Here is a 56,339-nt window from a genome sequence, read left to right as displayed (position 1 = left end):
ATATTCAGCAACTTCCAATGTAGCAATGCCGCCCTCTGCTCCACCATGCCCCACCCCATTTCCACCACTGCGGTAGGCATAAATTCCTTCTATTGTTTTTACCAATGCCTTTGGTATTTCATAGTCATTAGTTTTCAAAAACCATTTTGCTAAATCGCCTAGAGTAGCAGCTTTAGACGCTGGGAATAATGCTTTTCCTGCAGCTTCGACTGCGCAAACAGCCTCTTTTACGCAATTTTCATAGTCAGGACTAGTGGGACTTCTGAAAAAATGAAGCGCTTTTGCATAGTGCTTTCTTGATTCATTCAACCTACTATCCCCCATCACAACCTGTGCTCTGGTTGCTGTGTCTTCTGTGTGCCTGCGCCCTCGACGCCTCACCACACCATCAGAAAACTCAAATGCTAAATTTTCCTCAAGAAAAAGACGCTCAATCTCATTAGCTATATATTTTTGAACTTCTCTTTTTTCTTTTACTAGCTCAGATTTCTCATAACCATGCAGAACATCCTGAGCTAGATAAGTATAAATTCTCTCACAAAAATCAAAGGTTTTATCCCACGCCAAAGAATATAAAACTTGCTCCGCATCAGCTCTCGCTTTCTTAACATCAGGGAATGGTGACTGGCTATATATCACAGGTTGGATTCTAGATATTCGTTGCAACTCTCTAGCAATAGCAAGCCAATCTGATATATATCCTTTCCCCTCCAAATCGTACAGCATATGAAGAACTGCTATTTTGGCACTATCAGGAAAAGAATCTTCTACATGTTGGTTTGAACCACGATGCCTAGATGAAAATGGCGCTTGAGTATCTGTCAAAATAATTACCTCTCCATCTTGTGTTATTCGTGTTAAATAGAATCCCCTGACAACAGGATAATCTTTTTTACCATAAAGTTAACTCTCTTATGGTTGCTGATTGACCCTCGTAGTATCAATTCGGTAGCAAACCCGTAGGTTCGAGTAACTGTCAGGCGTAATCGAAAATTCGCATAAATCGATCCTCCCGTTATCACGGCCACCCGCATTTCCCCCTCCGGCTGGCCAACCCTGACTCACGACAACAACCGGGACAACTGCTTCTCAGTCGTCCGATTACGCCGCGCTAATCGAACCTACAGATCCTTTGCCAATGCGGCGACAATGTTTTCCACGCTCTGGGTTACCGACAGGGTGGCGCTATCCAGTATCAGGCGCTCCCTGTCCCAGGGTTCATAATCGCGGTCGAGCACAGCCTGCCAGTCCGGCAATGCAAACCCCGCAATATCGGCCGTCCGGTTCTCGACCCGCTCGCGGTGCAGCTTCGAATTGGAGCAGACCACCTCAACATCGACATAGGGCACCCCGACCGAGAGGGCGATATCGTGGTAAGCATCCCGGGTGAGCTGTATAGGGTTAACGGAATCCGTGATGACGATTGACCCGAGTTTCAGGTTCTCTCTGGCCAGCTCATAGGCGACGAAATAACCGGCGGGCCCCATCTCTTTGTTTGTCTGGTCGGCGTCACGAATGGCCTGCTCTATGGTATCGATGCGCAGATAGACGGCCCCCAACCGCTGGGCCAAGGCACGCGCAATGGTGCTCTTTCCGCTGCCCGGCAAACCACTGAAGATAATCAGCATCATGTCTCCCCTGTGATGAAAAAGCTTGCGCGCATTCTCCCCGCGATGGAGGCCCTGAGTCCAGCGCGGGTGTGCCGGCAGCTCACCGGCACGCTCGCCCGATCACCACAACCCCATGCAGGCACCGGCTGCGGGGGACCCCACAGAGTGAACCTTGCCGCGTTCGGGTATGGGCATGGGAAGCTGCCGCTGTTAGGGTATGACCATCAATTAATCGACGACCGAGGCGTTATGCAACGCAAGACCCTGGCCCTGCTGCTGGCCACCCATCTGCTGGTAGGGGCGGCCGGCTTTGCCGCCGGCATCTATGCCCTGCCGATCCTGATAGCACCTGCCGCACCGAGCAGTGAACAGGTGGCGGCCAGTCAGCAACAGGCGACCTTTAACGGCACCTTTCGCCGGGATCTGAAAGAGAGCGACCGGCTGCACTGGGGCGAAGGCCAGGTGAGCATAGGGCCAGATGCCGTCAGCCTGATGGGCAAGCTGGCGCCGGGGCCCGACTACCAGCTCTATCTGTCGCCGGAATTTGTCGAAACCGAGGCGGACTTTGCCCGCCTGAAGCCACGGATGGTGCGGGTCGGACCGGTGAAAACCTTCGACAACTTTATCGTGCCGCTCCCCGCCAATATCGATCCGGCCCGCTACGACAGCGTGATCGTCTGGTGCGAAACCTTCGGCCAATTTATCACAGCCGCCCGCTATCGGCAGTAGCCCTGCCGGTTGCCGTAGGGCCGGAGACGGCGCAGCATCATAAAAAAACGGCGCCCCAAGGCGCCGTTTTGCTGTCTGCCAGACCACTCAACTCGGGGGAAAGTGGCCGCCAATGCTGATCACCTTGACCTGCTGCAGGGTGCCATTGATGGTAAAGGCGACCCTGTGCTCCTGACTGAGCCGGATCGTGTAGATCCCCTTGTTGTTGCCGCTCAGCTGCTCGTAGTGCATATCGCCGACCTTGCCGGCGGCACTCTTGGGATCAGAGCCGCGCTCGATCTCCCGCCGCCACTCATGGTATTTGCCCATGGCCGAGGGCGTCACGGCGACGTGCTTGTCCTTGTTGTAGAGGATCCGGGGTTGGGAATCATCGATAGTCCATGCCATAGCCAGCTCCTAGTCAGGCTCCAAAGAGAACCAAACTATAGCCCAAACGAGCAAAATGACAGATCATCAGAGCGAGATCCCTAACTGTCATTGCTGCAACCATTGCCCACAGAGGACCAGCAAGCGCGAAGTAATACACACCGGGCGCATAATCTGGCCAAGGCGAATACGCCAAGGAAAACGGGCACCCTTTGGGGGTGCCCGTGATGGACAAGTGGTTTATTCATTCATATCCGACAACATGAGCACGCTTACAGATAGTGCTCATCAACACCGATATGGCTTAACGCAGCCAGCTCCAGTGGCGTCAACTGTGCCGCATCGTCTATCATGGTCGGCTCGCCGCGGGCGGACTCGGGCAGCTGGAGGCGCACCTTGAGCGTGTCGGTCAGGCTGCCAACCAGATTGCCCATGCGGGTCAGGCGGGAGACCAGCACGGCCTCCGGGCTGCTCTCGCTGTCGGCAAAGGTAGAGACCTGCGCCACCGCGAAGTCGCAGATGGCCTTGGCCCGATCACCAAAAGCCCCTTCCAGCTGTTGCAGCACTTGCCGTGCCTCGCTGTCGCCGAGACGATCCAGTTCCGCCTTCATATGACCGGTGTCAAAGCGCAGTCGCGCCCCGGCATCGAGCCGATCCTCCGGCTTGCCAGCGGTCTGGTCAGCCCACGCCTGATCGGTCTGACCGGCAAACTGCATCAGGCCGCCCAGCACCAGTCGCTGGTTGGGGCGAGCCGAGGCGAGGCTGTCGAGAGCATGACCAAGGGAGGACCCCTTGGCATCGCTGCCACTGGCCAGTGAGAGCGCCAGTGTGCGCAGGGTTTGCAGGTCACCACGGGTCTGCAATTTGGCCATGTGGGAGCCATTGATGGAGCCATCGGCAATGTGCTGATGCAGGGCATTGAGATCGCTGCTGCTCAGGGTCACCTCGGTCGAGGTTTGATCCCGCAGCAGGTAGCTGGCCTGGTAGCTGATAAGATCCAGCGCCAGCTTGTAGCCAGAGGCCGGGGTCTGACGCGCCATGGCGACCTGCTCGCGGGCAGCGCCTTTGGTCTCACCGCTTTGGACGGGCGCCGTGTCGGCAGCAGTGGTCGCGCTTTGCGCCGGTTCGCCAGCAACTTCGGCCTGTACGGCACGCTGCAGGTCGGCAACTTCGCCCATCGCGGCGTGCAGCTGGCTCATCGCCTCCTGCAACAATTCTGGTGTGGCGCTGGCGAGCAGCTCGGTCACCTTGCCCCCCACAGTGCCCCACTGCTGGAGCGGGATACCGGCGATGGGGCGTTCGAGCAACCCGGCGGCGGCTGTCTGACTCTCTTGCCGCATGGAACCATCCCGGATCCCGATCAGGGAGGTCGCCAGTGAGCGCAAGGCGCCGTTGCCGGTCGCCAGGCGGGCGTGATCCTGTCCCAGTTGCTCGGCATTGATGCTGTTCAGCTCACTTGCCTTGTCGAGACCGCTCAGGGTAAAAGGCAGCGCCTGTTGCAACAGCAGCCGTTTCTGTTCAGCCAGCGAGAGGTTGTCTGCTACCGGAGTCTGCTGCGCCTTCGGCGCAGAGGCACTCTTGTCCGTCCCCAGCAAGTTGCCAATCCACTCTTTCAAAGCCACGAATGGGTGGGCCAGCTGGGCCCCCAGTCGCGAGAGCAGCCCTTGGCCTTTTTGCGGTTCATTGCGGCCGCCCAGCAGGATCGCATCCTGCCCGGTGGTGACCTGACGCGCCTCCAGCTGGCCCATCCGACCAACCCCTGTGGTTGCATCACTGTGGTGAGCGACGGCCTGCATGCCGCCAGTGTGTGCTTGAATCTGCATAATGATTGTCTTCTTGTGATGTTTCGCCACCAGTCTAGGAGAGGCGATCAACACGGACTATCGGGATTGGTCGCGATTTTTGTACTGAGCGCGGCACGCTATCTCGCTGACCGAAAAGCTAAAAAAAGAGAGCCACCATTAACAGTGCCGCTGACGGCGACCTGTTCTAATGGCACCACCACCAATCTGGAGCCATAGATGAACTCTCTTTATCACGCCGCCATCCGCCAGCTGTTTCTCTCCCTCTCGCTCCCTGAACCGCAGCAGGAGGAGAGCGTCACCAGCCTGCAGATCGGCGAGCTTACCTGCCATCTGACCGAGCACCCGGCCAACTATCTGCTGATGTTTACCCGCCTGGAAGCCGCCACCAGCGCCCAAGCCGCGGCGCAGAACCTGTTCAGCCAAGACCCCTGCAAACCGGTACTTGGCTTCGATTCACAGACCCTGAACCCGGTGTTATGGAACCGTCAGCCGCTGCAACAGCTAGAACGTGCCCAGATCCACCACCAACTGGAACAACTGGTCTCTGCCGCTGATGAGCTAAGCAGGCAGTAACAGGTATGCCCCCAAACCGGACCGTATGGAATCCAGGACACTATCTAGATAAAACATGGGTCTGCCGTCGACTGTCCCCACAGCCAAACGGCGCCCCAAGGCGCCGTCTGGCTGCATGCCACCAGTGACGGCGGCTGGCTGTTTATATGGCTCAGCCGGTATAGACAGGCAGCAGACCCGCCATGTTGAGCAGATGGAAGAGGACTGTCAGCACACCGAACAGAAAGACGCCCACTATCATCGGCAGGCCGCCCGGCGCGCGGAAGCCGTCGCCTTTACCGCCTTGCTCGCCCTTGCCGGCACGCACCTTCCAGGCCAGCAGGGCCGGTATGATGCAGGTCCACAGGGTGGCCACGGCACCGGCGTAGCCGATGGCCATCAGGAAGCCGAGCGGGAACAGCAGCAGCGGCGGCAGGAAGGTGGTGGCCCACGACTTGGCGCGGCCACCGCAGCCGTTGTCGAACTTGAACAGATCCGCCAGATAGTCGAACACCCCCAGACCCACACCGATAAAGGAGGAGAGGATGGCGGCCATGGAGAAGAGGTTGAGGGCGCTGGAGACGGCCTCCGACTCTATCACCGAGGCCAGCGCCTTGAGCTGCACGTCGACGTTGCCGCCCTGGGCCACCACGGGCCCGAACTCGACACGCTCACCAGCCAGATGAGGTAGAACAGCAGTGCTATGGCGGTGCCGCCGGCATCTATGCCCTGCCGATCCTGATAGCGCCTGCCGCACCGAGCAGTGAACAGGTGGCGGCCAGCCAGCAACAGGCGACCTTTAACGGCACCTTTCGTCGGGATCTGAAAGAGAGCGACCGGCTGCACTGGGGCGAAGGCCAGGTAAGCATTGGACCAGATGCCATCAGCCTGATGGGCAAGCTGGCGCCAGGGCCCGATTACCAGCTCTATCTGTCGCCGGAATTTGTCGAAACCGAGGCGGACTTTGCCCGCCTGAAGCCACAAATGGTGCGGGTCGGACCGGTGAAAACCTTCGACAACTTTATCGTGCCGCTCCCCGCCAATATCGATCCGGCCCGCTACGACAGCGTGATCGTCTGGTGCGAAACCTTCGGCCAATTCATCACAGCCGCCCGCTATCGGCAGTAGATGCCATGCCCGCTTCCTGCCGTCATGAGCCAGCCGATCAAAGAGGAGGTTTCTTCTCCCGCGACAGTCCAATACAAAAGGCGCCAACAGGCGCCTTTTGATGATCGGCAGCGGCGAGCCGCACCGACCCCATTGCACGGAACGCCTTACTCCACCGGCGCCATCAGGTGCTGGTAGGGGGTGCCAGACCACATGATATAGGGTATCGAGGTGTCAGGAGCGGCACCTTTCGGGTACTGATCGTAGAAGGCGTCATCCGCCCCGACAACCATCACGTGGGGCCCGGTCTGCAACCAGTGATTGCTGGTGGTGGGCTGGGTGGCGTAAGGATCTGTGTTGCTGGCATCGGTGCCACCCTTGAGCATGTACATAAAGCCGATCTTGCCCTTGGGCGGGGTCTGATGGCCGATCCAGGCGTGAGCCCAGGCCATCGCCGCCGCATCCATGCACATGGGGTCCGGCCCCGGCGTGGCCGGGTTGTCGGGCATGCAGGTAAAACCGTTGCTGCCTTCCCGCAGGGTACGCATCTTGCCATCGGCGCCCATGGCGACAATGGTGGCGCCGGCACCGACCCTGGTGGGGGCCGCCGCCATGGCGCTGGTGATCATCGCCTCGTCCGTCATCGCCGCAGCGCCGGCCATCTCTTCGGCCTGCACCAGGCCGGCCAGGGTGATGGCCGCGAGTGCTCCAAGGGTGGACATGTGCTTGCACATAACGTCTGTCTCCCGGTTGATTGGATAGATCACGCGCGGCCTGACTACCATGGCGGCCGTGCTGCCGGGCAGCAGCTGTCTGGTGGGGGACGGAGTGATCGGAAGGTGCCGCCATGGGGTCGCAGCCCGGGGGCGTGCGGTGGGCCGCCGACGTCATCTGTCTGACTATAGTCCCTCCAGCTCCCTGCGCCGGATGGCGCAAAAAACAAGGCGCCACCCGGGCGCCTTGTCATAGGGTGAGGACAAAAAACTAGCCCATGTAGACCGGCAGCAGACCCGCCATGTTGAGCAGATGGAAGAGGGCGGTCAGCACCCCGAACAGCAAGACGCCCACTATCATCGGCATGCCGCCCGGCGCGCGGAAGCCGTCACCTTTACCGCCTTGCTCACCCTTGCCGGCGCGCACCTTCCAGGCCAGCAGCGCGGGTATGATGCAGGTCCAGAGCGTCGCCACGGCGCCGGCGTAGCCGATGGCCATCAGGAAGCCGAACGGGAACAGCAGGGAGAGCAGCAGCGGCGGCAGGAAGGTGGCGGCCCACGACTTGGCGCGACCGCCGCGGCCGTTGTCGAACTTGAACAGATCCGCCAGATAGTCGAACACCCCCAGACCCACACCGATAAAGGAGGAGAGGATGGCGGCCATGGAGAAGAGGTTGAGGGCGCTGGCGACGGCCTCCGACTCTATCACCGAGGCCAGCGCCTTGAGCAGCACGTCGACGTTGCCGCCCTGGGCCACCACGGGCCCGAACTCGCTGCGCGGCAGGTTGCCGAACACGCTCACCAGCCAGATGAGGTAGAACAGCAGCGCTATGGCGGTGCCGCCGAGGATGGCGTAACGGGCGCGGCGCTCCTCACCGTAGTAGGCGCGCATGGACGACACCGAATGGTGATAGCCGAACGAGGTGAGCGCCACCGGCAGCATGGCCAGGGCATAGGGGGCATAGCTGGCGTGCTGGCTCAGGGTATCGAACAGCAGGGTCGGCTTGATGTTGAGCGACAGGCCCGAGATGCCGAACACGAAGCTCAGCCCCATGGCGATGACCAGCACCACTGAGATGCGATCCACCGCCCGGGTGGAGTGCCACACCAGGCCGGAGAAGCCCAGAGTAAACAGGATGGATCCCCAGTGGCTGCCGATGCCGGTCATGCCATCTATGATGAGGCCGGCCGAGGTGATGTAGGCGTAGAGCAGTATGCCGCCGACAAAGTAGACGGTGAGGTTGTTGAGGACGTTGACCTTGTCCCCCAGCAGTTCGCGGGTGACGGTATCGAACGACACGCGCAGCGGATAGCCCTGATAAGACTCCAGCAGCATCCAGCCGGATACCGTCATCACCACCATGGTCAGGGTGATGGCCAGCACCGACCAGATGGTCCAGGCGCCCGCCCCGGCACTCGGCAAGCCCAGCATGCCGGCTCCTACACAGACGCCGGCAATGATGCATGCCCCGCCCACCAAAGATGGTTTCTGTCCCATTTACTTCTCCAAAGACGATTGTGGATCTGGTCGCGACCGCGGACCGTTGCATTTGCTACGCCGGTTGTCATGGTAGATCGCGCTCATCTATGTGCCGGTGCCCAGTGCTTGTTGCTTCGAAAGCGAAGCAAGGTGGTTAAGGCGGGCTGCCGGCCCGACACGGCAGCAGGGCCGCCATGTCGGGGAAGGGACTTTACCCTGCTACCCCTCAGGTATCAAATGCGGGTGCATCTTCAGGCTGCCCGGTGGGCCCTTAGCAGACAGCCTGCAACTGGCGCATCGGCACTCAATGAGCCAGTTGCGGCAACAGCTGCAGCAGCTGGGCGCGATCCGCCAGCGGCGTCTGGCTGACCCAGATACCCAGCAGGCCGTAGGAGAGCAGCGGCAATATCAACAACAGCAGGCAGAGCAAACCCAGCAGCCAGCGGGGCTCAAGCCTGCGCGCCTTGCTGCCAAGGTGCAGCGCATCGGCCCGCTTGGGGCAGGCGGTGATGCAGCTCATACAACTGGTGCACTCCAGGCTGCGCACCGCGATCAGCTGGTGCACCTGGATGCGCGACGGACAGGCCCGGCTGCACTTGTCGCAGTCATGGCCAGCACTTCGCAGGCAGCGGGCCGGGTCACGCCGAATGCGCAGCGGTGTCAGCAGGCCGAGTAAAGACAGCCAGACGCCGTAGGGGCAGAGGTAGCGGCAGAAGCCCTGGCGGAAGGTGGCGGTGAGCAGCAGCACCCAACCGAGGCAGAGGCCCGAGATCAGGGTCAGGTTGAAGAAGAAGGCCCCCATCTTCATGTCCGCCGCCTGATGGTAGGGGCTGGTAAAGTAGCCGGGCAGGGCGGCGCCTGGCACCGCGATCAGCACGATAAACAGCAGGAAAGCCAGCACCAGAAACTTCTGGGAACGCAACACGACATCGAGCCAGCGCGGCGGCGTCCACTCCCCCACTATCCATCGGCTGCGCAGGCCGTGCAGCCACTCGCCCACCAGCCCGAGCGGGCAGAACCAGGCGCAGAAGGCCCGCCCCAGCAGCAGGGCCGACAGGCAGAGCACCAGTACCGTGACGGTCGCCGCCGGATGATGAGGATCTACTATGCCCTGACTGAGCCAGGCCCGCAGCCCGAGCCCGCCGGCGATGGGCAGGAAGCCGTCCACCACGTCCGGACGCATCAGCCAGGGGGATATCCCCTGCCCCAGCTGCCAGATATGCAGGCCGTACTGCACAGTCACCAACCCCCAGCAGAGCAGCAGCAGGTGACGGGTCCGTTCCCGCAGCGACTGGCTGTTGATCCCGCTGAGTGCTGGCAGCGGTCGGTATCTGTGCCACAGGGCGAGGGGGACGACCACCAGCCCCAGCGCGAACCAGAGCAGGCTGTCCGCCGCCACCAGCCAGATCAGGCCCAGCAGGCCGAGGGCAAGACGCCACTGCCAACCGGTGCGCGCCTGCCACCCCAACAGGGCCAGATAGACCAGGCCAGCCACCATGGTCATCGCTTCAATCAGGCTCATCTATCTCCCTCATAGCACTCATTCGGATAAGGGGGCAGGATAACGAATATCTGAGTTGATTATTTTGATCTGCATGGGCAGAGGGGGACATTCGCGCCCAATGCCCCTCGCTAGGGTTGAACCTTATGCCTTGCGGCTGTTGAACAGCGGCTGGTCCGATTCGACCTGCTCGGCCCAGAAGTGGATGTTGAAGCGGGCATCCTCGGACAGCTCGACCCTGTGCCAGTACTGGGGCGGGCTGGTGGCAAACTGGCCTGCATGGATCACTAGGCTTATCTCAGGCTCCTCGGCCTGCTCGTCGGCAAAGCCGTGGTAGGTGACTGTGCCCTCCATCACGCAGAGCTGGCCGAAGACACCGGCTGCCGTGTTGTGATGGGTGAGCAGGGCTGCGGGTACGCTCTGGCGGGTGAAGAAGGGGGTGGAGCGGCGCACCACCCAGTGGGCAGGAATAAGGTGCAGTGACATAGACATTCTCCTCAGATGGCCGGGTCGACCCGGCCGGCACAATGAATGGGGTTAACGGGGCAGCTGACGCAGCAGCGGGAAGGCGGCGCTCATCTGATCGCCCCCCACCACGAAGCCGCATAGCTCGCCATCCTCGCCATGCGCCTCGGCCACCATGCCGTGGCTGTTCCAGCGGCACTGCCAGGAGAGATCCTCGCCCTTGGTGCGGCCCGCCAGCTGCAAGGGATAACGCGGCGTTTTCACCTTCACCAGCATGGGCGGCAGGGTCAGCGGGGTCGGCGTGCCAAGCAGGGTGCGCGCCAGCGCATTGGCCCCCAGCACTATTGGTTGCAGGAAGGGGAGCAGCTGGCCCCGCCACTGCACGCAATCACCCAGTGCGAAGATATGGGGATCGCTGGTCTGCAAGTTGTCGTCGACCAGGATGCCGCGCTCCACCTCCAGCCCGGCCCCCCGGGCCAGGGCCAGATTCGGCCGCAGGCCGATCGCGGCGATCACCAGATCCTGCTCGCTGGTGCGGCCATCGGTCAGGGTCACCCGCCAGCCGTCGCCGGGCTGGGCATCTATCCTGGCGATACCCAGCCCGAATTGCAGGCTGACCCCCTGACTGCGCAGCGCCTGTTGCAGCGGCGGGGTCAGGGCGGCCGGCAACAGGGCGCTGAGCGGGCTGTCGGCCAGATCCAGCAGGGTGACCTCGCGACCATCGCTCGCCATGTCCATCGCCAGCTCGCAGCCGATGAGGCCGGCCCCCAGCACCAGGATGCGGCGGGCCTGCTGGATCAGCCCCTCGGCGGCGGCGTACTCCTGCTGGCTGTTGAGGGTCACCAGATGCTCGCTGCCCGGTATCTCCGGGCGCGCCGCGCTGGCGCCGGTAGCCAGCACCAGCTGGCCGTAGGGGAAGCTGCCCTGCGAGGTCAACAGGGTGCGCCGGGCGGGATCGATACCGAGCACGGGGCAGTGGGGCAGCAGCGTGATGCGCTGCTGCTCGGCAAAGTCGCTGCCGCTCTGCCGGGTCATGGCCGCGGCGGCGCAGCCCCGGCTCACCACGTGGCTCAAGTCCGGCTTGTTGTACTCGTCGCCGCTGTCGGCGGTGATGAGGCGGATGGGCTGTTCACCATCCAGCTTGCGCAGGCTCTTGACCAGCTGCTGGGCGGCGAAGCCGCTGCCGATCACCACGATTTCCCGGCTGATGCCGGCGTCATTCAGGGTTGCTGCGTTCATACACAGGCCTCCACGGCGCAGGGTTCGAATACCTCCTTGCCGATGCCGCAGCCGGGGCAGAGGAAGCTGTCAGGCACCTGGGCCCAAGGAGTGCCCGGTGCCACCAGCTGATCCGGCTCGCCCAGTGCCGGGTCATAGACCCACTGGCAGACGACGCAGAGCATGCTTTGGTCATCGTCCAGCGTGCTGGCGACCGGGGTGACGACACGCGCCACCGGTACCTCGATCACGGGCGCCGTCACTGCGGCGTTGTTTGTGATGATCGGGCGGGGTGCCTCGAGTGGGTGCAGCGCCCACTGGCGGGCCAGCTGGCGGCCGTGCTCGCGGCATTCGGCCAGGGCCGAACCATCGGGGCGCCACTTGGCCTTGAGGGAGATGCTGATGTCGAAGCCCGCGTCCATCAGCCGGGTCTGGATCCGGTCCACGGCGCCGCCGGTCCAGCCGTAGCTGCCGAAGGCCGAAGCCCGCTTGTTACGGAACCGCAGGCCGGTGATCTCCTCCAGCATGCCCGCCACCTTGGGCATCATGACGTTGTTCATGGTGGAGGAGCCCACCAGCACCCCCTTGGAGCGGAACACCTGGGTCAGGATCTCGTTCTTGTCGTGGCGGGCCACGTTGAAGATCTTCACCGCCACGCCCGGGTCTACCTCGTGGATGCCCTGGGCGATGGCGTCGGCCATCATGCGGGTGTTGTTGGACATGGAGTCGTAGAACAGGGTGATGCGATCCTCCTGATACTGATCCGCCCATTCCAGGTACTTGAGGATGATCTGGGTGGGGTCCTCGCGCCAGACGATGCCGTGGGAGGTGGCCACCATGCTCACCGGCAGGTTGAAGCCCAGCACCTCCTTGATCTTGGCGGTCACCAGCGGGCTGAAGGGGGTGAGTATGTTGGCGTAGTAACGCTGGCACTGCTCCATCAGCTCGGTCTGATCCACCTCGTCGTTGAACAGGTGCTCGTCGCAGTAGTGCTGGCCGAAGGCGTCGTTGGAGAAGAGCACGGCGTCCTCGGTCATGTAGGTCATCATGCTGTCGGGCCAGTGCAGCATGGGGGTCTCGATAAACACCAGCTGCTTGCCGTTGCCTATGTCCAGGCTGTCGCCTGTCTTGACCGGGTGGAAGTTCCACTCCGGGTGATGATGGTGGCCTGTGATGGAGTCGATGGCGTTGTGGGTGCAGTAGATGGGGGTGCCTGGGATGCGGGCCATCAGCTCGGTCAGGGCGCCGGCGTGATCCTCCTCGGCGTGGTTGATCACCACGAAGTCGATGGAAGCGAGATCGATCTCCGCCGCCAGGTTCTGCACGAACTCCCGGCTGAACTTGTGATCGACGGTGTCGATCAGCACGTTCTTCCCTTCGCGGATGAGGTAGCTGTTGTAGCTGGTGCCCTTGTGGGTCTTGTACTCGGTGCCGTGGAAGTCGCGCACCTCCCAGTCCCGTTGGCCGACCCAGTGAATGTTGTTTTTGACGTGAATGCTCATCAAGTTGTTCCTCAGAATGCAATAGCGAATGTGCGACTGAACGGACTATTGCAGTTGACGTGCCAACTCATAACTTATTGTTTTTAATAGACACACACATAGATCATTGTCATTTAGACAGCCACTCTTTATAGTCAAAAGCACAAATACACTGTCATTTGGACAATTCTCGTGATCTCGACCGACAGCCTGGCGCGCATCGCCCTCGACCTGCAACTCGGCATCTCCCATCAGGACCGCTTTCACCGCCTGATCCAGAGCGTGCGCAGCCTGCTGCACTCGGACGCCTCGGCCCTGCTGCGCTACGAGGGGGGCCAGTTCATCCCGCTGGCCATCGACGGCCTGATGCAGGACGTGCTGGGCCGCCGCTTCGCACTGGCGGATCACCCGCGCATGGAGGCCATTGCCCGGGCCGGCGACGTGGTGCGCTTCCCCGCCGACAGCAACCTGCCCGACCCCTATGACGGCCTGATCCCGGATCACGACGACTTCAGGGTGCACGCCTGCGTCGGCCTGCCACTGTTTTCGGATCAGACGCTGATCGGCGCCCTGACCATAGACGGCATGAACCCGACCCAGTTCGACGGCATCAGCGACGAGGAGCTGCGGCTGGTGGGCGCCCTGGCCGCCGCTGCCCTCAGCAACGCCCTGCTGCTGGAACGGCTCGCCCGCCAGAGCAGCGAACCCCTAGCTCCCTCCAGCCAGAATGGGCCGGGCCAGCCCGAGATGATAGGCCGCTCCCCCGCCATGGACCGGCTGCGCCACGAGATAGCCGTGGTGGCGAGCTCCGAGCTGAACGTGTTGATCCTGGGGGAGACGGGGGTTGGCAAGGAGCTGATCGCCAAGGCGGTGCATCAGGGTTCACCCCGCGCCAGCGCCCCCCTGGTCTATCTCAACTGCGCCGCCCTGCCGGAGTCGGTGGCGGAGAGCGAGCTGTTCGGCCACGTGAAGGGGGCCTTCACCGGCGCCATTCACAACCGGGCGGGCAAGTTCGAGCTGGCCGACAAGGGCACCCTGTTCCTGGACGAGATCGGCGAGCTCTCCCTGCCGCTGCAGGCCAAGCTGCTGCGGGTGCTGCAATACGGCGATCTGCAGCGCATCGGTGACGACACCCCGCTCAAGGTGAATGTGCGCATCCTGGCCGCCACCAACCGGGATCTGAAGCAGGCGGTAGTCGAGGGGCAATTTCGAAGCGATCTCTACCACCGCCTGAGCGTCTTCCCGATCCACGCCCCCGCCCTGCGGGAGCGACCGGACGACATACCCCTGCTTGCCGGTTATTTTTGCGAACGCTGCCGGGTCAGCCTGGGGCTGGAGCGGCTGCGCATCCAGCCCAGGGCGCTGCAACTGCTCGCCAGCTACGACTGGCCGGGCAACGTGCGGGAGCTGGAGCACGCCATCCACAGGGCGGCCGTGCTGGCGCGGGCCGAGCAGGGCAGTCAGGCCCCCGCGCTGGATTGCCACCACTTCAACCTGGCAGCCACCGGCGCCCCCTCATCCAGCCGCATCCCTGTGGAACAGGCGGTGCAGCCAATGGCAGGCATGGGGCTGCGCACAGCCACAGATGCCTTCCAGCTCCAGCTGATCGAGCAAACCCTGGCGGCACAGCAGGGCAACTGGGCCGCCACCGCCCGCGCCCTGGAGCTCGACAGCGGCAACCTGCACCGCCTAGCCAGACGGCTCGGTCTCAAGGCCTGATGCAAAGACTTGACCCCCACAAACAAAAACCCCCTCGTGACGAGGGGGTTTTTCGTGGTGCCTGTACGATGACCGGGGCCGCGGCATGATCCATCGGCGGCGGATTCAGTCGCGGGCACGGCGCAGGTGGTAGTCGACGTGATAATCGTTGGCGTTGCGGAACATGATGGAGTAGTTGAGAAACTCCCCGTTCTCGCCATAAGAGAGGGAGGTCAGCCGCAGGATGGGCGCCCCCTGCTCGATATGCAGCAGCTCGGCCATCTGCCGGTCGGCCAGCACGGCACTGAAGCTCTCGTAGTTGCCGGCGATGGGGAGCTGGCACTCGTTCTCGATGTAGGCAAACTTGGAGCCCTCCAGATGGGCCACCGACAGGGTGCGAAACAGCCGCACCGGCATGTAGCTCTCCTCCAGCAGCAGGGCCCGGCCATCCACAGAACGCACCCGGCTGGAGTAGTAGACGGGTTCGTTCACCTTGACCCTGAGCTGGCTGGCAATCGCCGGTGGGGCCGGCATGGTACGAAACTCCAGCACCTGGCTGGTGAGCTCCCGGCCCTGATCGCGCATCAGCTCGGTAAAGCCGCTCAGCCCCTTGGTCTCATGCTGGACATCCTTCTTGGTCACATAGGTGCCGCTGCCGTGGCGCCGCGCCACCAACCCCCACTCGATCAGCATGTCCACTGCCTTGCGCACCGTCATGCGCGACACGCCGAACTGGCTCGCCAGCATCTTCTCGCTCGGCAATACGTCCCCCACCCGGCAATCCGCGCCATTGACCCGGATACGCAACCGATCCGCCACCGATTTATAGATCACTGCTAGACCTCTCCCAGCCTGTACCCGCGGCCGCCTCATTCAGGGGCTTCAGGCTCAACCAATTGAAAACAAACAACTTTAAATTCAAATAAACCGACAAGAACGTCACAAAAACAAGATGTACAACAATATCTCAAAATTTAGATCTCTTTGTCTAAATAAGAGCATGCGCCGGATCACATAACCACCACATATTTCATGAGGGCTTGACCCATTGTTGTTAGGTTCAATTCAGCAACACAAACAACACCCTATCAAAAACTCTTTTAATAAAGGGACAATATATGCTCAGTCAAATTCAACGCTTTGGCGGAGCAATGTTTACTCCTGTACTACTGTTTCCATTTGCAGGTATGGTAGTGGGCATTGCAATCATGCTGAAAAATCCCATGTTCGTGGGAGAGGCGCTGGCAAACCCGCAAGGTTTGTTTTTTCAAATAGTACATATTATTGAAGAAGGTGGCTGGACCGTATTCAGAAACATGCCGCTTATATTTGCCATCGGCTTGCCGATTGGGCTGGCAAATAAGGCGCAGGCACGAGCCTGTCTCTCCGTATTGGTCAGCTTCATGACCTGGAATTATTTCATCAATGCCATGGGGATGACCTGGGGCGACTATTTCGGGGTCGATTTCAATCAGGCGGTCGGCGGCGAAAGCGGCCTGGCCATGGTCGCCGGGATCAAGACGCTGGACACCAGCATCATAGGGGCCATCGCCACCTCGGGTATAGTCACCGCCCTGCACAACCGGCTGTTTGATCGACAGTTGCCCGTCTTTCTCGGCATCTTTCAGGGCAGCTCCTTTGTCACCATCATCGCCTTCTTCGTCATGATCCCCTGTGCCTGGCTGACCCTGCTGGGGTGGCCCAAGGTACAGATGGGCATCGCCTCCCTGCAGGAGTTTATGCTGATCTCGGGCCCGCTCGGTGTCTGGGTCTACACCTTCCTCGAGCGCATCCTGATCCCGACCGGCCTGCATCACTTCATCTATGGCCCCTTCATCTTCGGCCCGGCCGCGGTGGAAGGCGGCATCCAGCTCTACTGGGCCCAGCATCTGCAGGAGTTCAGCCAGAGCACGCGTCCGCTCATCGAACTGTTCCCCCAGGGTGGCTTCGCACTGCACGGCAACTCCAAGATCTTCGGTGCCATGGGGATTGCCCTGGCCATCTACGCCACTGCAGCCCGTGAAAACAAGGCCAAGGTGGCCGGTCTGCTGATCCCGGCGACCCTGACCGCCATGCTGGTGGGCATCACAGAGCCGCTTGAATTCACCTTCCTCTTCATCTCGCCACTGCTGTTTGCCATCCATGCCCTGCTGGCCGCCACCATGGCCACAGTCATGTACCTGTTCGGTGTCGTCGGCAACATGGGCGGCGGCCTGCTCGACCAGTTCCTGCCGCAGAACTGGATCCCCATGTTCCACAACCATGCCGGCATGATGTTTACCCAGATAGCCATAGGCCTGGTGTTTACCGGACTCTGGTTCCTGATATTCAGGAGTCTCATTCTGAGATTAAATTTGAAAACCCCGGGGCGGGAAGACAGCGAAATAAAGCTGTATTCCAAAGCCGATTATCAGGCAGCCAAACAACAACGAGGCAGTGATATTGCGGAGCAAATTATCGAGGCACTCGGCGGCAGCAAAAACATAAGAAGCCTGAATAATTGCGCCACCCGCTTAAGAATATCGCTGATAAATTCCAGCCAGGTTGCGGCAGATGACATATTCAAACAACTGGGTGCCCATGGGGTGGTTCGTCATGGCGACAGCATTCAAATAATCATAGGTCTGCATGTGCCTCAGGTACGTGAAAATATGGAATCGATAATGAACAACCCCACTCAATCCTCTTCTTTCGTAACGGAGTCATGATCATGAAAAAATTCTCTGTAGTCATCGCCGGCGGCGGCAGCACTTTCACACCGGGTATCGTCCTCATGCTGCTGGAGAACCAGCATCGTTTCCCGCTCAAGGAGATCAAGTTCTATGACAACGATGGTGCCCGCCAGGAAGTCATCGCCGAGGCATGCAGGATACTGCTGAAAGAGAAGGCACCCGAGATTGCCTTCAGCTACGGTACCGATCCCAAGGCGGCCTTCAGCGAGGTGGATTTTGTCATGGCCCACATCCGGGTCGGCAAATACCCCATGCGCGAGCAGGACGAGAAGATCCCCCTGCGTCACGGCGTGGTCGGTCAGGAGACCTGTGGTCCAGGCGGCATCGCCTACGGAATGCGCTCCATCGGCGGCGTACTGGAGCTGGTCGACTACATGGAGCAGTACTCCCCCAACGCCTGGATGCTGAACTACTCCAACCCGGCCGCCATAGTGGCGGAGGCAACCCGTCGCCTGCGTCCCAACGCCAAAATCCTCAACATCTGCGACATGCCGATCGGGATCGAGGGGCGCATGGCCCAGATCGCCGGCCTCAAGTCACGCAAAGAGATGCGGGTACGCTACTACGGTCTCAACCACTTCGGCTGGTGGACCCGCATCGAGGATCTGGCAGGCAACGACCTGATGCCGAAGATCAAGGAACACGTCGCCCGCCACGGCTATGTGCCCAACAGCGCCAGCCATGCCGAAGCAAGCTGGAACGATACCTTCGCCAAGGCCAGGGATGTGTGGGCGCTCGATCCGGATACCCTGCCCAACACCTATCTCAAGTACTACCTCTACCCTGACTATGTGGTGGCCCATGCCAACCCTGAGCATACCCGCGCCAACGAGGTGATGGAGCACCGCGAGAAGCAGGTATTCAGCGCCTGCCGCGCCATCGTCAAGGCGGGTAATTCGGAGGCAGGCGAGCTGGAGATCGACGAGCACGCCTCCTATATAGTGGACCTGGCCACCGCCATCGCCTTCAACACCCAGGAGCGGATGCTGTTGATAGTCCCGAACCGGGGCGCCATCAACAACTTCGACCCCGAGGCCATGGTCGAGATCCCCTGTCTGGTGGGCAGCAGCGGGCCAGAGCCCTTGCAGGTCGGCAATATCCCCCTGTTCCAGCAGGGCCTGATGGGCCAGCAGGTGGCGGTCGAGAAGCTGGTGGTGGAGGCCTGGGTCGAACGCTCCTACCAGAAGCTGTGGCAGGCGATCACCCTGTCCAAGACGGTGCCGAGCGCCTCGGTGGCGAAGGCCATCCTGGATGACCTGGTGGCCGCCAACAAGGATTACTGGCCGCCGCTGCAATAAATCGCCCACAAACAAAAACCCCCTCGTGACGAGGGGGCTTTTCGTGGTGCCGACTATCGCCGTGCAATACCGCGAGGCGGTCAGCGCAGGGATTTGACCGAGCGGCGGACGATAAGCTCGGGCTCTACCGTCATGGACTCGACTTCCAGCGCCTTGTTGCGGATCCGGCTCACCAGATGCTTCACCGCCAGCAGGCCGAGCTCGGCCTTGGGGTGGCGAATGGTGGTAAGCGGCGGGCTGGAGAAGCGCGCCATTTCCACGTCGTCATAGCCGATCATGGAGATGTCGTCCGGTACCTTGACCCCGGCTTCCCAGGCGGCGCAGATGGCGCCGATGGCCATGGGATCATCGAAGGCGAACACAGCCGTCGGGCGAGGCGTGAGGGCCAGGATGCGCTGCATGGCATCGAAACCGCTCTGGCTCTCGTAATCCCCTTCGAAGATCTGCTCGTCCTTCAGGGTCAGGCCATGCTCGCCCAGGGCGTCGCGTACCCCGTCCAGCCGCTGCTGGGTGGTCGGCTTGGAGAGCTGTCCCGTGATGCAGACGATCTCTTTATGGCCCTGCTCCAGCAGATGACGTACCGCCAGCCGCGCGCCTATGCGGGCGTTGTCGTTGATCACGTTGGCGAAATCGCACTCTGTGCCCCAATCCAGCACCACCTGCGGCACGTTCTTGTGAATGCGCAGCATGTCGCGCAGCGGGGTGTCGATATCGGTTCCCAGCACCAGCAGGCCGTCGACCCGCTTCTCCATCAGCATGCGCAGGTAGTGCTGCTGACGGGGCGGCTGGTTTTCGGTGTTGCACAGGATCAGGCTGTAACCCTGTTCGAAACAGTACGCCTCTACCCCCTGCACCACTTCCGCGAAGAAGGGGTTGGCACTGGTGGTGACCAGCATGCCTATGGTTTTGGTTGAGTTTATCTTGAGGCTGCGCGCTACCGAGTTGGGCGCGTAGTTGAGTTCTGCCACCGCCTCAAGCACTTTTTGGGTTGCATCTTCGCTGACCCGACGGGTGTGATTGAGTACATGTGAGACGGTGGAGATGGATACGCCTGCACGGGAAGCGACATCCTTGATAGTGGCCATCTCTGTCTCCTGAAGATCAAAAGCGGAACATTAGCAGATTTCCCGAATAAAGGCTTGGTTTTAACAGGCACTGCCAATGAATTGTCAATGCTGGCTAATCTAGGCGCTCATTTCTATTTGCGCAAACGAATTTTGGTCAAAATGGGAGCAGTGTCAGGGTAAAATATCGTCAGTTTTTTCATCTGCCATTTGTCACCAGCACACCTTGTTGTGAAGATGTTAACTGAGTAAAACAGTATTAACGTCTATAGTATTATCTGAAATTAGCTGTTTATTTCAAAAAAGCACTATCCCACCCACTCTGGTTAGTATCTTTAACAGCTTGTTATTGCCCAGCGAGGAATGATAGAACCATACCTATTACCGGACTGGCGGGATCCCGGCCCGGAATGGCACACGGAAAATGAAACAATCCACTGATTAAGGGACGAATCAATGCATAAGTTGAGCAAAATCACAGTAAGCGCAGCGGTTTCTTTGGCTCTGTTTGGATCGATATCCATCGCCAACGCGGCTGACACCATCAAGATCGGCATCGCCGGTCCGGTCACAGGCCCGGTCGCCCAGTACGGTGACATGCAGTTCACCGGCGGCAAGATGGCGGTCGAGCAGATCAACAAGGCTGGCGGTATCGCAGGCAAGCAGATCGAAGCCGTCATCTATGACGATGCCTGCGATCCCAAGCAGGCCGTGGCGGTCGCCAACAAGGTGATCAACGACGGCGTCAAGTTCGTGGTCGGCCACCTCTGCTCCGACAACACCCTGCCCGCCTCCGACATCTATGAAGATGAAGGCGTGCTGATGATCACCCCTGCCTCCACCAACCCCAAGATCACCGAGCGCGGCTATCAGCTGGTGCTGCGTACCATAGGCCTGGACAGCGACCAGGGTCCGACCGCCGCCAAGTACATCATCGAGCAGGTCAAACCCAAGCGCGTGGCCGTCATCCACGACAAGAAGCAGTACGGTGAAGGCATCGCCACCAGCGTGAAGGCATCCCTGGACAAGGCCGGCGTGAAAGTGGTGGCGTTCGAAGGCATCACAGCCGGTGACAAGGACTTCTCCGCCCTGATCGCCAAGCTGCAGAAAGAGAACGTCGATTTCGTCTACTACGGCGGCTACCACCCCGAGCTGGGTCTGATCCTGCGTCAGGCTGGCGAGAAGGGTCTGAAGGCCAAGTTCATGGGTCCGGAAGGGGTAGGCAACAAGGACATCTCCGCCATCGGTGGCCCGGCTTCCGAAGGTCTGCTGGTGACCCTGCCGAACAAGTACGATCTGGTGCCGACCAACGCCCCGCTGGTGGCGGCGTTCAAGGCCAAGGGTCAGGACTCCTCAGGCCCCTTCGTCTGGACCACCTATGCGGCGGTACAGACCCTGGCTGCCGGTATCGCCAAGGCGGGTGAGGATGACCCGGCTGCGGTCGCCGCCGCCATCAAGGCCACGCCGATCGATACCGTCATGGGCACCCTGAGCTGGGCGCCGAGTGGTGACCTGAAAGGCTTTGAATTCGGTGTGTTCCAGTGGCACGCCGACGGTACCTCCACTCAAGTCAAATAATCTGCCGGTCGGGGTGACATGAGTCACCCCTCCTTTCTTTGCGGGCAAGTACAGGGATCGCAGTATGTCCGAACACCTCCTTTACCTGGTTCAGCAGCTGCTGAACGGGTTAACCATAGGCAGCACCTATGCGTTGATCGCCATCGGCTACACCATGGTCTATGGCATCATCGGCATGATCAACTTCGCCCACGGCGAGGTTTACATGATCGGCTCCTATGTCGCCTTTATGGTGATGGCCGGGCTCGCCATGATGGGCATCGACAGCACCTTCCTGCTGCTGGGAGGCGCCTTCCTGGTCAGCATCATCATCACGGGAACCTATGGCTGGACCATAGAGCGGGTCGCCTATCGCCCGCTGCGGGGCGGCAACCGCCTCATCCCCCTCATCTCCGCCATCGGCATGTCGATCTTCCTGCAGAACATGATGCGAATGGCACAGGGCTCGCGCGATATCGCCATGCCCACCCTGATCTCCGGGGGCTGGACCCTGGGCGCCGAAGACGGCTTCCAGGCCAGCCTCTCCTACATGCAGCTCATCATCTTCGTGGTGACCTTCATCACCATGCTGGCGCTGACCCAGTTCATCGGCCGCTCCCGCATGGGCCGTGCCTGCCGCGCCTGTTCGGAAGACATCAAGATGGCCAACCTGCTGGGGATAGACACCCACGTGGTCATCTCCATCACCTTCGTGCTGGGGGCCACCCTGGCCGCCGTCGCGGGCGTGCTGCTCGGCATGTATTACGGTGTCATCAACCCCTATCTCGGCTTCATGGCCGGGCTGAAAGCCTTTACCGCTGCGGTATTGGGCGGCATCGGCAGCATTCCCGGCGCCGTGCTGGGCGGCCTGCTGCTGGGGGTGGTGGAAGCACTCACCGCCGGCTATCTCAGCACCGAGTACAAGGATGTGATGGCCTTCGCCCTGCTGATCGGCGTCTTGCTGTTTATGCCCACCGGCATTCTGGGCCGACCGGAAGTGGAGAAAGTCTGATGAAACGCCAATTCATTCACGCCTGTATCGCCAGCCTGGTATTGCTGGTGCTCTCCTTCTGGCTGCTCGGCTTCAAACTCGAGACCGACGGCACCCGCTTGCTGGTAGTCAGCCGCCTCGACGTGTCGCTGGCCTGGCTGGTGGGCGGTGCCGCCCTGGTGTTCTGGTTCCAGATGTTGCGCGGCCAGATCAGCCGGCTGTTCAAAGGCTCCATCAGCGGCTTCTCCATCGGCTTCACCAAGCTGGTACTGCCCAGCCCGGAAGAGGCACCCAAGCTCTATAACCTCACCGCCGTGCTGGTGCTGCTGTTTGCGGTGAGCTGGCCCTTCATGGCCTCGCGAGGCGCCATCGATCTCGCCACCCTCACCCTGATCTACATCATGCTGGGGCTGGGGCTGAACGTGGTGGTGGGTCTGGCCGGTCTGCTGGATCTGGGCTACGTCGGCTTCTACGCGGTCGGTGCCTACAGCTACGCCCTGCTCAACACCTATTTCGGCCTGAGCTTCTGGGAGTGTCTGCCCATCGCCGGCCTGACGGCGGCCACCTTCGGCTTCCTGCTCGGCTTCCCTGTGCTGCGGCTGCGGGGGGACTACCTGGCCATAGTCACCCTGGGCTTTGGCGAGATCATCCGCATCCTGCTCAACAACATGACCAGCCTCACCGGCGGCCCGAACGGCATCTCCGGCATTCCCAAGCCGACGCTGGGCGGACTCGAGTTCAACCGCACCGTCAAGGACGGGGGTTTTGGCACCTTCCACGACTTCTTCGGCATCGCCTACAACGCCAACCACAAGGTGATCTTCCTCTACCTGATGGCGCTGGTGCTGGTGGTGGCCACCCTGTTCGTCATCAACCGCCTGCTGCGCATGCCGCTGGGCCGCGCCTGGGAAGCGCTGCGGGAAGACGAGATCGCCTGCAAGTCGCTGGGGCTCAACCCCACCATCATCAAGCTGACCGCCTTCACCATAGGCGCCTGCTTCGCTGGCTTCGCCGGCAGCTTCTTCGCCTCGCGCCAGGGCTTCATCAGCCCGGAGTCCTTCGTCTTCATCGAGTCGGCCATCGTCCTTGCGATCGTGGTGCTGGGGGGCATGGGCTCCCAGATCGGGGTGGTGCTGGCCGCCATAGTGATGACGGTACTGCCGGAGCTGGCCCGTGAATTCAACGAGTACCGCATGCTGATGTTCGGTCTGCTGATGGTGTTCATGATGATCTGGCGGCCACAGGGACTGCTGCCGATGACCAGACCTCACCTGGAGCTACAAAAATGAGCAATCAGACGTTGTTAGAAGTCTCTGATTTATCGATGCGCTATTTGGCCGGATTGCTGGCGGTGACTTGCTCCACCTTGAATCGGGGGCTGAAAAAATGAGTGCCAACCAGAAGTTAATGGAAGTCTCTGATCTGTCGATGCGCTTCGGCGGTTTGTTGGCGGTCAACGGCGTCAAACTGGACGTGGACAAGGGGGAGGTGATCTCCATCATAGGCCCCAACGGTGCGGGCAAGACGACCGTCTTCAACTGCCTGACCGGCTTCTATCGCCCGAGTGGCGGCATCATTCGCTACAAGGGTGAAGAGATCCAGGGGCTGCCCGGTCATCTCATCGCCCGCAAGGGAATAGTGCGCACCTTCCAGCACGTACGGCTGTTCAAGGACATGACGGCGGTGGAGAACCTGCTGGTGGCCCAGCATCGCCACCTCAACACCAGTTTCATCGCCGGCCTGTTCAAGACCCCGGCCTTTCGCCGCGCCGAGCAGGAGGGGCTGGAACACGCCGCCTTCTGGTTGGAGAAGGTGGGCCTCAAGGATCTCTCCAATCGCGCCGCCGGCAACCTGGCCTATGGCCAGCAACGCCGGCTCGAGATCGCCCGCTGCATGGCGACCCAGCCCGATCTGCTGATGCTGGACGAGCCGGCCGCCGGCCTCAACCCGCACGAGACAGATGAGCTGAACGAACTGATCATCAGCCTGCGGGACGAGTTTGGTGTCTCCGTCCTGCTTATCGAACACGACATGAAGCTGGTGATGGGGATCTCCAACCGCATCTTCGTGGTCAATCAGGGCACCCCGCTGGCCCACGGCAAGCCGGATGAGATCCGCAACAATCCGGCCGTGATCAAGGCCTATCTGGGCGAGTCGTAAGGACAAAAAGATGTTAGAACTTCGCAACGTATCGACCCACTACGGCAAAATTCAGGCGCTGCACGACGTCAGCGTCGAAGTGAAAGAGGGGGAAATCGTCACCCTGATAGGTGCCAACGGCGCCGGCAAGACCACCTTGCTGATGACATTGTGCGGCGAGCCCAAGCCCAGCAGCGGCAGCATCTGGTTCGAGGGGGAGCAGATAAGCTCCCTCACCACGGCCCGCATCATGCGCAAGGACATAGCCGTGGTGCCGGAGGGGCGCCGCATCTTCGCCCGCCTGACGGTGGAGGAGAACCTGCTGATGGGCGCCTTCTTCGTCGACAAGGAGGAGCAGCACGGCCTGCTGGATCAGGTGTTCACCCTGTTCCCGCGCCTGCACGAGCGGCTGCAACAGCGCGCCGGCACCATGTCCGGCGGCGAACAGCAGATGCTGGCCATAGGCCGCGCCCTGATGAGCAAGCCGCGCCTGCTGCTGCTGGATGAACCCTCGCTGGGGCTGGCCCCCATCGTCATCCAGCAGATCTTCGACACCATAGAGCAGCTGCGCCAGAAGGGGATGACCATCTTCCTGGTGGAGCAGAACGCCAACCAGGCGCTCAAGCTGGCCGATCGGGGCTATGTGCTGGAGAACGGCCACGTGGTGCTGCAAGATACGGGGGCCGCCCTGCTGGCCAACCCCGCAGTACGGCAGGCCTACCTGGGTGGTTAACCCATGAGCAGGGCCGGTGCCGAGCGGGATCGCCACCTGTTCTGGCGCGATCCGGCCCTGCCCTTCATAGAGGCGCGGGCGGTGCAGGATGGCCGCCGCGTCTGTTACGACAAGCACAGCCACGCCCACTTCTCCATCGGCGCCATCACCGGCGGCCACAGCCACTACCTCAACCAGCGCAGCAGACAGGAGGTCGGCTCGGGCTCCCTGGTGCTGATGAACCCGGAAGAGGTGCACGCCTGCAACCCCATCGCAGACCAGCCCTGGTCCTATCTGATGTTCTACCTCGATACCGACTGGCTGCGCAGCCAGCAAGAGGAGGCCGGACTGGGGGCCCATTTTCGCCCCTTCGACATGACGGCCAGCCGGGATCCCCTGCTGTATGCCCGCTTGCAACACCTCTATCGCACCCTGCAGGATGACCGCCAGGATCGCCTCGCCAAGGAGGTGGCCTGCCATCTGTTCAGCCACCAGCTGCTGGCCAGGCTCACTCCCGCCAGATGGGACGCGCGCCCGCCCCTGCATCTGAGGCGCGCCGCCGAGCTGATGCAGGACGAGTACGCCAGCCCCCTCACCTTGCAGTACCTGAGCACAGTCGCCGGGCTGACCCAGTCTCACTTCGTGCGCGCCTTCAGCCGCCATTACGGCATGACCCCTCACGCCTACCTGCTCAACCAGCGCATTCGCCATGCCCGTGCCCTGCTCGTTCAGGGGCGTCCCCTGGTCGAGGTGGCGCTGGCGACGGGTTTCGCCGATCAGGCCCACTTCCAGCGCCAGTTCAAGCGGCTGGTCGCCGCGACCCCGGGCCAATACCAGTGCCTCCCTCAGTGCTCCAGCACAAGATAGCCAACGCTGAGCAACAGCAGCATCGCCATACCGCGGTTGAACCAGCGCAGACGGCGAGGCGCGAGCAGGGCTTCCTGCAGACAGCTGCCGACATAGGCCCAGCAGGCGATGGAAGCAAGGCAGATCACCAGATAGAGGCTGGTGAACCATATCGTCTGACCCACATTGCCCACGGCCCCATAGGCTCCCATGCCCATGCTGGCCGCCAGCCAGGCCTTGGGATTGAGCCACTGCATCAGGGCGCCGTATAAAAAGGCGGGTGGGGTGGCGCCCTCACGCTTCAGTTCTCCCTTGTCCGTCATCAGCAGCCAGGCCAGATAGCAGAGAAAGAGGATGCCGCCCCAGCGGATGCCGCTGAGCGCCATTGGCCAGTGCGACAAGGCGGCCCCCAGACCCAGCCTCATCAGCAGCAATAGCAGGATGAAGCCCAGGGTGGCCCCCACCACATGGCGCAGGCTGGCGCGAAAACCATATTGCGCCCCCGCACCGAGGGCGACCAGATTGACCGGGCCGGGAGAGATGGACATGGCCAGGGCAAACCCGGCCATGGATAACAGCAGACTCATTTCCATGGATGACACTCGTTGAAGGTGTTGAGCCCTCACCCTACCCATGAGCCTGGCGCCGATATTGAAGAAAATTGCGATCTCCTCCGGCGGGACGAGTCGACACATTGCGGGCTTAGCACGGACGCAGGCTTGCGGTAAACTGACCCACAATCACCTATTCACAGGACATGTTAATGGACCAGTTTGCCCATATCAGTGCCCATGATGCCCACCAGAAGATCGCTGCCGGTGAAGCCCGCCTCGTGGATATTCGCGATCCGCAATCCTTCGAGGCCGCCCACGCGGTCGGCGCCTTCCACCTCACCAACGGTTCTCTGGTTCGCTTCATGGACGAGGTGGATTTCGATACCCCTGTGATAGTGATCTGCTATCACGGCAACAGCAGCCAGGGCGCGGCCCAGTACCTGATGCAACAGGGCTATGACCAGGTCTACAGCCTGGATGGCGGCTTCGAGGCGTGGCGCAAAGAGTTCCCCGTCCAGGCAGGCGACGCATGACAGGGGCGGGCAAGCCCTCCTCAACCGGCATGATCCAGCTGCTGGTGCTCGACAACGCCCGCATGGCCCAGGCGCTGGTGGACTACCTCGCCACCCTCGGCATCTCGTGCGAGCTGACCCAGTCCGAGCTCGGCGTCTCGGTCTGGCTGGCGGACGAGCAGCGCCTCGCCCAAGCCCAGCTGGAGGTGAAACGCTTCCTGGCAGAGCCGGCCCACCCGCGCTACATGGAAGCCTCCTGGCAGTCCGGTCGGGCGGATGCCCGCATCGACTACAGCAAGGGGATGACGGATCCCGTCACCGACTTCCTCCATCAGGCGGGGCCGCTGACCCTGGTGGTGATCATCGCCTGCCTCGCCATCTATGCGCTCAATGCCATAGGCCTGCCGATCTTTGACGAACTGGCGTTCCATCCGACCCTGGCCCAGTTCACCGACTGGCAGGCGTGGCGTTACTTCACCCCGGCCTTTATCCACTTCTCGGTGCTGCACCTGGTGTTCAACCTGCTGTGGTGGTGGTATCTGGGAGGCCAGATAGAGCAGCGCCTCGGCGGCGGCAAGCTGCTGATCCTGCTGCTGGTGGGGGCGGCCCTGCCCAACATCGCCGAGTTCTTCGCGAGCGGCCCGCTGTTTGGCGGCCTCTCCGGCGTCGTCTATGCCCTGCTCGGCTACTGCTGGCTGCGCGGCAAGCTGCAACCGGCCTGTGGCCTCACCCTGCCACCGGCGCTGATGGGCTTCATGCTGTTCTGGCTGGTGCTCGGTTTCTTCGACCTGCTCGGCACCAGCACTGCCAACATGGCCCACCTGGTGGGTCTGCTGGTCGGTCTGCTGCAAGGCTGGCTGGACAGAAACCACCAGCCAGCTTGACGGTTGGCCCTGCCCAATCACCGAAACGAAAACGCCGCCCCAAGGGGCGGCGTTTTTATTGGCCGGTTGGCTTACTGCTTGAGCAGGCCACCATTGGTCACCTGGACCGCGGTACCGCCACTCATGAAGAAGCTGCCGAACTGGGACTGCATCTCTGTGGTGACATCGCCGCTCGGATCGAAGTTCTCGTCCGGTGCCAGCAGCGAGCTGTGACCACCGGCCACGAAGCGGGCCGCGTTGTGGCTGGCCGCGCCTGTGGCGGTCAGGGGTTGCAGCGCCAGCACCTTGAACAGCGGCTCGGTACCACCCAGCGGGGCGGACGCTATGCTGTTCGGGATCACCTGATCCGACAGGCTCAGGGCACCGTCACCCACGATCTCGGTGGCAAACAGCGGGAAGTCCGCCTTGATGCCACGGCCGAGGTTGATCGGGTCAGCCGAATCCAGCACCGACTGGGCCGCAAAGCTGTAGCTCTGCAGCGTGCTGGCTGCGGTCGCCTGAGTGGCCGCGTCCAGGCTCGGCAGGAACTCGTTGACGAAGCAGGTCGGTACCGCCGTCTGGCAGTTGGGAGCATAGGCGGTGAAGCCGGCCTTCAACTCGGCACTGCCGCTGGTCAGCACGCCCATCTTGATGGTCGGACCGAAGGTCGGCGAGTTCAGCAGCAGCGGCGCTATGCCGCCACCCGGCATGGCAAGGCCACCGGTGTCGAACTTGAACAGGGCATCCGCCTGCGCGTTGCCCAGGGTCTGGTTGGCGACCGCCAGCAGGTTGGTACCCGAAATGGCACCCAGGGAGTGACCCAGGAAGTGCACCTTGAGGTTGCCGGGCGTCCCGATGGCGCTCTTGGCGTTGGCCAGGCCAACCGCCAGACGCAGACCCAGCAGATCCGCCACGCTCTGTTTCAGGTTGTCCCGCGCCACTGTCAGGTAGCTCAGGTTCAGATACGGCGTCGGGTTGTCGGGGGTGGTCACAGTATCCATGCTGCCACTCAGGGCGAAGCCACGCTCACCGTGCAGCGGATGATCGATCACCACCAGCGCCACCTTCTTGCCCGCCTGCATGCCGGCATAGATCTGGCCCAGTGCCAGCGCGTAGGCGTTCTCTTTCACCGAGGTCACGCCGTGCTGATAGATAATGACATCCGTGATGGTGTTGAGGGCATCCTTGGCGAAGACGCGCATCGGCACGGATTGCACCTCTTCCAGCATCGGCAGCGGGTTGAAGCGGCCTATGTTCTGCTCGGCGTCCAGCGGCTTGCCGCCGGAGGTGAGGGTCACCCCGATCAGCTTGCTCGCTTCGGCCAGCAGCTCGGCCTGGCGGGTCGGATCGGCAATCAGCGTCGCCAGCAGGGCCGGATCCACACCCGCCCCCACCAGCCCAGCGATCACTTCGCTGTCAGACGCCTTCAGCGCATTGGCGATGGCGTACAGGCTGGGGATGGCACCGTGCCAGGACTGGGTCTTGGCCTTGCTCCAGGAACCGGCGGTCGCCGGCGAGGAGAGGAAGTAAGGCAGCTTGACGGTACCTGTGTAGACCTTGGTGCCATGGGCAATGGGATTGAGCGGAGTGCCAGGGCCAAAGGCGGTGGCGATCGCGTCTTTCTGCTCCTGCGGCAGGAACTGCTCGGCATCCAGCTGGGTCAGGAAGGCATTGTTGCCAGTCACGGCCAGGGTATAGGTGCCGGGCAGGCTGGTGTTGCCCAGGGCATCCTGCTTCCAAAGCTTGGCGGCATCCAGGGTAACGGGGTCGGCCTTGAGCACGGACGTCGCAGCCCCCTTCACCGCCACCAGCACATCGGCGCCGGATTGGGTGCCGAACCAGTCGGAGAAGATCACATGATCCGTCGCTATGCCGGTCGCGGCCTTGAACAGCCCTTCCTGCAGCGCGATCAGACCGTTGATGGTCTGCTCCTGGGCATTGCTGCCGACGTTGTTCTTGTAGTTGCCGTAGTCACTGCCTGCCTTGAGGGCATCGCCACGGCTGTCTTTCAGCGAGTCTGTGGCCACTATCATGTAGTAGGAGGAAGGGTTCAACGGCTTGAGCGGAACCAGGTTCAGCTTGCCGGCCGAGGCGGCGACCACGAAGTCCACGCCGTAGGTCAGCACCTTCTTCACGCCATTCGGGCGCAGGGCGGCACTGTCAAAGCTCAGCTCCAGCAGGTAGAGCGGTGCCACCGAGGCGCCAAACTCGGCAGCCGTCGGTGCCTGCACAGTGATGCCGGACGAGGTGACGGGCACGATCTGAATAGCCTGGGTCGTGGACCAGCCATCCAGGGTCGACATGGCGGAGACGGGGTTGGAGAGATCCGCGGTCTCGGTGGAGAATTTCAGGGTACCATCGCTGGCCCGGGCCGCCAGGGCGCTGGGGCGCACAGCGTTGGAACCGGTCAACAGATAGTCGAGATAGCTTGAGGTGTCGCCTTTGTTATCGTCACTGCCACCACAGCCAGCCAACAGGGCACTGACAACCGCGGCATAAATTAGCTTCTTTTTCATATCCTTATCTCTTTTTAGTTGTTATCCATGATGTGCTGACGGGGGAGGGTGAAAACCCGACCGAACCATCTTAACAGCAACGCAACAATTGTTAAGCGTCTGGTCGGTCATCTGATCTGCTTTTTTTGTGTACAACATCAAGGAATTGGAATAGAAACGGGACTCGATAGGTTAACAGCTTCATTCCGGATACCAGACCCGACCAGCGACTCCCCTGCTCCTGATGGCAAAAAGCCACCCCGATCTCGGCAAAGCGGCTGAATTGTCGGTAGAATGTCGCCATTGCTTAAGGAGAACCACATGATCGACCCGAAGAAACTGGAAGAGATCGCCAAACAGGTGCACAACTCCCTGCCGCCCGGCATTCGCAGCATGGGTGAAGAGGTGGAGAAGAAGATCCGTCAGGTGTTGCAGTCCCAGCTCAACAAGCTGGATCTGGTCAGTCGCGAGGAGTTTGACGTGCAGACCAAGGTGCTGCTGCGCACCCGCGAGAAGCTGACCGCCCTCGAGGCCAAGCTGACGCAGCTGGAACAGCAGCTCGGCGCCAAAGGCGAGTAACAAACGCTGACATCGCCGGCTCGCTCGGCGCATAAAACAAACCCCAGCCAGGCTGGGGTTTGTTGTTTCTGGCTCGCCGAAGAGACTGGTAAATCGCCCTCGGCTAGCGCTCAGATAAACTCGTAGGCGTCGCCGAAGATGCGCTCAGGCTCGGCACCGAGGATCTTGAACTCCTCCCGCGCCGCACCGGCCATCTCGAAACGGCCTGCCACATAGATGTCGTAGTCATGCAGACTGACGAAGTCATCCATGATGGCCTTGTGCACCAGCCCCGTCTTGCCGGTCCAGTCGCTTTCCGGCTCCTGCACCACGGGGATGAAGGTCAGCGGTGCATAGTCGCGCGCCCACTGCTGCATCTGCTCCTGTTCATAGAGCCAGTGCGCCTGGCGCACACCCCAGTAGAAGAACACGGGGCGCTTGCTGCCGGTATCGATCAGGAACTCCAGGATGGAGCGGGCATAGGAGAAGCCGGTTCCCCCCGCCATCAGGATCAACGGACGGGGCGACTCTTCCCGCAGGAAGGCCTTGCCTGCCGCCAGTTCGATCTCTATCTCGCCCTGCTCGCGCATGCGGGCCAGCACCTGACCTGCATAAGCGTTCTCGGGGGTGGCACCGATCTGCAGCTCCAGCACGCCGGGGCGGGTCGGTGAGTTGGCGATGGAGAAGGGGCGCTTGTCCGAATCGCTCATCACCACCAGCAGATACTGGCCCGGCTTGAAGCTGACCGCTTGCTGCGGCGTCAGGGCCACGTGCCAGATGGTGTCGACATATTCGCGCAGTTCCTCTACGCGGCACTTGATACGTTGCATTCTTATCCTTGTGACGGGCTCGCTCGGCCCGCTTTCGCTCATTGATTCACTGTGGACTGACGACCAGTGCAGCTGGTCAGGTTCCCCGAGCATACCCAATTCCGCCCGGAGATCATCAACCTTTTGCACCAGAACGGCGGTGGCACCGCGGATCCTCTGGCTGGCCGGGCATGTTCGACCCGGCCCGAGTGATATAAATCCCAGGCAGCCGGGCCTAGCCGAGAATAGCCAGCTCGTCCCAGATGGCATCCACCTTCTGCTTCACCGCCTCGTCCTGGACTATGGGTTGCCCCCACTCGCGGTTGGTCTCCCCCGGCCACTTGTTGGTGGCATCCAGTCCCATCTTGGAGCCAAGACCGGAGACGGGCGAGGCGAAGTCCAGATAGTCGATCGGGGTGTGCTCGATCAGGGTGGTATCCCGGGCCGGGTCCATCCGGGTGGTGATGGCCCAGATCACATCCTTCCAGTCGCGGGCGTTGATGTCGTCGTCGCAGACGATCACGAACTTGGTGTACATGAACTGGCGCAGGAAGGACCAGACTCCCAGCATCACCCGCTTGGCATGGCCTGGGTAACGCTTCTTGATGGTCACCACCGCCATCCGGTAGGAGCAGCCTTCCGGCGGCAGGTAGAAGTCCACAATTTCGGGGAACTGCTTCTGCAGCAGCGGCACGAACACCTCGTTCAGCGCCACCCCGAGCACCGCCGGCTCATCGGGCGGACGGCCCGTGTAGGTGCTGTGGTAGATGGCATCGCGACGCATGGTCATGTGGGTGATGGTGAAAACAGGGAACTCGTCCACCTCGTTGTAGTAGCCGGTGTGATCCCCATAAGGCCCTTCGGGAGCCATCTCCCCCGGCTCCAGATAGCCTTCCAGCACGATTTCGGCGCTGGCGGGCACCTCCAGCTCACAGCTCAGCGCCTTCACCACCTCGGTGCGGCTGCCGCGCAGCAGGCCGGCGAAGGCATATTCGGAGAGGGAGTCAGGCACAGGCGTCACAGCGCCGAGTATGGTCGCAGGATCGGCACCCAGCGCCACCACCACGGGGAAGCGCTCGCCCGGATGGGCTTCCTGCCACTCGCGAAAATCGATGGCACCGCCGCGGTGATCCAGCCAGCGCATGATCAGCTTGTTCTTGCCGATCTTTTGCTGACGGTAGATACCGAGGTTCTGGCGCTTCTTGTAGGGACCGCGGGTGATGGTGAGGCCCCAGGTGACCAGAGGCGCCACATCGCCGGGCCAGCAGTGCTGGATCGGGATCTGGTCCAGATCGACCGCCTCCCCTTCCAGCACCACCTGCTGACAAGGGGCGGAGGAGAGCCGCTTGGTCGGCATGTTGAGCACCTGCTTGAAGATGGGCAGCTTCTCCATCAGCTCCTTTAGGCCGCGCGGCGGCTCGGGCTCCTTCAGATAGGAGAGCCAGACCCCGACCTGGCGCAGGGCACCGACGTTGGGCTGGCCCATGCCCATGGCGACCCGATCCGGGGTGCCGAACAGGTTGGTCAGCACCGGCATGCGGTAACCTTTGGGATTTTCGAACAGCAGGGCCGGGCCACCCGCACGCAGGGTGCGATCGCTGATCTCCGTCATTTCCAGATAGGGATCTATCTCGCGGGTGATGCGCTTGAGTTGTCCGTTTTGTTCCAGCTGCGCGATGAAATCACGCAAATCCTTGTATTTCATGCAGGTACCCTGTGTTCAGGCGATGCCGTATTATAACCCTGGCGGGGCGACGGGTGTACCCGTATCGGGCAGCATCACAGGACTTGCATGGCGCTTTTCCTGCCGGGTAAGCCGATCGGCAAGCTGAGCCAGCAGCCTGGGTTCATCCATCTGCAACAGCAGACTTGCCACCTGGCCGCTGTACTGACGATTGCCGAGCTCGGCCAACAGGAACTGTTGCGCCGTGTCGGGCAGGGGTGATAGCTGGCTGAGTTGTTGCAGGGCGGGCAGTTTCAGGCGGCCGTTGCGGCTGGCGGCGATCAGCAGGTCGCTCGCCGCCTGACCCTGGTGAAAACGGGCCACGCTCCGAAGGGCGGCAACGCTGTCGTGATCCACCGGCTGGTGCCACAACTTCTGATAGAGGGCGCTGTCGCCGGTGCGCTCGAGCAGCTGTCGCAGCAGCTGGTTGTCGGGCAGGAAGATGCTCATGGCGGCCAGCTTGTGTGCCTCGCGCTGCAAGACAAAGAGCGGCTGCCGTTCGAGTACCGCCAGCAACGCCTGCTGCTGCTGGGCCAGGTCCGGGTTGCGGCTGTTGTAGATCTGTTTGAATTCGAAGCTGTTCTGCTCCAGCAACTGACGATAGTTGTCCTGCCAGGCCTGTTGCTGCCAGCGGCTCAGCACCAGCCGCGCCGCGGCGGCAAAATCATAGGCGGGCTGCTGGATCAGAAAACCGTCCACCTCCTTCTCCACCAGCCAGCGGGGCGCCTTGACCGACTGGGCGCGCACCCAGGCCAGCAGTTCGGGGGAACTCGCTCTGGGGCTGGCATCCAGGGTGGCCAGCAGCCGGCACAGCAGGTATTCCCGCTGGCCCACGGCCAGCGAGTCCAGCAGCGAATCCATGGCGGCAAACTGCCCCTGCTGCAGACGACTGCCCAGATAGTCGAGATGGCCCTGCAGCCCTTCATCGGCGACCAGCTCGGACTTGGCCACCGAGGGGGCAGCATGCACCGGCATGCCCATCAGCCAACCGAGCCATATCAGGAGTACCAGCTTCATGACGTCCCTGTCCTTGTGACATCGAGGTTTCATACTACTCAAGCGACCGGAAAATAGATAAACAAAAACCGCGACCTGAGCCGCGGTTTCGTCATTCTCCGACCGGATTACTTCTGTTGACGCCGCATGGAGTCAAAGAATTCGTCGTTGGTCTTGGTGGCAGCCAACTTGTCGATCAGGAACTCTATGCTGTCGATCTCCCCCATGGGGTGAATGATCTTGCGCAGGATCCACATCTTCTGCAGCTCGTCACCGGTAGTCAGCAACTCTTCCTTCCGGGTGCCGGAGCGGGTGATGTCGATGGCCGGGTAGACGCGCTTCTCGGCAATCTTGCGCGAGAGGTGCAGTTCCATGTTGCCGGTACCCTTGAACTCTTCGTAGATAACCTCGTCCATCTTGGAACCGGTATCAACCAGCGCGGTCGCTATGATGGTCAGGCTGCCGCCTTCCTCAACATTACGCGCGGCGCCGAAGAAACGCTTGGGTCTGTGCAGGGCGTTGGCGTCCACACCACCGGTCAGTACCTTGCCGGATGAGGGGATGACTGTGTTGTAGGCACGGGCCAGACGGGTGATGGAATCCAGCAGGATGACCACGTCCTTCTTGTGCTCGACCAGGCGCTTGGCCTTCTCGATCACCATCTCGGCGACCTGGACGTGACGGGATGCCGGCTCGTCGAAGGTGGAAGCGATGACTTCACCCTTCACCATGCGCTGCATCTCGGTCACTTCTTCCGGACGCTCGTCGATCAGCAGGACGATCAGTTCACAGTCCGGGTGGTTGTAGGCGATGCTCTGGGCGATGTTCTGCAGCAGCATTGTCTTACCGGCCTTGGGCGGTGCCACGATCAAGCCACGCTGGCCTTTACCTATGGGAGAAGCCAGGTCCAGCACACGGGCTGTGATATCTTCGGTCGAACCATTGCCCCGTTCCATGCGCAGACGCTCGTTGGCATGCAGGGGGGTCAGGTTTTCGAACAGGATCTTGTTGCGGGCGTTTTCCGGACGGTCGTAGTTGACCTCGTTGACCTTGAGCAGCGCGAAATAACGTTCGCCCTCTTTCGGTGGCCGGATCTTGCCGGAGATGGTATCGCCGGTACGCAAGTTGAAGCGGCGGATCTGGCTCGGGGAGACATAGATATCGTCCGGGCCTGCCAGATAGGAGCCGTCTGCACTGCGCAGGAAGCCAAAACCATCGGTCAGGATTTCCAGCACACCGTCGCCAAAGATATCCTCACCACCCTTGGCATGCGCCTTGAGGATCGCGAAAATAATATCTTTCTTGTGCGCCCGAGCCAGATTTTCTAACCCCATGGATTCGCCAAGCTTGACCAGCTCGGACACAGGAGTGTTCTTTAATTCAGTCAGATTCATAGTGGTGAAAGTCTGTAAGCAAGGATTGAAATGAGGAGACAGTCTGCTGGATTGATGCTGATCGGATTTGATTTGCCGGGCTGTTGTTAAGCAAAGAGTCAGGCAAAAAGGTTAGCAAACGAACGATAAACTAGCACCAATCGGGATGAGCGTCTAGGTGATAAAACACAAGGAGCGCATTATTGCAATGCGCTCCTTTTTGATTATTACAGGTTACCGTCCAGAAACTCTTTCAGCTGAGTCTTGGACAGGGCACCGACCTTGGTCGCTGCCACTTCGCCATTCTTGAACAGCAAGAGGGTCGGAATACCGCGAATGCCATACTTGGGCGGAGTGTCGGCGTTATGGTCGATGTTCAATTTCGCCACTGTCACACGACCGGCATACTCTTGGGCGACTTCGTTCAGGATCGGGGCAATCATCTTGCACGGACCACACCATTCGGCCCAGAAGTCGACCAGAACGGCGCCATCGGCTTTGATTACATCTGCCTCGAAGCTGGCATCGCTCAGCTGAACAATCTTGTCACTCATCTCCAACTCCAGTCAGTAATTAAGGCTTTATTGACGTATCAACAAAGGCAATAGTTGCCCTATTTGAAATGATCCTGTTTATTATTGCAAGCCTAACCTGATAACCTACCGCCATGAGCAAAACACACTTAACGACCGAAAAATTCGCCCAAATGGGCCTCGAACCCGAAGTTCTGGCTGGTCTGGAATCAAAGGGATTTCACTATTGCACGCCCATCCAGGCACTGTCTCTGCCACTGCTGGTAGAAGGTCATGACCTCGCCGGTCAGGCCCAGACAGGAACCGGCAAGACCATTGCCTTCCTGGCCGCGACATTCAACTATTTGCTGACCCACCCGCTGACCAATCCCCGTCTGGTTAACCAACCCAGAGCCATCATAATGGCGCCCACCCGGGAACTGGCAGTACAGATCTACAACGATGCCGACAGCATAGCCGCCTCTACCGGCCTCAAGCTTGGCCTCGCCTATGGCGGCGAAGGTTACGACAAGCAGCTGGCCGTGCTGGAGCAGGGTGTCGACATCCTGATCGGCACCACGGGCCGCATCATCGACTACTTCAAGTCCAAGGTCATCGATCTGAGCAACATTCAGGTCGTGGTGCTGGATGAAGCGGATCGCATGTTCGATCTGGGCTTCATCAAGGACATCCGTTTCCTGTTCCGCCGCATGCCGGCGCCGACCGAGCGGCTGAGCATGCTGTTCTCCGCCACCCTCTCCCTGCGGGTGCAGGAGCTGGCCTACGAGCACATGAACCACCCGGAACACGTGCAGGTGGAGCCTGAGCAGATGACGGGCGTGCGCATCAAGGAGGAGCTGTTCTACCCCTCCAACGAAGACAAGATGCTGCTGTTGCTCTCCCTGATGGAAGAAGAGTGGCCGGAAAAGGCCATCGTCTTCGCCAACACCAAGCATGTCTGTGAAGACGTGCATGCGTGGCTGGAGAATGACGGCCACCGCGTCGGCCTGCTGACCGGTGACGTGCCGCAGAAGAAGCGGATGAAGATCCTGGAAGACTTCACCAAGGGAACGCTGGACATCCTGGTCGCCACCGACGTGGCCGCCCGTGGTCTGCACATCCCGGACGTGACCCACGTCTTCAACTACGACCTGCCCGACGACGCCGAGGACTATGTACACCGTATCGGTCGTACCGGTCGTGCCGGCAAGAGCGGTCACTCCATCAGCCTGGCCTGTGAAGACTATGCCTTCAACCTGCCGGCCATCGAGGAGTACATCCACCACCCGATCCCAGTCAGCAAGTATGACCGCGAGGCACTGCTGGATGACGTGACCGCACCGAAGCGGGTCGTTCGCAACCGTCAGCCGGTGAACCGCAACATGCGGGATCGCCAGGGCGGTGGCAACAGCAACAACCGTCGTCGTCCGCCGCGCAAGAGCTGAAGGACAGGCACAGTTGTACAACTCGCCGCTCTATGCCGCCATCGACCTCGGCTCCAACAGCTTTCATATGCTGGTGGTGCGCGAGGTCGCCGGTGCGCTGCGCACCGTCACCAAGGTCAAGCGCAAGGTTCGCCTTGCCGCCGGACTCGATCCGGAATTTCGTCTCAGCCGTGCCGCCATGGAGCGGGGCTGGGACTGTCTGCGCCTGTTCTCCGAGCAGTTGCAGGACATTCCGGCCGACAACATCCGGGTGGTGGGCACAGCCACCTTGCGCCTTGCCACCAACGTCGACGAGTTCCTCAGCGAAGCGGAACGGGTGCTCAACCACAGCATAGAGATCATCTCGGGCGAGGAAGAGGCCAAGACCATCTACGAGGGGGTCTCTTGGACCTCTGCCGGGGAAGGCAACCGGCTGGTGATCGACATAGGCGGCGCCAGCACAGAGCTGGTGATCGGCGAGCACAGCGAAGCGAAACTGCTCAACAGCCTGCACATGGGCTGCGTCACCTGGCTCAACAACCACTTCGGTGATGGCGAGCTGAGTGAAGCCCGCTTCGGGCAGGCCATCGCGGCCGCCAAGGCGGTACTGGAGAAGGTGGCGGAAGATTACCGCACCCTGGGCTGGCGCACCTGCGTCGGTGCCTCCGGCACGGTGCAGGCGCTGCAGGAGATCATGCTGGCGCAAGGAAAGAGCGAGCGGGTCACACTGCCGAAACTGCAGGAGCTGATGGGTCAGGCCATCGCCTGTGGCAGGCTGGACCGGCTGCAGCTGGAAGGGTTGGCGGCCGAGCGGCTGACCGTGTTCCCCTCCGGCCTCGCCATCCTGATCGCCATCTTCGAGACTCTCGGCATCGAGAGCATGACCCTGGCGGGCGGCGCCTTGCGGGAAGGACTGATCTACGGTCTGCTCGGCAACAATCACGACTGTGATGCCCGGGATCGCACCGCCGACAGCCTGATCAGCCGTTATCAGCTGGACAAGGAACACGCCGAGCGGGTGCGCGACACCGCCATCGAGGCCTTCACCCAGCTGCAGCCGAGCTGGCGCCTCTCGAAACGTTACGGTCGCCCCATCCTGCGTTATGCGGCTCTGCTGCACGAGATTGGCCTCTGCATCGAGTACAAGAAGGCGCCGCAACACGCCGCCTACATCATAGACAACATCGACATGCCTGGCTTCACCCCTGCGCAAAAGAAGCTGTTGTCGGCCCTGCTGTTCAACCAGCGGGACGAATTAAAGCTGGAAACCCTGGAGAAGCAGGGCGCCGTCACCGGTCGTCAGGCGATCCGGCTGGCCCGCATTCTGCGCATCTCGCTGATCCTCTGCATGCGTCGCACCCAAGGCACAGTCCCCAGCTTCACCCTGCAGGCCGATGAAGAGGCGCTGACCCTGACCCTGCCCAAGGGCTGGCTGGATGAGCACTACCTGCGCGCCAGCGAATTGCGACTCGAAGTGGAACGCCAGCAGAAGCTGGGCTGGCCCACCCGCTTGCTGGAAGCCTGATTGGGCCCGCGCCCAATCAGCTCCCCTTTTCACTCCGCCTCACCTGTTCCGACAATCCCTTTCGCAGCCACACATGGTTTCATTCAAGACTTGCCTTTGATTTCATTGGCTTTTCAGCCCGATCACGCCCCTCCTGATCGTCTTGCATTCCACCCAGTTTCTCCATCTCGGCTAGAGTAGGATCGTCTCTCAAACAGGAATGGACGCCATGAAACCTTTGACTCTGATAGGCCTGACCGCCCTGCTGACTGCCTGTGGTGGTGGCGGCGGTGACAACAACAGCCAGCAGAATGCCCAGCTGTCGCTGGCCTTCTCCGATGCCCCCGTGGATACGGTCAGCAAGGTCTGCATCGCCGTCTCCAACATCAGTATTCACCCAGTGACAGGCACCGAGCTGGGCTGGACAACCGCCAGCTTCCTGACCTCGGCCCAAGACGATGGTTGCACGCCGACGGGGGAGACAATTCCCCTCGACAGCGCGGGACATCCCCTGTTCACCTACATAGATCTGCTGCAATACCAGGGCTCCGCCAGCCGTCCCCTGCTGGCCAGCCAGAGCGTGGTACCCGGTGACTACAGCCAGATGCGGCTGCGGGTACTGGATGGACGGGAGGTCAGCAACCAGTTTCTGGGTGGCACCCCCTACTCCTACGTCAAACAGGATGATGGGGTGATCAAACCGCTGGAGGTGCCCAGCAGCGAGCTCAAGCTGGACGCCTTCACCATAGCCGCCAACGGCCTCAGCGCCTTCACCACTGAGTTCGACCTGCGCCACGCAATGGTGCTGCCGGGCCACGAGCAGTACTACAAGCTCAAGCCCAGAGGGGTGCGGCTGGTGAACAATACCCAGGTCGCGACCGTCAAGGGCACTGTGGCGAGCGGTGCCTGCGGCGGTCAGCTGACCGACAAGGCCTTCGTCTATCTCTATCAGCCGAGAAACGATGACAACTACCCCGACATGGCCGACAGCGACAACGGCTTCTACGCCAGCGCCCCCGTGCTGCCCTTGACCGCGGGTGGCTTTGGCTACGAGCTGGGCTTTGTTGACCTCGGCAATTACGATCTGGCCCTGGTCTGCAATGGCAACGAGGATGATCCCGAGCTGGCAGGCGATCCGCTGCAACTGGAGCAGGTGCTGAAGGGTCAGGCGGTGGTCGCCCCCGCCACCAGCATCAACTTCCAGTAGCGAGAGGCAAGACACGCAATGGCCGATTACCAGCCCATCAGCTGTGACCTCTACGACTGGCTGGAGATCGCCGCCAGCTGGCAGTTATCCGTCACGCTCACCAGCCGCGATGGTCGTCAGTGGGATGACAAGATCCGCACCATAACAGCCAGCGAGGGCGTCGAGTATCTGCTGCTGGAGAGTGGCGAGCGGCTCAGCCTGGCCGAGCTGGCTAGCCTGAGCCTGGTCTGGCAGGGGGAAGAGAAGCTGATCCGCTTCACCTCCGCCACCTGAACGCCAAACCTAAAAAAGGAGGGCCAACACCTTGTTGGCCCTCCTTTTTTCATCCCGCGACTCAGGCCGGCAGTCAACTCGCCGCCAGCGCCGCCATCACGTAGACATCGAAGCGGTTGCTCTTGGTTTCGATGGCCATGCTGGGTTTGTGCTCATTGAGCCAGCCCGCGTAGTCGGGCCGCTTCACCACCACCCGCTTGTCCGCCATCTTGAGGGCCGCCGGCAACAGGGCATCCGCATCGAGATCCGGCCCCACCAGCGACTGGAACACCCGCATCTCTTTTTTCACCAGCGCCGACTTCTGCTTGTGGGGGAACATGGGGTCGAGATAGACCACCTCGGGCCGCTCGGTCAACGCCAGCAGGTTGTCCACCGCCGGCCCTTGCAGCAGCCGCATCCGCTCGCTGACCCAGGGGCCAATTTCGGGATCCTGCGCCGCCCGCATCAGCCCATCCTGCAGCAGGGCCGCCACCACGGGGCTGCGCTCGATCAGCGTCACCCTGCAGCCGAGGGAGGCCAGCACGAAGGCGTCACGGCCCAGTCCGGCGGTGGCATCCACCACGGTCGGGGTCGCCCCGGCCTTGAGCCCGACCGCCTTGGCGATGGACTGGCCCCGTCCGCCGCCAAACTTGCGGCGATGGGCCACAGCTCCTTCCACGAAGTCCACGTAGACGGCCCCCAGCTTGGGCTCATCCAGCTTGCGCAGCTCCAGCCGCTCGGGTGTAAACACCAGGGCGAACTGGGGGTAGTCGGTCTGGTCAAGCTGGCTGGCCAGCGCTTGCGCCAGCGCGGCCTTGGCGGGGTCTTCGAGGAGGATTTGCATGGTCTTTGGAGGCGTTCTAAGTTCAGTGAAGGGAGTGTACCACAGCCCCTTTCCATCGCTGTAGGGAGGAAACCCCATGCACCTGCTCATCGCCTTGCTACTCGCCGCCCAGAGCGGCACAGACCTGAAGGTATGCGGGGTGGACTGGCCCCCCTTTTCCTATGCGGAGCAGGGGCGTCTGACCGAGGGGATTTCCATCGAGATCCATCAGGAGGTCGCCCGGCGTCTGGGGATGAAGCTCAGCCTGATCGAGCTGCCATGGGGGCGCTGCGAGCAGTATGTCAGCACCCGGCTCGCCGACGGCATTCTCGACAATGCCCCGCTGCCCGGTTGTCATCACCCCGATCTCGCGACCGCTTTTTATCCCCTGGCCGCCTATGTGCGCACCGACAGCCCCCTGCACAACTTCTCATGGGAGATGGTCAGGGGGATGAAGGTCGGCATGGTGAGGGGCTATGACTACACGGAGAAGATCAAGCGCTATGACGGCTGGGTGCCGATCAAGGCGCACTCGGACAAACAGCTGCTGTTGCTGCTCGAAAAGAGCCGGGTCGACATGATCATCCTGGATTACTTCTCAGCCCCCATTCTGTCGAAGGAGCAGGACGTGCCGATCCGCGCGCTCTCCCCCTTCATCGACTCGACCCCGCTCTACCTCTGCTTTGGCGAGCAAAGGGCCGCGCTGCTGCCCGCATACAGCAAGGCACTGCAGCAGATGCTGGAGGAAGGGGTACTGGATCGCATCTACCTGCGTTATCTCGGCGAAGACTATCGGACGCTGAAAAGCAGGCAGGACAAGCTGAAACCGGCGGAGTGATCGCCCGCTAGCTGATCTGCAGGAACATGCTCTTGTCGTTGAGTTGCAGGTATTCGATCAGGTCGTCATAAGCCAGCGGGCGGCTGAGCAGGAAGCCCTGGGTGAAGGCACACCCCTTCTGGCAGAGGAAGTTGAGCTGCTCGCGCGTCTCCACCCCCTCGATCACCACCTGCATGCCGAGGTTGTGCACTATGTTGATGATGCCGTCGAGCAGCAGCCTGTCCTGTTCGTTGAACGGGATGTGGCGCACGAAGGCGCGGTCAATCTTGACCAGATCCACCGGGAAGTTGCGCAGGTAGTTGAGCGCCGAATAGCCGGTGCCGAAGTCGTCGATGGCCAGCTTGCAGCCCGCCTCGCGCAGGGCATCGATCCGCACCCTGTGCTGATCGCTGGTCTCCATCAGCAGGGATTCGGTGATCTCGATGACTATGTCGCAGGGGTCGAGCCCGAAGTGGTGGATCACCTTGAGCCACTCGCTCGCCTCCGGGTCTATGGTCTGGAACTCCAGGGTGGAACGATTGATGGACATCTGCAGATCCGGGAAGCCGGATTGCTGCAACCGCGCCAGATCGCGGCAGGACTGCCAGAGCACCAACGCTCCCAGCCCCTGAATGAGCCCCGCCTCCTCCGCCAGCGGAATGAAGTCCGCCGGCGAGACCTGGCCCCAATGCGGGTGATACCAGCGCACCAGCGCCTCCAGCTTGGCCACCCGGCCGCTGCGGTTGTCCCAGATGGGCTGATAGGCCATGGTCAGCTGCTCCAGCTTGATGGCCTCCGCCAGATCCTGCTGCATCTGATGACGTTGGCGCACCTCTTCGCGCATGGAGGCGCAGTAGCTGCCGAGCAGGCGCCCCTGTCGCTTGGCGGCAAACAGCGCCTGTTCGGCGTTGCGCAGCAGCTCGTCGCTCTCGACGCCATCCCCGGGGCAGAGGGTGATGCCTATGGTGGCCGTCACATAGAGGTGCTGATTGGCCAGCATGAAGGGACGGGCGAAGCCGCCTATCACCTGCTTGGCGAACACCTCGGCCTGGCGGCGATTGACTATGCCGGGCACCAGGAAGGCGAACTCGTCGCCGCCGATGCGGGCCACCAGATCCTCGGTGCGTACCCGGCTCACCAGCCGATCCGACACCTCCCGCAGCAGGGCGTCACCGGCGTGGTGATCCATGCTGTTGTTGACCGCCTTGAAGTTGTTGAGATCCAGCACCATGAGCGCGAAGCGCTCGCCCCGCTCGCAGAAGCGGCTCAGGCAGCGGCCGAACAACCAGCGATTGGGCAGGCCTGTGAGGTTGTCGTAGTTGGCCTGGGCGGCGATCTTCTGCTCCGCCAGCTTGGTCTGGGAGAGATCGCTGAAGATGGCGATGTACTGGCTGATCCTGCCCCCTTCCCGCAGGGTGCTGATCATCAGCTGCTGGGGGTAGAGCTTGCCGTTCTTGCGCTTGTTCCATACCTCGCCACGCCAGACCCCTACCCGCTCCAGCGCGTGATACATGTCGGCGTAGAAGGCCTGATCGTGCAGCCCGGACTTGAGCATGCTGGGGCGCTGACCGCACACCTCGGTCTCGCTGTAGCCCGTGATCTGCTCAAATGCCGGGTTGACCGAGATGATGCGGCTGTCGGCATCGCACACCAGAATGGCTTCGGAGAGGTTGTCATAGACCCGGTGGGAGAGCTTGAGCTGCTCGGCATGGCGCTTGAGGGGATCGATGTTCTCCAGCACCACCATCAGGTAGTCGGGCTGCAGCTGATCATCCCGCACCAGGGTGACGGTGACCCGGCCCCACAGCACCTGACCATCCCGATGCAGGTAGCGCTTCTCCTGGGTGAAGGCGGTACGCTCACCGCGCTTGAGCTCAGCGTAACAGGAAACGCTGCGCAGCCAGTCTTCCGGATGGTTGATCTCGGCGGCGGTACGGTGCAGCAGCTCATTCTGGCTGTAACCCAGCATCTTCTCGATGGCCGGGTTGGTCCAGAGGATCCTGCCATCCAGATCCAGCTTGCCGATCCCCACGGGGGCGTGGGACATCATGGTGTGCAGGAAGTGGTGATACTCGGGCTGGCTCTGCACCGGCAACGACTGGCACATCAGCGCCAGCTCGCGGCCCGCCAGCGGTGCCAGCAGCCGCAACAAGCCCATCACCTTGTCCATGTTGGCGAGCGGCTGTTTGAACAGCACGCTGCAGATGCCTATGGTCTCGCCCTGGGCATTCTTGAGGGCCACACCGGCATAGGCCTGAATATGCCAGGCCTGCAGCACGGCGGCATGGGGAAACAGCTGCTGGACGCGATCGCTGAACCAGGCCTCCCCCTCTTGCAGGGTGACTTCCCCCGGGGTGGCGCTAACCGGAAAACTGAAGTTGGTGGTGTCGAGAGATGCGGGATGGGCGGCATGCACCTTGAAAAACAGCCCCGCTTGATCCCTACCTGAAATCAGGACGAAGTCGGCCCTGACCGCTGCTGCGATTTCACTCACAAAGGTATCGAAATATCCCTGACCACTCGAATGAGACAGACTTGAGATGATTTGATAGACAGACTCGAGTGCTCGCCTCATGGCAAGGTTCTTTCTCTCCTTGGAAGGTAGAACCCGACTCTACTGAAGAGGCGGGGACAGTGCAAACATGCACTCCGCAAGATATTAAAAAGCTTTGAGAAAAGGGACCAAAAGGTCCCTTTTTATCTCAAAAAACAAGCGCCGATCCCACTCTGCCGTGAAACTGTACCTGCTTGAAGCTCATGGCCACGGCAGGTACGGAACATCAGACGGCAATCCCGCTGTGGCGTAGCAGAGCATCGACCCTGGGTTCGCGGCCACGGAAGGCACGGAACAGCTCCATGGGCTCCTTGGAGCCACCCTTCTCCAGAATATTCTTCAGGAAGGATTGGCCGGTGGCGGAGTTGAAGATCCCCTCCTCCTCGAAGCGGGAGAAGGCATCGGCAGAGAGCACCTCGGCCCACTTGTAGCTGTAGTAACCCGCCGCATAACCGCCGGCGAAGATGTGGGAGAAGCTGTGCTGGAAGCGGTTGAACGCGGGCGGCGTCATCACGGCCACCTGGCTGCGCACCTCGGTCAGCAGGGCCGGGATCTGATCCGGGTTGGCCGGGTCAAACTCCTGGTGCAGACGGAAGTCGAACAGGGCGAACTCCAGCTGACGCAGCATCTGCATGGCGGCCTGGAAGTTGCGAGCGGTCAGCATCTTCTCCAGCAGATCGGCAGGCAGCGGCTCGCCGGTTTCATGATGACCGGAGATGAAGGCCAGCGCCTCGGACTCCCAGCACCAGTTCTCCAGGAACTGGCTCGGCAGCTCCACCGCATCCCAGGCCACGCCGTTGATGCCGGCGACACCGGCCACGTCGATCCGGGTCAGCATGTGGTGAATGCCGTGGCCGAACTCGTGGAACAGAGTCACCACCTCGTTGTGGGTGAACAGGGCCGGTTTGCCATCCACAGGGCCGTTGAAGTTGCAGGTCAGATAGGCCACCGGCTTTTGCAGCGAGCCATCCTGACGGTAGCGGCGACCCAGGCAGACGTCCATCCAGGCCCCGCCCTGCTTGTGCTCGCGGGCATAGAGGTCGAGGTAGAAGCTGCCGCGCAGCTCGTCCTCGGCATCGAAGATGTCGTAGAAGCGCACATCAGGGTGCCAGGTGTCGATGCCGAGGCGCTCGCGCACCTTGATGCCAAACACCCGTCTCACCACCTCGAACAGGCCCTTCACCACCTTGTTGGCGGGGAAGTAGGGGCGCAGTTGCTCGTCGGAGATGGAGAACTTGTGCTGCTTGAGCTTCTCGGCGTAATAGGGCAGATCCCAGGCCGCCAGTTCGCTCTGGCCATGCTGCTCGGCGGCGAAGGTGCGGATCTCCTCCAGCTCGGCCTTGCCCTGTGGCAGGGATTTGGCCGCGAGATCCGAGAGGAAGCCCACTACCTGCTCCGTCTTGTCCGCCATCTTGGTGGCGAGCGACAACTCGGCATAGTTGCCAAAACCCAGCAGCAGGGCCAACTCGCGGCGCAGGGAGAGCAGCTCGGTCATGATGGCGGAGTTGTCCCACTTGCCGGCGTTCGGACCCTGATCCGAGGCGCGGGTGGTGAAGGCCTCATAGAGTTCGGCGCGCAGCGCGCGGTTGTCGGCATACATCATCACCGGCAGGTAGGAGGGAATATCCAGAGTGAACAGCCAGCCCTGCTGACCCTTCTGCTCCGCCAGCTGGCGGGCGGCGGCCTGCGCACTCTGTGGCAGACCGGTCAGGTCGGCCTCGTCGGTCACCAGTCTGGTCCAGCCCTGGGTCGCATCCAGCACGTTGTTGCTGAAGCGGGAGGCCAGCTCGGAGAGGCGGGCCTGGATCTCGCCGTAGCGCTGCTGCGCCTCGGCGGGCAGACCGATACCGGACAGGCGGAAGTCGCGCAGGGTATTCTGGATCTCCTTGCGCTGGGCACCGCTCAGCAGCGGGAAGTCGTCGCTCTCGGCCAGCTCGCGATAGGCCTGATAGAGGCCCTCATGCTGACCGACATAGGTCTGGAACTCGGACAGCAGCGGCAGGCTGGCGTCGTGGGCCGCGCGCAGCGCTTCGCTGTTGAGCACCGAGTTGAGATGGCTGACCGGTGACCAGACTCGCGCCAGGCGGTCATTCACCTCTTCCAGCGGCGCGATCAGACTGTCCCAGGTATGGGGGTCGCGCTGGGCCAGCACATCGCTGATCTTCTGTTTGCAATCGGCGATGGCCTGCGTCACGGCAGCTTGCACCTGGTCGGGCTGGATCTGGCTGAAAGGGGGCAGCGAGTCCATTGTCAGCAAAGGGTTGTTCATCCTGCGGTACCTCTAAATTCTCTACAGCCCCTGCCGTCCAGAAGCCTGCTTGGACCATCTAAGATGTAGGCAGAAACCTCATTAATCAAGCCTTTGCCGCCGAGAGGCGGGCCAGTTGCCCACTTTTCGCGAAAACTTGCTCATTAAATCAGCGACAAGGCGGCCAGAGACGACAATGCCGACCCGGGGGTCGGCATTGTCAGCGAAAGCGCAAGGCGGGCATCAGCGTCTGGCGTCTTCCTTCAGCCACTGCGCCACCCGCTTGGCGAAGTAGGTGAGGATGCCGTCGGCACCGGCTCGCTTGAAGCAGAGCAGGGACTCCATGATGCTCTCCTTCTCCTTCAGCCAGCCGTTCTGGATCGCCGCCATGTGCATGGCGTACTCGCCGCTCACCTGATAGGCGAAGGTCGGCACGCCGAACTGATCTTTCACCTGACGGATCACATCCAGATAAGGCATGCCCGGCTTGACCATGACGCTGTCGGCCCCTTCCTGGATATCCAGTGCTACTTCGTGCAGGGCTTCGTTGCTGTTGGCCGGATCCATCTGATAGGTGACCTTGTTGCTCTTGCCGAGGTTGCCGGCAGAGCCGACCGCATCGCGGAACGGGCCGTAGTAGCAGGAGGCGTACTTGGCGGAGTAGGCCATGATCTGGGTGTTGATGAAGCCGTTCTCCTCCAGCGCGGCACGGATGGCGCCGATGCGGCCGTCCATCATGTCGGACGGCGCCACTATATCGACCCCCGCAGCGGCGTGGGAGAGCGCCTGCTTCACCAGGATTTCCGTGGTGATGTCGTTCAGCACATAGCCTTCATCGTCGATGATGCCGTCCTGACCGTGGGTGGTGAAGGGGTCGAGCGCCACGTCCGTGATGACACCCAGCTCGGGGAAGCGAGCCTTGAGGGCGCGGGTCGCCCGCTGGGCCAGACCGTCCGGGCTGTAAGCCTCTTCCGCCAGCAGGCTCTTGCTCTGAAGCGGAGTCACAGGGAACAGGGCGATGGCGGGCACGCCGAGGGCGACCAGCTCTTCGGCTTCCGCCAGCAACAGATCGATGGATAGACGATCCACCCCCGGCATGGAGGTGACGGCCTCACGACGGTTCTCCCCCTCCAGCACGAACACGGGATAGATGAGATCGTTGGCGGTCAATACGTTCTCGCGCACCAGACGACGGCTGAAATCATGTTTGCGCACCCGGCGCAGGCGGCGACCCGGAAAGGCGCCAGGAAGTGTTGTAGCCATGAATCACTCCAAAAGAGGAAGTTGGAAGAACGCGGCGGAGGTGGCCCGAGTGTGGGCCAGCAAGGCCTCGGGCGCTTCACCACGGCAGGCCGCCACCACTTGGGCGATGTGCGGCAAAAAAGCGGGTTCGTTGCGTTTCGGTCTGGGTTTCAGATCCCGCGGCACCAGATAGGGGGCATCGGTTTCTATCATCAGCCGGCCGGCCGGAATGCGGGCCACCTGCTCGCGCAGCAGCTGACCGCGGCGCTCGTCGCAGAGCCAGCCGGTCACCCCTATATGCAGCCCGAGCGCCAGACACTCGTCCAGCTCCTCGTCGGAGCCGGTGAAGCAGTGCAGCACGGCCCCCGGCAGCCTGGGCAGCCAGGGACGCAGGATCTCGATGAACCTGGCGTGAGCATCGCGGCAGTGCAGAAACACCGGCATCCCGAGCTCGGCCGCCAGGGCCAGCTGGGCGTCGAATACCGCATCCTGTACCGGACGGGGAGAGAAGTCCCGGTTGTAGTCGAGGCCGCACTCGCCGATGGCCACCACCTGCGGCAGGGCCGCCAGCTCGCGCAGAGCGGGCAGGGTCTGCTCATCGACGCTCTTGGCATCGTGGGGATGCACACCCGCGGTGGAGAAGCAGTAACCCGGCCACAGCGCAGCCAAGTCAGCACTTTCGCGGCTACCGACCAGATCGGTGCCAGTCAGGATCAGCGCCTCGACCCCGGCGGCGCGGGCGCGGGCCACCAGTGCTGGCTGTTCACCGGCAAACTGGCTGCTGGTGAGGTTGAGACCAATATCGATCATGGGATGAGACGTTCCGAACAAAAGGAATACATATCAGGTATTTGAAAACCATCTACTCAATGGGGCATCACCATACGCCTCGAACGAGGGCATGAAAAGAGGAAGGGAGCCTCAGCTCCCCTCTTCCGTTTGTTCCTGTTGCTCCTCTTCCTTCACGTAGAAACGGGCGAAGAACAGACCTATCTCCCACAAGGCCCACATGGGGATGGCGAGCAGGGTCTGGGAGAAGACATCAGGCGGAGTCAGCAACATGCCGACCACAAATACCCCGACGATGACGTAAGGGCGCTTCTCCCTCAGGCTCTTGGGGGTGGTCACCCCGGTCCAGCACAGCAGTATGGTGGCCACCGGGATCTCGAACGCTACCCCGAACGCGAAGAACAGGGTGAGCACGAAGTCCAGATAGCTGGCAATGTCGGTCGCCACCGTCACCCCGGCGGGCGCGGTACTGGTGAAGAAACCGAACACCAGCGGGAACACCACGTAGTAGGCAAACGCCATGCCGCTGTAGAACAACACGGCAGTGGAGACGACCAGCGGCATGATGAGACGCCGCTCATGCTTGTACAGACCGGGGGCGATGAAGGCCCAGGCCTGATACAGCAGATAGGGGATCGCCACGAAGAAGGAGACCACCAGGGTCAGCTTGATCGGCGTCAGGAAGGGGGTCGCCACATCCGTCGCTATCATGCTGGTGCCTACCGGCAACTGACTGAGCAGCGGCTGGGCCACGAAGTCGTAGATGTTGTTGGAAAAATAGATCAGCGCGATGAACACCAGCAGGACGGCCGAGATGGACCGCAGCAAGCGGGTTCTCAGCTCGACCAGATGGGTGATCAGGGGTTGTTCGGCCTGACTCATGGCTTCACCTCCCCTTGCTCGACACGCAGCTCTGCACCCTGGACAGGGATCATGGCGGTTTCCTCGTCATGAGCCGCCGTCACGGCTGGTTGCTCGGATGTATCTTCCTGCACCTCGGCAGCGGCCGGGGCGGGGCGGATGGTGTTTTGCTGTTCGTAAGGGCGGGTCACCGATTGTGCGGCCGCTTTCAGCTGCTCGATAGACTCCTGCAACTCGGGGCTCAGGTTGTTCATCTGCAACTGTTCGGCCTTCTTCAGGTCGTTGTGCAGATCCTGCAACTTGAGCTCCTGCTCCAGCTCGGACTTGACCGAGTTGGCAGTGCTGCGGATCAGCCTGATCCAGTGGCTGGCGGTACGGATCGCCACGGGCAGCCGCTCGGGACCGAGCACCACCAGGGCGACGACACCGATGACAACCAGCTCCCAGAAACCGATATCGAACATGGCTTAGGCCTGATCTTTATCTTTCTGCTTGGCGGTCTCGGCACTGTTGGCCGCTTCGTTCAGCTGCTTGGGAGGAAACTCGGCATCTTTCTGCTCGGGTTTGCCATCGGTCGGCTCATCAGACAACGCCTTCTTGAAACCCTTGACGGCCGCACCCAGATCGCCGCCGATCCCGCGCAGCTTCTTGGTACCGAACAGCAGCACGACTATGACTGCGATGATCAACAACTGCCAAATACTGATACCACCCATGATATTTCTCCAAGTCCAACATTGACGCTAAGGTATGCGAGTGTGTTATTAACGATCACGATGCTGATACCAGCCCGTAATTTCTTCAAAACTGACGCCAAACTGCACGAGTGCGTTATTGGCGGGAGCGGGCCTTGAACCAGCCCAGCAGCCAGCATAATCCAGTGCCGGCCAGGCTGATTTGTCCCCACTCAATGTATTGTTTTTGGGTCAGCAAGAATACACCCGCCAATAGCAGGCTGGCTCCAACCCCTAAGAGGTAGCGAGCCTGTCCCTGTCGACGGCTGTGACGGCGGAAATCCGCAAACATCTGATCGAAGTGGCGCTGCTGGTGACGGGTCTGGCGCAGGGTCTCATAGACCAGCTCAGGCAATTCAGGCAGTTTCTCCGCCCAGAATGGCGCCTTCTCCTTGATGGCATTCCACACGGCTTTCGGCCCGACCTGCTCGTGCATCCAGTTTTCCAGATAGGGCTTGGCGGTCTGCCACAGGTCCAGCTGGGGATAGAGCTGACGACCCAACCCCTCCACATAGAGCAATGTCTTCTGCAACAGCACCAGTTGCGGCTGCACCGCCATGTTGAAGCGACGGGCGGTGTTGAACAGGTTGAGCAGCACGTGGCCGAACGAAATTTCGGACAGCGGCTTCTCGAAGATGGGCTCCAGCACGGTGCGGATGGCGAATTCGAACTCGTCCACCTTGGTGTCTGGCGGTACCCAACCGGACTCCACGTGCAGCTCGGCCACCCGGCGATAGTCGCGGTTGAAGAAGGCGAGGAAGTTCTCGGCCAGGTAACGCTTGTCTTCCCTGTTGAGGGTACCGACTATGCCGCAGTCGATGCCGATCCAGAGCGGATTGTCGGGATGTTCATAGGAGACGAAGATGTTGCCGGGATGCATGTCGGCATGGAAGAAGCTGTCGCGGAACACCTGGGTGAAGAAGACCTCAACCCCGCGCTCGGCCAGCAGCTTCATGTTGGTGCCGTTGGCTTCCAGCGCCGGAATGTCGGAAACCGGTATGCCGTAGATGCGCTCCATCACCAGCACATGCTCACGGCAGTGTTCGGTGAACACCTCGGGCACGTAGAGAGCATCTGAGCCGGTGAAGTTGCGGCGCAACTGGATGGCGTTGGCGGCTTCGCGCATCAGGTTCAGCTCGTCGAGTATGGTCTTGCGATACTCTTCCACCACCTCGATGGGGCGCAGGCGCGCACTCTGGGGCACGAAACGGGCCACCAGGCGGGCCAGGGTCTGCATCAGACGCAGATCGGCCTCTATGACCGGCTCTATGTCTGGGCGGATCACCTTGATGACGATCTCGCGGCCATTTTCCTTCAATCGACCCGTGTGCACCTGGGCGATGGAGGCAGATGCCAGCGGTGTCTCGTCGAAGTCGTCGAACAGGGTCTCGATGGCGCAACCCAGGCTCTCCTCGATCTTGAGGCGCGCCGCCTGACCGCAGAAAGGCGGCACCCTGTCCTGCAACAGGGCCAGCTCTTCGGCGATATCCGGCGGCAGCAGATCGCGCCGGGTCGACAGCATCTGGCCGAACTTGATGAAGATGGGACCGAGCGCCTCGAAGGCGAGGCGAATGCGGGCGCCGCGACTCAGCCCCTGCTGCTTGTTCTTGAGCCAGAACAGGCTGCGGCGGGCCAGACGACCCGGCCAGGGCTGATAGCGGGCAGGCACAAGTTCATCTATGCCCTGCTCCAGCAGGATGCTGATGATGCGATAGAGGCGCTTGAACTCCTTCGGGGTCATCAGGCTACCTGCTGTTCGAAGCGGGCCAGCCGCAGCTCGACCGCTTTCATCCGTTGCGCCAGCAGCTCGACATCGTCGTTGAAGCTCGCCACTTCCAGCGGACCGGGCGCGAGGCGGATCTCTTCGGTCAGGTATTCCGCCAGCTGGCTGCGGGAGCGGCACAGCTCGCGCCCCAGCACGCGGCGCGCCTGACGGGCACCACTGAACAGGGTGTGGGCCAGCACGTCGCCGGTATAGCGCGACAGCTCCTCTTCCCAGTCGATGTCCAGCTCGCCCAGCAAGACGCTGAACGCCTGCACCAGCTGGGGATCGCCGCTCAGATCCAGCTTCTCCTCACGGATGTAGCGAGTCAGGGCGGAAGGGTCTTTCAGCAGGCCCAGCGCCGTCAGCGACAGGCTGAGCACGGCATCGGCATCGCCTTCGTGGCGGGCCAGCACATCCAGCCGGCGATCGGAGAAGACAAACCAGAGCGGCTTGAGCTCACGCAGCTCCAGCTTGAGCACCTTGCCCGTCAGCTTGCGCAACCGCTCCTGACTCTGCTTGTCGAGCGTCAGCAACTGGTTGAGGCTGGTTTCGATCACGGCGGTGACCATGGCATCCATCGGCATAGGCGACCTTAAAACTTGTAACCACGGTGCAGGGCAACCACACCCTGGGTCAGGTTGTAGAACTCGACCTGTTCAAAACCGACATTCTCCATCATTCCCTTCAGGGTCTGCTGATCCGGGTGCATGCGGATGGATTCCGCCAGATATTTGTAGCTTTCACCGTCGTTCGCGACGATTTCACCCATTTTCGGCAGCAGTTTGAAGGAGTAGAGATCGTACAGCTTGGCGATCACCTCGCTGGCGGGCTTGGAGAACTCCAGCACCAGCAGACGGCCGCCCGGCTTCAACACCCGGAACATGGAGGCCAGCGCCTTGTCCTTGTCGGTGACGTTGCGCAGGCCGAAGCCGATGGTGATGACATCGAAGTGATTGTCCGGGAAGGGCAGCGCCTCGGCGTTGGCCTGCACGTAGGAGACGTTGTTCGCCACCCCCAGGTTGCGCAGCTTGTCGCGGCCCACCTTGAGCATGGAGTCATTGATATCCGCCAGTACCACCTGACCGGTCTCGCCGACGATGCGGGAGAACTTGGCGGTCAGATCACCGGTGCCACCGGCCAGATCCAGCACCTTCTGGCCCTTGCGCACACCGGAGCAATCGATGGTGAAGCGCTTCCACAGGCGGTGGATGCCGAACGACATCAGATCGTTCATCAGATCATATTTGGCTGCCACCGAATGAAAGACGCCGGCGACCAGGGTTTCCTTCTCGGTCGCGGCCACGGTTTTAAAGCCAAAATGCGTTGTCGTAGTCTGTTCTGACATCCCTTAAACACCCATAGAGCAAAGAATGGTCGCCAGTTTACCAGAGCCAATGGCGTGCGGACACCTTAAACCCGGCTGGCAACCAACTGCATGCCCAGCAACACCATGGCCAGACAGAGGAAAAGGTTGAGGCCTATATTGAGCACCGCCTTCAGATAGGCGCCCTGCTGGGCCAGCACCACGGTATCCAGCGCGAAGGAGGAGAAGGTGGTGAGCGCTCCGAGGATCCCCACCATCAGCAGCGGCTTCATCGGGTGTTCCACCACATGACCCTGACTGATGAGCGCAAAGGCGATACCCATGATGAAAGAGCCCACCACATTGACCACCAGGGTGCCATAGGGAAAGTGGCGTCCCAGCAAGAGTGCCATCAGCTCGGCGATACCAAAACGCAGGCAGGCGCCGATGGCACCACCGGCCGCAACATATAACCAGGTTTGCATAGGGCAGACTCCACAGTATCAGGCCGACATTATGCAAAATGTCGGCAAGCGGGGACAGCGGGGCAATTAATCGATATCGACCGCCTCACCGGCGAAAGTCGACCGGTTCGATCCGATCCAGATGGAGTGAGGTCTGGGCCGGCCGGGTCTCGGCAATCACCCGACCATGGCGGATGGAGTAACGCACCGGCACCTGACGGCGCACCGCATCGAAGCCATTCTCGGCAGGCAGGATCAGCAGATTGGCCGGCTTGCCGACCTCGATGCCGTAGCGATCCTGCACGTTCAGGGTGCGGGCGCTGTGGCTGCTGATGAGCTTCAAGCCGTCGTTGATCTGCTCATACCCCATGACCTGGCACACATGCAGCCCCATGTGCAGCACCTGCAGCATGTTGGCCGTGCCCATGGGATACCAGGGATCGAACACGTCGTCGTGGCCGAAGCAGACGTTGATGTTCGCCTCCAGCATCTCCTTCACCCGGGTGATGCCGCGGCGCTTGGGATAGGTATCGAAGCGCCCCTGCAGGTGGATGTTCACCAGCGGATTGGCGACGAAGTTGATGTCCGCCATCTTGAGCAGCCGAAACAGGCGGGAAGCATAGGCCCCGTTGTAGGAGTGCATGGCGGTGGTATGGCTGGCGGTCACCCGCTGGCCCATGCCGCGCTCATAAGCAAGCGTCGCCAGGGTCTCGATGAAACGGGACTGCTCGTCATCGATCTCATCGCAGTGCACATCCACCAGAACCTGATACTTCTCGGCAAGATCGAACACGTAGTGCAGACTTTCGACCCCATACTCCCGGGTGAACTCGAAGTGGGGAATGGCGCCTATCACGTCGGCTCCCAGCCTGAGCGCCTCTTCCAGCAACGCCTTGCCGTTGGGGTAGGAGAGGATCCCCTCCTGTGGGAAGGCCACTATCTGCAGCTCGACCCACTCCTTCATCTCCTCCTTCACCTCCAGCATCGCCTTCAAGGCGACCAGGTTGGGATCGGAGACATCGACGTGAGTGCGGACAAACTGGATGCCGTTGGCGATCTGCCACTTCAGCGTCTGGATGGCGCGCTGTTTCACATCTTCATGGGTCAGTAGCGCCTTGCGCTCGGCCCAGCGCTCTATCCCCTCGAACAGGGTACCGGACAGGTTCCAGCTCGGCTCCCCGGCCGTCTGGGTAGTATCGAGGTGAATATGAGGCTCGATAAAGGGGGCCATGGCCAGACCCTCCTCCCCATCCAGCTCCCGGGTAGACAGGAGAAGCTGGCTCATGGGAGCTATGGTCCGGATCAGGCCATCCTGGCACAGGATCTGCCAAAACCCCTCTCTGCCAGCCAGACGCACATTCTTTATCAGCATGTTTTTCTTCCTTTTTCTGACACCGATTACCTTTTCCAATCCACAACTTAGCTTGGATCAATTTAATAGAAAAGCGTTCATATTGAATACATATGAGACTGCTACTATTGATAAACAGCAACAATAAAAGGGAGTTAATTGGGATGAAAGCAGGATTGACCGAGATCGGCAGCGCTGGTCTGTTTCACGAATATCTGCAGACACTGGGTATCAACAAGCCGCCGTTGACCTCGATCGACAAACAGTGGGAATACAAGCGCAACGAACGGCTGGTCGCGGCTATCCATATAGAAGCCTCGGGGCAGGCCCGCTTCTATCTCGATGCCAGACAGATTTCGGTAAACTGAGAAAGACGAATACAAAAAAGCCTCCCGATTGGGAGGCTTTAATATTTACTGGTGCTGATACCCAGAGTCGAACTGGGGACCTCATCCTTACCAAGGATGCGCTCTACCAACTGAGCCATATCAGCACACTAACCGGTAAAGACCGCACTGCGTGCGTTATCTAAATCTTCTGTC

53 protein-coding genes, 1 tRNA gene and 1 pseudogene (1 of these 55 running past the window's edge) are annotated in these 56,339 nt (G+C 61.2%); 21 read left to right on the top strand and 34 right to left on the bottom strand.

Annotation, left to right across the window (positions count from 1 at the left end):
* On the bottom strand, window positions 1-825 hold the 5' portion of the coding sequence (locus AACW87_RS04300; RefSeq protein WP_241326655.1) for an AbiJ-NTD4 domain-containing protein. Its footprint begins 75 nt before the window's first position; the window shows 825 of its 900 coding nt (coding positions 1-825); its start codon is at window positions 823-825; its stop codon lies off the left edge, out of view.
* Window positions 826-1,121: 296 nt separating this feature from the next.
* Window positions 1,122-1,628, bottom strand: coding sequence for an AAA family ATPase (locus AACW87_RS04295; RefSeq protein WP_241326654.1), 507 nt, complete (start codon window positions 1,626-1,628; stop codon window positions 1,122-1,124).
* A 231-nt stretch (window positions 1,629-1,859) separates the two neighbouring features.
* Between AACW87_RS04295 and AACW87_RS04290 the strand changes: the two genes are divergently transcribed.
* Complete coding sequence (locus tag AACW87_RS04290; protein WP_241326653.1) at window positions 1,860-2,339, top strand: DM13 domain-containing protein; 480 nt, start codon at window positions 1,860-1,862, stop codon at window positions 2,337-2,339.
* Between the two features lie 87 nt (window positions 2,340-2,426).
* On the opposite strand, the gene AACW87_RS04285 is transcribed toward AACW87_RS04290, so the two are convergent.
* Both AACW87_RS04285 and AACW87_RS04280 read right to left on the bottom strand, forming a co-directional pair.
* Window positions 2,427-2,726, bottom strand: coding sequence for a hypothetical protein (locus tag AACW87_RS04285; protein WP_042651633.1), 300 nt, complete (start codon window positions 2,724-2,726; stop codon window positions 2,427-2,429).
* 251 nt (window positions 2,727-2,977) lie between these two features.
* A complete protein-coding gene (locus AACW87_RS04280) occupies window positions 2,978-4,528 on the bottom strand; it encodes an ADP-ribosyltransferase (protein ID WP_241326652.1) in 1,551 nt (516 codons plus the stop codon).
* 198 nt (window positions 4,529-4,726) lie between these two features.
* Between AACW87_RS04280 and AACW87_RS04275 the strand changes: the two genes are divergently transcribed.
* Window positions 4,727-5,083: a CesT family type III secretion system chaperone gene (locus AACW87_RS04275; RefSeq protein ID WP_241326651.1), complete on the top strand. Its 357-nt coding sequence runs from the start codon at window positions 4,727-4,729 to the stop codon at window positions 5,081-5,083.
* A gap of 151 nt (window positions 5,084-5,234) precedes the next feature.
* On the opposite strand, the pseudogene AACW87_RS04270 reads toward AACW87_RS04275, so the two are convergent.
* Window positions 5,235-5,779: pseudogene (locus AACW87_RS04270) on the bottom strand (aromatic amino acid transport family protein); the annotation flags it as partial.
* A 3-nt stretch (window positions 5,780-5,782) separates the two neighbouring features.
* On the opposite strand from AACW87_RS04270, the gene AACW87_RS04265 reads away from it, so the two are divergent.
* Window positions 5,783-6,190: a DM13 domain-containing protein gene (locus AACW87_RS04265; RefSeq protein ID WP_241326665.1), complete on the top strand. Its 408-nt coding sequence runs from the start codon at window positions 5,783-5,785 to the stop codon at window positions 6,188-6,190.
* A gap of 146 nt (window positions 6,191-6,336) precedes the next feature.
* Here AACW87_RS04265 and AACW87_RS04260 read toward each other — a convergent pair whose 3' ends face one another.
* The 6 genes from AACW87_RS04260 to norV form a co-directional block, all read right to left on the bottom strand.
* Window positions 6,337-6,891 carry a hypothetical protein gene (locus AACW87_RS04260; RefSeq protein ID WP_043135890.1) on the bottom strand — a complete coding sequence of 185 codons (555 nt, stop codon included), beginning with the start codon at window positions 6,889-6,891 and terminating at the stop codon, window positions 6,337-6,339.
* Between the two features lie 262 nt (window positions 6,892-7,153).
* On the bottom strand, window positions 7,154-8,380 hold the full coding sequence (locus AACW87_RS04255) for an aromatic amino acid transporter (protein WP_241326650.1): 1,227 nt from the start codon (window positions 8,378-8,380) through the stop codon (window positions 7,154-7,156).
* A 286-nt stretch (window positions 8,381-8,666) separates the two neighbouring features.
* Entirely contained in the window at window positions 8,667-9,884 is a 1,218-nt protein-coding gene (locus AACW87_RS04250) for a 4Fe-4S binding protein (RefSeq protein WP_241326649.1), read from the bottom strand.
* 123 nt (window positions 9,885-10,007) lie between these two features.
* Window positions 10,008-10,349: a DUF1971 domain-containing protein gene (locus AACW87_RS04245; RefSeq protein WP_241326648.1), complete on the bottom strand. Its 342-nt coding sequence runs from the start codon at window positions 10,347-10,349 to the stop codon at window positions 10,008-10,010.
* Window positions 10,350-10,400: 51 nt separating this feature from the next.
* Complete coding sequence (gene norW / locus AACW87_RS04240; RefSeq protein WP_241326647.1) at window positions 10,401-11,567, bottom strand: NADH:flavorubredoxin reductase NorW; 1,167 nt, start codon at window positions 11,565-11,567, stop codon at window positions 10,401-10,403.
* Entirely contained in the window at window positions 11,564-13,048 is a 1,485-nt protein-coding gene (norV, locus tag AACW87_RS04235) for an anaerobic nitric oxide reductase flavorubredoxin (RefSeq protein WP_241326646.1), read from the bottom strand. The genes norW and norV overlap by 4 nt, the downstream gene beginning before the upstream one ends.
* 171 nt (window positions 13,049-13,219) lie before the next feature.
* Here norV and norR point away from each other — a divergent pair, with 171 nt between their 5' ends.
* Entirely contained in the window at window positions 13,220-14,746 is a 1,527-nt protein-coding gene (norR, locus tag AACW87_RS04230) for a nitric oxide reductase transcriptional regulator NorR (protein ID WP_241326645.1), read from the top strand.
* 105 nt (window positions 14,747-14,851) lie between these two features.
* On the opposite strand, the gene AACW87_RS04225 is transcribed toward norR, so the two are convergent.
* Complete coding sequence (locus AACW87_RS04225; protein WP_043135820.1) at window positions 14,852-15,559, bottom strand: GntR family transcriptional regulator; 708 nt, start codon at window positions 15,557-15,559, stop codon at window positions 14,852-14,854.
* Window positions 15,560-15,843: 284 nt separating this feature from the next.
* On the opposite strand from AACW87_RS04225, the gene AACW87_RS04220 reads away from it, so the two are divergent.
* Window positions 15,844-17,433, top strand: coding sequence for an alpha-glucoside-specific PTS transporter subunit IIBC (locus AACW87_RS04220; protein WP_241326644.1), 1,590 nt, complete (start codon window positions 15,844-15,846; stop codon window positions 17,431-17,433).
* Entirely contained in the window at window positions 17,430-18,755 is a 1,326-nt protein-coding gene (locus tag AACW87_RS04215; protein WP_241326643.1) for a 6-phospho-alpha-glucosidase, read from the top strand. The genes AACW87_RS04220 and AACW87_RS04215 overlap by 4 nt, the downstream gene beginning before the upstream one ends.
* An 80-nt stretch (window positions 18,756-18,835) precedes the next feature.
* Here AACW87_RS04215 and AACW87_RS04210 read toward each other — a convergent pair whose 3' ends face one another.
* Complete coding sequence (locus tag AACW87_RS04210) at window positions 18,836-19,840, bottom strand: substrate-binding domain-containing protein (RefSeq protein ID WP_043135813.1); 1,005 nt, start codon at window positions 19,838-19,840, stop codon at window positions 18,836-18,838.
* 435 nt (window positions 19,841-20,275) lie between these two features.
* Here AACW87_RS04210 and AACW87_RS04205 point away from each other — a divergent pair, with 435 nt between their 5' ends.
* From AACW87_RS04205 to AACW87_RS04180, 6 genes are all read left to right on the top strand, one after another.
* The gene (locus AACW87_RS04205) at window positions 20,276-21,397 is read left to right on the top strand and encodes a branched-chain amino acid ABC transporter substrate-binding protein (protein ID WP_043135811.1); all 1,122 of its coding nucleotides are present in this window, start codon (window positions 20,276-20,278) and stop codon (window positions 21,395-21,397) included.
* Between the two features lie 64 nt (window positions 21,398-21,461).
* Window positions 21,462-22,388 (top strand): high-affinity branched-chain amino acid ABC transporter permease LivH, encoded by a 927-nt coding sequence (gene livH / locus AACW87_RS04200; protein ID WP_042867383.1) that lies wholly within the window; start codon window positions 21,462-21,464, stop codon window positions 22,386-22,388.
* On the top strand, window positions 22,388-23,656 hold the full coding sequence (locus AACW87_RS04195) for a high-affinity branched-chain amino acid ABC transporter permease LivM (RefSeq protein WP_043135809.1): 1,269 nt from the start codon (window positions 22,388-22,390) through the stop codon (window positions 23,654-23,656). The genes livH and AACW87_RS04195 overlap by 1 nt, the downstream gene beginning before the upstream one ends.
* A 97-nt stretch (window positions 23,657-23,753) precedes the next feature.
* Window positions 23,754-24,527 (top strand): high-affinity branched-chain amino acid ABC transporter ATP-binding protein LivG, encoded by a 774-nt coding sequence (livG, locus tag AACW87_RS04190; protein WP_241326642.1) that lies wholly within the window; start codon window positions 23,754-23,756, stop codon window positions 24,525-24,527.
* A 10-nt stretch (window positions 24,528-24,537) separates the two neighbouring features.
* Window positions 24,538-25,239, top strand: coding sequence for an ABC transporter ATP-binding protein (locus AACW87_RS04185; protein ID WP_098981311.1), 702 nt, complete (start codon window positions 24,538-24,540; stop codon window positions 25,237-25,239).
* Between the two features lie 3 nt (window positions 25,240-25,242).
* Window positions 25,243-26,085 carry an AraC family transcriptional regulator gene (locus tag AACW87_RS04180; RefSeq protein ID WP_241326641.1) on the top strand — a complete coding sequence of 281 codons (843 nt, stop codon included), beginning with the start codon at window positions 25,243-25,245 and terminating at the stop codon, window positions 26,083-26,085.
* On the opposite strand, the gene AACW87_RS04175 is transcribed toward AACW87_RS04180, so the two are convergent.
* A complete protein-coding gene (locus tag AACW87_RS04175) occupies window positions 26,064-26,657 on the bottom strand; it encodes a LysE family translocator (protein ID WP_241326640.1) in 594 nt (197 codons plus the stop codon). The genes AACW87_RS04180 and AACW87_RS04175 overlap by 22 nt on opposite strands.
* A gap of 170 nt (window positions 26,658-26,827) precedes the next feature.
* Between AACW87_RS04175 and glpE the strand changes: the two genes are divergently transcribed.
* A complete protein-coding gene (gene glpE, locus AACW87_RS04170) occupies window positions 26,828-27,151 on the top strand; it encodes a thiosulfate sulfurtransferase GlpE (RefSeq protein ID WP_241326639.1) in 324 nt (107 codons plus the stop codon).
* Window positions 27,152-27,180: 29 nt separating this feature from the next.
* Window positions 27,181-28,014: a rhomboid family intramembrane serine protease GlpG gene (gene glpG / locus AACW87_RS04165; RefSeq protein ID WP_103472987.1), complete on the top strand. Its 834-nt coding sequence runs from the start codon at window positions 27,181-27,183 to the stop codon at window positions 28,012-28,014.
* Window positions 28,015-28,085: 71 nt separating this feature from the next.
* On the opposite strand, the gene AACW87_RS04160 is transcribed toward glpG, so the two are convergent.
* On the bottom strand, window positions 28,086-30,509 hold the full coding sequence (locus AACW87_RS04160; RefSeq protein WP_241326638.1) for a VolA/Pla-1 family phospholipase: 2,424 nt from the start codon (window positions 30,507-30,509) through the stop codon (window positions 28,086-28,088).
* Window positions 30,510-30,809: 300 nt separating this feature from the next.
* On the opposite strand from AACW87_RS04160, the gene ubiK reads away from it, so the two are divergent.
* The gene (ubiK, locus tag AACW87_RS04155) at window positions 30,810-31,067 is read left to right on the top strand and encodes a ubiquinone biosynthesis accessory factor UbiK (protein ID WP_042867376.1); all 258 of its coding nucleotides are present in this window, start codon (window positions 30,810-30,812) and stop codon (window positions 31,065-31,067) included.
* Between the two features lie 110 nt (window positions 31,068-31,177).
* On the opposite strand, the gene fre is transcribed toward ubiK, so the two are convergent.
* The 5 genes from fre to trxA all read right to left on the bottom strand — a co-directional run bounded on the left by fre (window position 31,178) and on the right by trxA (window position 36,501).
* Window positions 31,178-31,876 (bottom strand): NAD(P)H-flavin reductase, encoded by a 699-nt coding sequence (gene fre, locus AACW87_RS04150; RefSeq protein ID WP_043135798.1) that lies wholly within the window; start codon window positions 31,874-31,876, stop codon window positions 31,178-31,180.
* 214 nt (window positions 31,877-32,090) lie between these two features.
* Entirely contained in the window at window positions 32,091-33,560 is a 1,470-nt protein-coding gene (gene ubiD, locus AACW87_RS04145; protein ID WP_043135797.1) for a 4-hydroxy-3-polyprenylbenzoate decarboxylase, read from the bottom strand.
* Window positions 33,561-33,590: 30 nt separating this feature from the next.
* The gene (locus AACW87_RS04140; RefSeq protein ID WP_241326637.1) at window positions 33,591-34,595 is read right to left on the bottom strand and encodes a hypothetical protein; all 1,005 of its coding nucleotides are present in this window, start codon (window positions 34,593-34,595) and stop codon (window positions 33,591-33,593) included.
* A 107-nt stretch (window positions 34,596-34,702) separates the two neighbouring features.
* Entirely contained in the window at window positions 34,703-35,968 is a 1,266-nt protein-coding gene (gene rho, locus AACW87_RS04135; protein ID WP_042036072.1) for a transcription termination factor Rho, read from the bottom strand.
* A gap of 206 nt (window positions 35,969-36,174) precedes the next feature.
* Window positions 36,175-36,501, bottom strand: coding sequence for a thioredoxin TrxA (trxA, locus tag AACW87_RS04130; protein WP_005307306.1), 327 nt, complete (start codon window positions 36,499-36,501; stop codon window positions 36,175-36,177).
* A 113-nt stretch (window positions 36,502-36,614) separates the two neighbouring features.
* Between trxA and rhlB the strand changes: the two genes are divergently transcribed.
* The 4 genes from rhlB (at window position 36,615) to AACW87_RS04110 (ending at window position 40,867) form a co-directional block, all read left to right on the top strand.
* Complete coding sequence (rhlB, locus tag AACW87_RS04125) at window positions 36,615-37,904, top strand: ATP-dependent RNA helicase RhlB (RefSeq protein ID WP_042867371.1); 1,290 nt, start codon at window positions 36,615-36,617, stop codon at window positions 37,902-37,904.
* A 13-nt stretch (window positions 37,905-37,917) separates the two neighbouring features.
* Window positions 37,918-39,408, top strand: coding sequence for a guanosine-5'-triphosphate,3'-diphosphate diphosphatase (gppA, locus tag AACW87_RS04120; protein ID WP_043135795.1), 1,491 nt, complete (start codon window positions 37,918-37,920; stop codon window positions 39,406-39,408).
* Window positions 39,409-39,616: 208 nt separating this feature from the next.
* The gene (locus AACW87_RS04115) at window positions 39,617-40,594 is read left to right on the top strand and encodes a DUF4382 domain-containing protein (protein WP_241326636.1); all 978 of its coding nucleotides are present in this window, start codon (window positions 39,617-39,619) and stop codon (window positions 40,592-40,594) included.
* Between the two features lie 18 nt (window positions 40,595-40,612).
* Entirely contained in the window at window positions 40,613-40,867 is a 255-nt protein-coding gene (locus AACW87_RS04110; RefSeq protein WP_043135793.1) for a Rho-binding antiterminator, read from the top strand.
* Window positions 40,868-40,940: 73 nt separating this feature from the next.
* On the opposite strand, the gene AACW87_RS04105 is transcribed toward AACW87_RS04110, so the two are convergent.
* On the bottom strand, window positions 40,941-41,690 hold the full coding sequence (locus tag AACW87_RS04105; RefSeq protein ID WP_043135792.1) for a class I SAM-dependent methyltransferase: 750 nt from the start codon (window positions 41,688-41,690) through the stop codon (window positions 40,941-40,943).
* Window positions 41,691-41,766: 76 nt separating this feature from the next.
* Between AACW87_RS04105 and AACW87_RS04100 the strand changes: the two genes are divergently transcribed.
* The gene (locus AACW87_RS04100) at window positions 41,767-42,507 is read left to right on the top strand and encodes a substrate-binding periplasmic protein (RefSeq protein WP_241326635.1); all 741 of its coding nucleotides are present in this window, start codon (window positions 41,767-41,769) and stop codon (window positions 42,505-42,507) included.
* A 7-nt stretch (window positions 42,508-42,514) separates the two neighbouring features.
* On the opposite strand, the gene AACW87_RS04095 is transcribed toward AACW87_RS04100, so the two are convergent.
* From AACW87_RS04095 to AACW87_RS04040, 12 genes are all read right to left on the bottom strand, one after another.
* A complete protein-coding gene (locus AACW87_RS04095; protein ID WP_241326634.1) occupies window positions 42,515-45,061 on the bottom strand; it encodes a sensor domain-containing phosphodiesterase in 2,547 nt (848 codons plus the stop codon).
* A 205-nt stretch (window positions 45,062-45,266) separates the two neighbouring features.
* Entirely contained in the window at window positions 45,267-47,309 is a 2,043-nt protein-coding gene (gene prlC / locus AACW87_RS04090) for an oligopeptidase A (RefSeq protein ID WP_241326633.1), read from the bottom strand.
* A gap of 222 nt (window positions 47,310-47,531) precedes the next feature.
* Window positions 47,532-48,551, bottom strand: a complete 1,020-nt coding sequence (gene hemB / locus AACW87_RS04085) for a porphobilinogen synthase (protein WP_241326632.1) — start codon at window positions 48,549-48,551, stop codon at window positions 47,532-47,534.
* A gap of 3 nt (window positions 48,552-48,554) precedes the next feature.
* Window positions 48,555-49,340 carry a TatD family hydrolase gene (locus AACW87_RS04080; protein WP_241326631.1) on the bottom strand — a complete coding sequence of 262 codons (786 nt, stop codon included), beginning with the start codon at window positions 49,338-49,340 and terminating at the stop codon, window positions 48,555-48,557.
* Window positions 49,341-49,451: 111 nt separating this feature from the next.
* Entirely contained in the window at window positions 49,452-50,201 is a 750-nt protein-coding gene (tatC, locus tag AACW87_RS04075; protein ID WP_241326630.1) for a twin-arginine translocase subunit TatC, read from the bottom strand.
* The gene (gene tatB / locus AACW87_RS04070; RefSeq protein WP_098981278.1) at window positions 50,198-50,644 is read right to left on the bottom strand and encodes a Sec-independent protein translocase protein TatB; all 447 of its coding nucleotides are present in this window, start codon (window positions 50,642-50,644) and stop codon (window positions 50,198-50,200) included. The genes tatC and tatB overlap by 4 nt, the downstream gene beginning before the upstream one ends.
* Window positions 50,645-50,647: 3 nt before the next feature.
* Window positions 50,648-50,896 (bottom strand): Sec-independent protein translocase subunit TatA, encoded by a 249-nt coding sequence (gene tatA / locus AACW87_RS04065; RefSeq protein ID WP_043135785.1) that lies wholly within the window; start codon window positions 50,894-50,896, stop codon window positions 50,648-50,650.
* Window positions 50,897-51,011: 115 nt separating this feature from the next.
* Entirely contained in the window at window positions 51,012-52,655 is a 1,644-nt protein-coding gene (gene ubiB, locus AACW87_RS04060) for a ubiquinone biosynthesis regulatory protein kinase UbiB (RefSeq protein ID WP_098981275.1), read from the bottom strand.
* On the bottom strand, window positions 52,655-53,263 hold the full coding sequence (locus AACW87_RS04055; protein ID WP_241326629.1) for a ubiquinone biosynthesis accessory factor UbiJ: 609 nt from the start codon (window positions 53,261-53,263) through the stop codon (window positions 52,655-52,657). Before AACW87_RS04055 ends, ubiB begins: the two co-directional genes overlap by 1 nt.
* An 8-nt stretch (window positions 53,264-53,271) precedes the next feature.
* Window positions 53,272-54,024, bottom strand: a complete 753-nt coding sequence (gene ubiE, locus AACW87_RS04050; RefSeq protein WP_042867354.1) for a bifunctional demethylmenaquinone methyltransferase/2-methoxy-6-polyprenyl-1,4-benzoquinol methylase UbiE — start codon at window positions 54,022-54,024, stop codon at window positions 53,272-53,274.
* A gap of 65 nt (window positions 54,025-54,089) precedes the next feature.
* Window positions 54,090-54,467 carry a fluoride efflux transporter CrcB gene (gene crcB / locus AACW87_RS04045; RefSeq protein WP_043135880.1) on the bottom strand — a complete coding sequence of 126 codons (378 nt, stop codon included), beginning with the start codon at window positions 54,465-54,467 and terminating at the stop codon, window positions 54,090-54,092.
* Window positions 54,468-54,552: 85 nt separating this feature from the next.
* On the bottom strand, window positions 54,553-55,818 hold the full coding sequence (locus tag AACW87_RS04040; RefSeq protein ID WP_241326628.1) for a cytosine deaminase: 1,266 nt from the start codon (window positions 55,816-55,818) through the stop codon (window positions 54,553-54,555).
* 92 nt (window positions 55,819-55,910) lie between these two features.
* Here AACW87_RS04040 and AACW87_RS04035 point away from each other — a divergent pair, with 92 nt between their 5' ends.
* Window positions 55,911-56,165: a hypothetical protein gene (locus AACW87_RS04035; protein ID WP_339385727.1), complete on the top strand. Its 255-nt coding sequence runs from the start codon at window positions 55,911-55,913 to the stop codon at window positions 56,163-56,165.
* Between the two features lie 49 nt (window positions 56,166-56,214).
* On the opposite strand, the gene AACW87_RS04030 is transcribed toward AACW87_RS04035, so the two are convergent.
* Window positions 56,215-56,290, bottom strand: a tRNA-Thr gene (locus tag AACW87_RS04030).
* Window positions 56,291-56,339 lie beyond the last annotated feature (49 nt).

The organism is Aeromonas sp. MR7 (assembly GCF_963899385.1).
In the GTDB taxonomy this organism is placed as follows: Bacteria; Pseudomonadota; Gammaproteobacteria; order Enterobacterales; family Aeromonadaceae; genus Aeromonas; species Aeromonas bestiarum.
This window is presented reverse-complemented; position numbering and strand designations above follow the sequence as displayed.

Bases quoted from the DNA above. Each gene is read 5' to 3' on its own strand.
- AACW87_RS04295 (WP_241326654.1), bottom strand. From the start codon at position 1,628: ATGCTGATTATCTTCAGTGGTTTGCCGGGCAGCGGAAAGAGCACCATT.
- AACW87_RS04290 (WP_241326653.1), top strand. From the start codon at position 1,860: ATGCAACGCAAGACCCTGGCCCTGCTGCTGGCCACCCATCTGCTGGTA.
- AACW87_RS04285 (WP_042651633.1), bottom strand. From the start codon at position 2,726: ATGGCATGGACTATCGATGATTCCCAACCCCGGATCCTCTACAACAAG.
- AACW87_RS04280 (WP_241326652.1), bottom strand. From the start codon at position 4,528: ATGCAGATTCAAGCACACACTGGCGGCATGCAGGCCGTCGCTCACCAC.
- AACW87_RS04275 (WP_241326651.1), top strand. From the start codon at position 4,727: ATGAACTCTCTTTATCACGCCGCCATCCGCCAGCTGTTTCTCTCCCTC.
- AACW87_RS04260 (WP_043135890.1), bottom strand. From the start codon at position 6,891: ATGTCCACCCTTGGAGCACTCGCGGCCATCACCCTGGCCGGCCTGGTG.
- AACW87_RS04255 (WP_241326650.1), bottom strand. From the start codon at position 8,380: ATGGGACAGAAACCATCTTTGGTGGGCGGGGCATGCATCATTGCCGGC.
- AACW87_RS04250 (WP_241326649.1), bottom strand. From the start codon at position 9,884: ATGAGCCTGATTGAAGCGATGACCATGGTGGCTGGCCTGGTCTATCTG.
- AACW87_RS04245 (WP_241326648.1), bottom strand. From the start codon at position 10,349: ATGTCACTGCACCTTATTCCTGCCCACTGGGTGGTGCGCCGCTCCACC.
- norW (WP_241326647.1), bottom strand. From the start codon at position 11,567: ATGAACGCAGCAACCCTGAATGACGCCGGCATCAGCCGGGAAATCGTG.
- norV (WP_241326646.1), bottom strand. From the start codon at position 13,048: ATGAGCATTCACGTCAAAAACAACATTCACTGGGTCGGCCAACGGGAC.
- AACW87_RS04220 (WP_241326644.1), top strand. From the start codon at position 15,844: ATGCTCAGTCAAATTCAACGCTTTGGCGGAGCAATGTTTACTCCTGTA.
- AACW87_RS04215 (WP_241326643.1), top strand. From the start codon at position 17,430: ATGATCATGAAAAAATTCTCTGTAGTCATCGCCGGCGGCGGCAGCACT.
- AACW87_RS04210 (WP_043135813.1), bottom strand. From the start codon at position 19,840: ATGGCCACTATCAAGGATGTCGCTTCCCGTGCAGGCGTATCCATCTCC.
- AACW87_RS04205 (WP_043135811.1), top strand. From the start codon at position 20,276: ATGCATAAGTTGAGCAAAATCACAGTAAGCGCAGCGGTTTCTTTGGCT.
- livH (WP_042867383.1), top strand. From the start codon at position 21,462: ATGTCCGAACACCTCCTTTACCTGGTTCAGCAGCTGCTGAACGGGTTA.
- AACW87_RS04195 (WP_043135809.1), top strand. From the start codon at position 22,388: ATGAAACGCCAATTCATTCACGCCTGTATCGCCAGCCTGGTATTGCTG.
- livG (WP_241326642.1), top strand. From the start codon at position 23,754: ATGAGTGCCAACCAGAAGTTAATGGAAGTCTCTGATCTGTCGATGCGC.
- AACW87_RS04185 (WP_098981311.1), top strand. From the start codon at position 24,538: ATGTTAGAACTTCGCAACGTATCGACCCACTACGGCAAAATTCAGGCG.
- AACW87_RS04180 (WP_241326641.1), top strand. From the start codon at position 25,243: ATGAGCAGGGCCGGTGCCGAGCGGGATCGCCACCTGTTCTGGCGCGAT.
- AACW87_RS04175 (WP_241326640.1), bottom strand. From the start codon at position 26,657: ATGGAAATGAGTCTGCTGTTATCCATGGCCGGGTTTGCCCTGGCCATG.
- glpE (WP_241326639.1), top strand. From the start codon at position 26,828: ATGGACCAGTTTGCCCATATCAGTGCCCATGATGCCCACCAGAAGATC.
- glpG (WP_103472987.1), top strand. From the start codon at position 27,181: ATGATCCAGCTGCTGGTGCTCGACAACGCCCGCATGGCCCAGGCGCTG.
- AACW87_RS04160 (WP_241326638.1), bottom strand. From the start codon at position 30,509: ATGAAAAAGAAGCTAATTTATGCCGCGGTTGTCAGTGCCCTGTTGGCT.
- ubiK (WP_042867376.1), top strand. From the start codon at position 30,810: ATGATCGACCCGAAGAAACTGGAAGAGATCGCCAAACAGGTGCACAAC.
- fre (WP_043135798.1), bottom strand. From the start codon at position 31,876: ATGCAACGTATCAAGTGCCGCGTAGAGGAACTGCGCGAATATGTCGAC.
- ubiD (WP_043135797.1), bottom strand. From the start codon at position 33,560: ATGAAATACAAGGATTTGCGTGATTTCATCGCGCAGCTGGAACAAAAC.
- AACW87_RS04140 (WP_241326637.1), bottom strand. From the start codon at position 34,595: ATGAAGCTGGTACTCCTGATATGGCTCGGTTGGCTGATGGGCATGCCG.
- rho (WP_042036072.1), bottom strand. From the start codon at position 35,968: ATGAATCTGACTGAATTAAAGAACACTCCTGTGTCCGAGCTGGTCAAG.
- trxA (WP_005307306.1), bottom strand. From the start codon at position 36,501: ATGAGTGACAAGATTGTTCAGCTGAGCGATGCCAGCTTCGAGGCAGAT.
- rhlB (WP_042867371.1), top strand. From the start codon at position 36,615: ATGAGCAAAACACACTTAACGACCGAAAAATTCGCCCAAATGGGCCTC.
- AACW87_RS04115 (WP_241326636.1), top strand. From the start codon at position 39,617: ATGAAACCTTTGACTCTGATAGGCCTGACCGCCCTGCTGACTGCCTGT.
- AACW87_RS04110 (WP_043135793.1), top strand. From the start codon at position 40,613: ATGGCCGATTACCAGCCCATCAGCTGTGACCTCTACGACTGGCTGGAG.
- AACW87_RS04105 (WP_043135792.1), bottom strand. From the start codon at position 41,690: ATGCAAATCCTCCTCGAAGACCCCGCCAAGGCCGCGCTGGCGCAAGCG.
- AACW87_RS04100 (WP_241326635.1), top strand. From the start codon at position 41,767: ATGCACCTGCTCATCGCCTTGCTACTCGCCGCCCAGAGCGGCACAGAC.
- AACW87_RS04095 (WP_241326634.1), bottom strand. From the start codon at position 45,061: ATGAGGCGAGCACTCGAGTCTGTCTATCAAATCATCTCAAGTCTGTCT.
- prlC (WP_241326633.1), bottom strand. From the start codon at position 47,309: ATGAACAACCCTTTGCTGACAATGGACTCGCTGCCCCCTTTCAGCCAG.
- hemB (WP_241326632.1), bottom strand. From the start codon at position 48,551: ATGGCTACAACACTTCCTGGCGCCTTTCCGGGTCGCCGCCTGCGCCGG.
- AACW87_RS04080 (WP_241326631.1), bottom strand. From the start codon at position 49,340: ATGATCGATATTGGTCTCAACCTCACCAGCAGCCAGTTTGCCGGTGAA.
- tatC (WP_241326630.1), bottom strand. From the start codon at position 50,201: ATGAGTCAGGCCGAACAACCCCTGATCACCCATCTGGTCGAGCTGAGA.
- tatB (WP_098981278.1), bottom strand. From the start codon at position 50,644: ATGTTCGATATCGGTTTCTGGGAGCTGGTTGTCATCGGTGTCGTCGCC.
- tatA (WP_043135785.1), bottom strand. From the start codon at position 50,896: ATGGGTGGTATCAGTATTTGGCAGTTGTTGATCATCGCAGTCATAGTC.
- ubiB (WP_098981275.1), bottom strand. From the start codon at position 52,655: ATGACCCCGAAGGAGTTCAAGCGCCTCTATCGCATCATCAGCATCCTG.
- AACW87_RS04055 (WP_241326629.1), bottom strand. From the start codon at position 53,263: ATGCCGATGGATGCCATGGTCACCGCCGTGATCGAAACCAGCCTCAAC.
- ubiE (WP_042867354.1), bottom strand. From the start codon at position 54,024: ATGTCAGAACAGACTACGACAACGCATTTTGGCTTTAAAACCGTGGCC.
- crcB (WP_043135880.1), bottom strand. From the start codon at position 54,467: ATGCAAACCTGGTTATATGTTGCGGCCGGTGGTGCCATCGGCGCCTGC.
- AACW87_RS04040 (WP_241326628.1), bottom strand. From the start codon at position 55,818: ATGCTGATAAAGAATGTGCGTCTGGCTGGCAGAGAGGGGTTTTGGCAG.
- AACW87_RS04035 (WP_339385727.1), top strand. From the start codon at position 55,911: ATGAGACTGCTACTATTGATAAACAGCAACAATAAAAGGGAGTTAATT.